We start from the raw sequence: 54443 nt of genomic DNA, 5'->3' as shown, positions 1-54443 counted from the left end.
GTTTTGAGGTGGGCGCGATTGATGGCCCGCGAACCTGTGGGTATCGGCGTGATCGGCAGGGTCTCAGGCTGTCGAGAGCAGGTCGAGGCCGCGCCCCCAGGCATTGCTGACAGGCTCATTGAAGCTGAAGCCGGCGTGGTCGCCTTCGAGATCGGTGGCCCGCCAGTCGTCCGGGCCGCCGTTCGCGGGGCGTTCGAAGTATTGGATGCCGTGGGGCGTGCGAATGGCGAGGCGGAGTAGTCCTGCTGGGGCGGGGCTGCGGGTGACGCTGGTGCCTGTGGTGAGAGCTTCCCGTGTGAGGGTGTCGCCGAGATGCACCTTTCTTCCAATCTTTTGATGTGGCCTATTAAGGGTTAATGGAGGGAGGTGTAGCCGTCGCATGTGGGGCAGGTGTCGCCGGTTTCCCACGTCGTGCCGTCAAGGCAGCTGGGGCAGCGGGCGAACCGGCCGGTGCCGTAGCAGTCCGGGCACTCGCGTGTCGTCTCGTAGGGGCCGTGAAGGTAGCTGGACTGCCCGCTTCCTTCGCAGGTCCCGCACTCGGGGGCGTCGCGGCCGTACAGGTCGAAGTGGCTGACCGGCGGGACTATGGCGATGTTCATGATCTCCCTTTCTGGTGCGTGGCGGTGACAGGTGTTCAGAACAGCTCGTCTTGGCCGACGACGCTGCCCGGGTCGGTGGGCGGCTTGCGGCGCTGGCGTGGGGGGACGGGGTGGCCGGATAGGGCTTCGGTGCCCGATCTATCAGTAGTGGCGGGCACGCGCACCGGTCCGGTTGCGCCGTGCAGCGTATAAGGAGCGGCGGTGTCGAAGTCCGCTCGGTTCATTGCTTCCCACTCTGGGCGGCTGCTGGATTCGTTGTGCATGGAGTCTCCGGTCCGGGCGGCGCTGGTGCCGCCCCATGAGTGAGGGTGGGGCGCTGCGGCCCGCCGGTGCGGGCCGCGTGCTGGTATCAGGCGGCGACCGGCTCGTGTTCCGGAGCCTGCGCCGCAGGGTTGATGGTCACCAGGTCCTTGGCCTCGGCGTGTGCCTTGGCCTGCTTGACCTGGAACCTGGCCTTGGCCAGAGCCGCGCTGACCCGCTCCAGCTGCTCCATCCGCGCCGCGAACTGCCCCTCCAGCGCCTGCGCCAGCTTGACCTCGTCGGTCTTGGCGATCTCGTCGAGCTTGGCGCACAGTCGCTCGATGTCATCGAGCGCCGTCTGCGTCTTCTTCTGTGCGACGGCCCGCTCCGCACGCTGTTCCTCGGTCAGGCCTTCCACGATCATCATCACTGCCTGATCCTGCTGCTGGCGCATCGCGAAGGCGAAGTGGACCAGCTCGTTGTCCGACTTGAACTCACCGCGCACGAACTTCGACAGCAATGCCCCCTGGTTGGCAAGGCTGAGCTGTGCGATCTTGACCGCTGCCTGGGTGCCGACCTTGCCGTCCTGGACGAGCTGCTGGAACTCGGTGCGCAAGTCCAGGAGCTGGAGACGCAGCTTGACGTAGGTGGTGGTCTTGCCGAAATCGGCGGCGACCGATTCGATCGTGGCCCCTTCCTCGTCGTCCAGGATTCGCTGGTAGCCGTGGGCTTCTTCGAAGGGCGTCATGTCCTCGCGGTTGACGTTCTCCGACATGGACCGCTTGAACCGCCGGATCTCCGACTTCTCCGAGATGACGGTGGCCTTGATGGTGGTGCGGCCAAGGATCTGGAGGGCGCGCCACCGGCGCTCGCCCGCGACGATCTCGTAGCCGCCCTGGTCGTTGTCGGGGCGGACTTCGATGGCCTGCATCTGCCCGTACTTCTCGATGGAAGTGGCGAGTTCGCGCAAGGCGTCCTCGTTGAAGTACTCGCGCGGCTGGCGCGGGTTGCGGTGTACCTGGGACATCTTCAGGGTGCGCAGCATGGTGACTCCAAGAGGGTTCGTTAGGAGGGGTTCCCCTGTCTGACATCTAAATTCTACTATCTTTATATGGAAGGTCCACTCCGGGTAATCCAACCCCGTGTGATCTGGAGCACATGCGGGACCGGTGCCTGGGGTGGCGGGAACGTGGCTGTGGGGCGCCGGTTCCCCGGCGCCCCACAAACTCCCCTCCTCACGGCGCGAGCGCCTGACCCCCGTCCACACGCTCACGCCATTCCCGCACCTGCGCGGGTACTCCGGCCGCCAGGGCGGCGGAGCAGTCTTCAAAGATCGGGCAGCGGGCACACACCTGAGCGGGCCGCTTGTCCTGGTCGTGCGGCTCCTCGGTCCGCAGTGCCGGTCTGATGAGCGTCCGGCAGGAGCCGAGGCTCCAGGCGACCGGCATCGCCAGCCGGTCCTCCGCGGATAAGCCACTCAGCCCCTGCGACGGCGCTGCGCCCCGTCCCTCCGTAGGCGCCCACTCGCGCCGCGGCCTCTTCGCCAGCGCCAAGATGCGCTGCGCATCAATCACTTCGCTCCCTCATCCAGCGAAGCTGATTCCCCCCTCAGCTCCGTGCATCGCGCAGCCCGCCGTGCCGCGGGCGACTCCAGGGCGCCGGAATCCCATCGGCACGCGTGCCAGGAATCCGGTTTCCGGAGGGCGTTGAGGTCAGTGGCCCATGCCGACGCCGCCATCGACCGGCAGGACCGCGCCGGTGATGTACGAAGCATCGTCGCTGGAGAGGAAACGCACGGCGGCGGCGATGTCCTCGGGCTGCGCCGCCGAGCGCAGCGGAATCTGCGCGACAAGGGCGTCGATGCGCTCCTCGGGCAGCACGGCCGTCATGTCTGTCTGGGTCAGGCCTGGAGCCACGACGTTGGAGGTGATGCCGCGTGAGCCGAGCTCCCTGGCCAGTGAGCGGGAGAACCCGATCAAGCCCGCCTTGGAAGCTGCATAGTTGGACTGCCCAGCCTCACCTAGCATTGCGACGGCCGAGGAGATGAAGATCATCCGGCCCTTCCGGGCCCTCAGCATGCCGCGGCTGGCCCGCTTGGCCACGCGGAAGGCTGCCGTCAGGTTGGTCTCGATGACCGCTGCGAAGTCCTCTTCGGGCATGCGCATCAGAAGCCCATCGCGGGTGATGCCGGCGTTCGCGACGAGCACTTCCACCGGACCGTGCTCGGCCTCGACCTGCTTGAAGGCGAGTTCGACATCCTCAGGCACCGTGACGTCGCACTGCACGCCGAGTATGCCAGTCGGCGGCTCCCCGGAGCGGTAGGTGACAGCCACCCGGTCTCCGTCGGCCGCCATGGCCTGGGCTATGGCGAGGCCGATGCCTCGGTTGCCACCGGTGATGAAGACGCTGCGGCCCATGCGGGGACCACCCTTTCAGATCGTTGTGGGTCCGGTCGGCAGCCGCCTGCGTTGCGAAGGGCGGGGCCGTTGGCACCGTCCGGAGGTTCCCGCTCCTCCGGGGTGCCTCTACCTTTGCACCGACTGGTCGGTCCGTTTTCGCAACAGACAGGAACCATCTGGACCGGTTTCCAGGGTTCCGGTTGCGGGTGTGCCGATCCAGCTAGTGCGAGGGTCTGCTATGCCGGAATTACCCCATATTGTGTAGTGAGGTGAGAGTGGCGAGTCGATCGGCCGTGGCGGGACATCAGCTGACATAGCGTTAAAGTTCCGTCTAACCTTTTGTCTTTCTTTACCTTTGATGGGGAGTGGAACGCGCATGTCCGTCAACGTGCCAATCGCCCGTTTCCTTCGGGACTGGCGTGCTCAGCGCGATCCAAACCAGGTACCCGGTTTCACGGCCAAGTTCGGGCCCCGCACCAAGCCCGGCGTCACCCAGAACGAGATGGGCCCGCTCACGGGCGTCTCTGGTGACTACTACCGCAAGCTCGAAGCCGGCCGGATCGACAAGCCATCGGAGCGGTGGCTGGAGAACATCGTCCGCATCCTCGGGCTCGACGATCACCAGCGCCACACCCTGTACGTGTACACCCTCGGCCACGAACCGCCCCTGCGATTCCAGCCCGAGGCCATCGTCGACCCCACCACGGCCAGCCTGATCCGGGTGCAGCCCTGGGCCGCCTACATATCTGACTGGGCCTGGGACGTCCTGCTCTACAACGAGGCATGCGAACGCGACTGGCCGTGGATGAAGCACGGCGTCAACATCATGCTGTGGGCCCTCACTTACCCTGAGGCCCGCCTCCAGCTGATCAACTGGGAAGAAGAGTGGGCCAAGCCGATGGCCTCCCAGCTGCGGCTGCGGGCTCTCGAAGACCCGGGCAACAAGCGTCTGGCCCAGGTGATCGCCGAGATCAAGGAACGCGACCGAGTCGCCGCCCGCATCCTCAGCGAAGACCTCACCGCCGTGAACCACCCCGACGGCGACGTCCGTTCGCTCTACCTGCCGCACCACGGCGACGAAGAGCACAAAGTGATCTTTCGCGCCTACGCGCCCCTCAGCGACCGCAGTCAGCGACTCATGGTCGTCGTGCCCGCCGACGCCGAACAAGTGGCGGAAGCCGCCGCGAGCTCAGCCATTCCCTCGACGCACGCCATCGTCCCCGAGGCGATGCCGTCGACACCAGCCTCGCGGTAGGCGGCGGCAACGGCTGTGAACAGCCGCTCCGGATGCTCCCAGCCGCCTGCCTGGTCCTCGAACACCAGGCGGGCGGCGTCCGCGAGTTCCACCCCCGCCGCAGCATGGGCACTCGCCTGGAGCCACACACGCTCCAGGTAGTCCCGGAAGCCGGTCATCCCGGCCCGCCCGGTCACAGGCCCGTGCCCCGGCACGAACGTGTCGGCGCCGGTCGCCAAGAGCTGGTCGCAGGCGAGGATGCACGGGCTCAAGTGCTGCGACCACACGACCATGTGCGACCCGTTGAAGACGGCGTCACCGGTGAACACCACGCCATCGGCCGGCACGTGCACGGCCACATCTCCGGCGCTGTGACCGGGGCCGAGATCCATCAACTCGACGCTTACACCGCCGACATTCACACTCTCGGAGCCGCTGAAGGTCCGCGTCGGCCCCAGCACCTGAACACCCGTGAAGTCGAAGGCTCCGAAATGCTCCGCGATGTAGGCGTGCGCCGCCGTGGTGGGCTCCGCCCGGCTCAGCGCGGCCAGTTGGCCGGGTCCCATCTCCTGACACAGATGCGCCGCCGAGGTGGCGGATGTGACGATCTCCGCCCCGTCGACGAGCTGATTGCCCCAGGTGTGATCACCGTTCCCGTGGGTGTTCACAACGGTCGTGATGCGGGCGTGCGGCACCGCTGCTGCTATCTCGCTGAGCAGCTGGCGGGTGTAGTCCAGGGTGAACTGCGTGTCCACCAACAGAGCTTGATCCCCCGAGGCGATGAGGCCGGCGTTGCTGTAGCCCCACCCTGTGCGTTCGTGGACCCACGCCCAGGTCGTCGTGGTCAGGGGGCGCAGGAGCGGCGCGGTCAAAGCAAGATCCAGTTCTGTGGTCGCCTGCGCTGCAGGCTGTGGCGCAGGTGATGCGGGCAAGACGACGAGCCCCGCTATCGCGGGGCTCGGACAATGAGGTTATGCGGCGGGCAGGCGCCAGTCGATTCGGACCCGCTCCATGGGGTCGAGATGGCGGCCGCCACCGGAAGGCAGGACGTGGACCCGCCTGATGATCAGGCCGATCAACGCACGCTGCGCGTCACGAGAGGCTTCCTGCCACCACTGAACCCAGTTGACGACGTCCGATACTGGCAGCTCGGCCATGGGACGTAGCGAGCGCAGGCGCGCACGCGCGTCCCGAAGATCCCGGCGGGTCTCCTTGTCTGCGGCGACGAATGCCGACTCGACCAGCGTCCCGTTGCCGCGAAGAGCCTTCAGGCTCTTCAGCCGCTCATCGCCGCCACCAACGTGGGCATCAAGGCGCGCTACCTCTTCCCGTACGTCCTGCTGGAGACGAAGCAGCCGCTCGGCGGAGCCCGGACGCATCAGGTCCGCCAGCACTTCCTCGGCCACACCCGTCTCCAGGCGATCCGCATTCATGCGCACCGAGCCGCACGAGACGGCGCCCGGCTCGGGAGTCGGGCAGCGGTAGGAGGGTGCGGCGTCACCGTCTACCCGAGCCCCGATCATGGACCAGCCGCAGCCCCCGCAGGCGGAAGCACCGCTCGTCAGCAGGTACTCGTATGCCTCGCGCCGCTCGCCCTGCTGGGTTCGCTGCTCTGCCCAGTGCGCCATCAGGCGCTGGTAGAGCTCAGGCTCCAGCACCGTCTCCTCGTAGCCGAGGGGGTTGCCCTCGGAGTCGAGCCCGGCGATGCGTGGGTTCGATAGGACGCGGTCCAGCGTCTCGGGCCGCCATACGCCGCCCCGTGTGGTGCGGTGGCCCGTGCCGTTGAGCCAGCGGCACGTGGCCGCCTTGCTCTCCCCGAACAGGCGGACGGCTGCTTCGCGAAGCCCCGGCGCTTCCGAACGGTTCAGCACGCCGGCACTTGCGTAGCCCGACAGCCGTGCCATGACTCTCCATCCCTCGGGAGCGCCACTGCCTTGCCCAGTAGCAGTCGCTTAGCTCCGTAATAGGTCAATGTACTTGGGATGGTGTCCCCGAATCTCCCCCGTGAGTGCCGCGCTGGAGGCTGTCAAAGCATTTCGGCAGGTTAGAGAGATATCGGGGAAGACGGTATGGTTTTCATGTGACGCGGCTCACATGACCTGTCCTGTCGTTGGGGCAGTCGCGCCTTCTGTGGAGGCGCGGCTGGTGACCGGCGCGCCTCGCTGTCTTGTCCGCGGGGCGGGGCGTTGGCTAAATAGGCCCCTGTCAATCCTGTTAGGGCTCAATGCCGAGAGCCCGCCAGATCGTCACCGTCGCGACCTTCAGGGTGTCTCCGACTGGGATGGTCTTCGCCGGGAACGCTCCAGCCTTGATCAGGCCGTACGCCTTGTCAGGTCCAATGCCGAACGCCTTCGCCGCCGTGGACACACTCACGCTCACAGGCAGCGCCAGCACCTCCTCCAGCGTCATGCCGCCCTTCACACCATCGCTCCGACGTGCAGCAATCACAGATGAGGTCATAGGTGGTCAAATCCTTCATCCCCGCGCCACCTGACCGGAAGCATACGTCGGCCAAGGAAGCGTCTCCTTCGCTACAGAAAGATCGGGATACGTAAGGACATCCCAGCTCAACAGGGGGAACTCGCGTGTTCGATGGCAGTACGTACAAGAGGTGCAAGTGCACTGAACCCAAGCTCGATGACCACGGCGAACCTGTCTTCGACTCCAGGGGCAACCCGAAGGTCCACGAACTGGGCTCAGCCTGCCCGCTGTTGAAGAAGCGCGACCACGGAACCTGGTACTACTACGTCAAGCTCCCTGACGGCCCCGGAGGCAAGCGCAGGCGACCGCGCAAAGGTGGCTTCCTCACCCGGACGAAGGCCAAGGAGGAGGCGCAGAAGCTCTGGGACCAAGCCCAAAGTGGCATAGACGTCGACACCAAGGAGACGGTCGCTGAATACCTCGACCGCTGGCACACCAAGCGCGTTGACCTCAAGCGCAAGACCCGTACCCAATACCGTGACTTCATCGACCGCGTCTTCAAGCCCGCCCTCGGTCACCTAGGAATCCGGGACCTCCGCGACCGCCACATCCAAGAGATGTTCCAGCAAATATGGGCCCTCAACGAAGTGAAGCAGGCGAACCAGGAGGCCGCTGAGGCCGCCCGACTCGAATGCGACGCGGCCTACCAAGCATGGCGGCAAGCGCCCACCCCGAGGCCACCGGAGCTCCGCCAGGCGTGGCGCCAAGCCCGCGAGACCCTCAAGGAAGCCCGCCAGAAACCTCGCCAAAACACTGGGCCCGGCACGCAGAAGAGGCTCCTCGACTGCCTCTCAGCCGTACTCAAGGATGCCGTCGCCGAAAAACTGGTTGCACAGAACTGGGCCAAGCTCGTTGTGATACCCAAATACGAGCGACCAGAACCGCTGGTGTGGACCGACGAACGCGTAGCCCGTTGGCGCGAAACAGGTAAGAAGCCCAGCTCGGTCATGGTCTGGACCCCCGAGCAGACAGGGCAGTTCCTCGACGCGGCGGTCAACCACCCTCTATACATCATGTGGCATCTGATGGTGTACAGGGCGCCCAGACGAGGCGAGGCAACGGGCCTCCCCTGGACCGAACTCGACCTGACCACAGGAGTACTCCACATTTCGGAACAGCTCGTCGCCGACTCCTCCTACTCCGTGTGGGAGGACACGCCCAAAAGTCGCAGCGGCCGCCGAGCTGTCGCTGTCGACTACGCCACCCTCGCCTTGCTCACCGCATGGCGCGACGTACAGAGGGCCCAGCGCGCTGAATGGGAGAAGAAGCACCGGGCAGACCCGAAGGACCATGCACCGTATGTCGACTCTGGCTATGTGTTCACCAGGCCCGATGGCCGCCCCCACCACCCAACGAACGTTTCCCAGTCGTTCCGCAGATTCATCCAGCGCATGGGCTTGCCTCCGGTCCGCCTGCACGACCTGCGGCACTGCGCCGCATCACTCAGCCTGGCCGCCGGCCTCTCCATGAAGGCGATTCAAGCGTTGCTTGGGCACAGCAACTACCAGCTCACCGCCGACACCTACACCAGCCTGCTGCCGCAGTTCGAGCAGGCAGCTGCCAATGCCCCCGTCGATTTGGTGCCACGCCGAAACGGTGTCGAGAAGCCCGACGGCGAAACGGAGTCCGTGCAGGGGGCGACTCCGGTTCGTACGGACGAACCCGAGGCCCCGCCTCAAGACGCAGGCGAGACCCGTCTTGAGGTGACGCCCGCCTGCGGCGCGGAGGCTGCAGGAAGTAGGCACCTGCGTGTGGTCGAGGCAACTTCCCAAGATGAGGTGTCACCGAACGCAGCCTGATCGCGTTGTCCCCCATCGCGTCCCCCGGCCTGGGCAGAAGCCCCTCGGAGAGCACTTCCGAGGGGCCTCTTTTGGCGTTCTTCCTGGTCAGGTCAGGTGTGCCGTCGTGAATCGAAGACATGGCACCCTTTTCATCGACGAGGGCTTCGGCAGCCTGGACGACCAGGCCCTGGACGAGGTCCTCGACGTCCTGGACTCGCTGCGCGAGCGGGAGCGCAGTGTCGGCATCGTCAGCCACGTGGGCGATCTACGCCGCCGCATCCCCACCCAGCTGGAGATCGTCAAGGGCCGCGACGGGTCGCGGGTGCGCCACCGCTCGGCCGGGATACCGGGCTGAGGAGGCGGGACGCGCGGCTGAGGTGGCCGCGGGTTCGCGTGCCGGTCAGCCCGTCGACGGGATGCTGATGGCGCGCCGGGGGAGCGGCGAGGAGTAGACCACGCTCGTCGTCACCGACCCCAGCGCGCCGATCTTCCCGGAGATCTCCTCCAGATGGTTCATCGACCGCGCGGCGACCTTGATCACGAAGCAGTCGTCGCCCGTGACGTGGTGTGCCTCCATGATCTCGCCGGTCGTCTCCAGGAGATCGTGGAACGGCTTGTAGTTGCCGTTGGGATACCGCAGCCGTACGAAGGCGAGGATCGAGCGGCCGAGCCGCTCCTGGTCGACGACCGCCGTGTAGCCCGAGATCACCCCCGCCTCTTCGAGGCGGCGCACCCGTTCCGTGACGGCGCTCGGGGACATGGCGACGGTGCGGGCCAGCTCGGCGAAGCTGGCGCGGCCGTCCTGCTGGAGGGCGTCCAGGATGCGCCAGTCGGTGGCGTCCGGGGAATACTCGGTCATGTCTGTCAGACAACCGTGAAATCACCGGCGAATCAAGAGATGTTCCGGGGATCGCACCTTCTCGCGGTGAAGGGTTGGCCGTAGATTTCTGGCCATGACAACAACGCAGCTCGCCGCCGCCAACCCCGTCCTGCGCGTCGCCCCGGCCGCTCCGGCCGACGCCACCGCGTACTTCCGCGCCAGCCTGGTCTTCCACGCCGATGTCTCCGATGTGGCGTCCGCCCTGGCCGCGGGCGGTGACCCGGGCTTCGTGGTGCTCGACTCGCGTTCCACCGAGTCCTGGGACCAGGGCCACGTCCCCGGCGCCGTCCACCTGCCGACCGCGCTGATCGCGGAGCAGGCCGAGCAGATCCTGGACAAGTCGGTGCCGGTGGTCACCTACTGCTGGGGTCCCGGCTGCAACGGCGCCACCCGCGCCGCCCTCGCCCTGGCCGAACTCGGCTTCCAGGTCAAGGAGATGCTCGGCGGCTTCGAGTACTGGGTCCGCGAGGGCTTCGAGTTCGAGACCTGGCAGGGCCGCGACAAGCGCGACGCCGACCCGCTGACCGCGCCCGTCGACTCGGAGAACTGCGGCTGCTGACCGGCCGGGGCGCGGGCGGACGCGCGGTGGTGGGCCGGGAGCGGCCCACCACCGGCCGGTGTCAGAGCTTGGACAGCTCGTCCACCAGGTCGTCCAGGCCCAGCGGCCCCTGGGAGAGCGCCGCCATGTGCCAGGCGCGGGCGTCGAACGCGTCGCCGTGGTGCTTCTTGGCGTTCTCGCGGCCCAGCAGCCAGGCCCGCTCACCCAGTTTGTAGCCGATCGCCTGGGCGGGCATGGAGAGATAGCGGGTCAGCTCGCTCTCCACGAACTCGGCGGGCCGGCCGCTGTGGCTGCCGAAGAACTCCTGTGCCAGCTCCGGCGTCCACCGCTCGCCGGGATGGAACGGCGAGTGGTCCGGAATCTCCAGCTCCAGATGCATGCCGATGTCGACGATGACCCGGCACGCCCGCATCATCTGGGCGTCCAGATACCCGATCCGCCGCTCCGGGTCGGGCAGGAAGCCCAGCTCGTCCATCAGCCGCTCCGCGTACAGGGCCCAGCCCTCGGCGTTGGCGCTGACCGTGCCGATGGTCGCCTGGTAGCGGGAGAGCCGGTCGGCGACGTGCCGCCACTGCGCGATCTGCAGATGGTGGCCGGGAACGCCCTCGTGGTACCAGGTCGACACCAGGTCGTACACCGGGAAGCGGGTCTCGCCCATGGTGGGCAGCCAGGTGCGGCCCGGGCGCGAGAAGTCCTCGGACGGGCCGGTGTAGTACGGCGCCGCCGCGCTGCCGGGCGGCGCGATGTGCGACTCCACCTTCCGTACCCGCTCGGCGAGTTCGAAGTGCGTGCCGTCCAGCGCCTCGATGGCCTCGTCCATCAGGGCCTGCAGCCAGTCGCGGACCTCGTCGACGCCCTCGATGTGGACGCCGTGCACATCGAGGTGGGCCAGCGCCTCCCAAGGGCCCGCGCCCGGCAGGATCTTCTCCGCCTCGGTCTTCATCTCGCCGAGGATGCGGTGGTATTCGGACCAGCCGTACGCGTACGCCTCGTCCAGGTCCAGGGTCGTGCCGTTGAAGTACCGCACCCAGCGCGCGTACCGCTCGCGGCCCACGGTGTCCGGCGCTCCCGCGATCGTGGGCGCGTACACCTCGCTGAGCCAGGTGCGCAGCGCGACCAGCGCCTCGCCCGCCACGTGCGCGGCCTCGTCGAGATCGGCGCGCAGCCGGTCCGGGCCGGGTGCGACGAAGTCCTCGAACCAGTTGCGGTCCGTGCCGATCCACTCCGTGAGCTGGCCGATGAACGTGGCGGTGGCGCGCGGGCCCGCGTACAGCTTGCGCTCCAGGCCCGTCGCCAGCGCGACGCGATAGCCCTCAAGGGCCGCCGGGACGGCCCGCAGCCGGGCCGCGACCGCCGCCCAGTCCTCGTCGTCGGCGACCGGCATCATGGTGAACACCTGGCGGACCGAGTGGGCCGGCGAGCGCAGATTGCTGATCAGGCGCAGGCCCTCCTGCGCCTCGTGGACGGCGAGTTCGGAGGACAGGCGCTCCCGCAGCAGTCTGGCGCAGCGGCGCTCGGAGCCGGAGTCCGCGCCCGGCTGCCGCTCGGCCTCGTCGAGCCGCGCGAGCGTGGCGCGGGCGAGCGCGGCCTGTGCCTCCTGCCCGGCGGGGGTGAAGTCCGGAAGCAGACGGGAACTCTTGCTTACGCCCAGATACGTACCGGTGATGGGGTCGAGTTCGATGAGTGCGTCGACGTACGCGTCGGCGACCTGGCGGGGCAGCACGCTGCTGGAAGTGTCTGGCATGGACCACATCCTGGTACGCGCACCGGCTCCGCGTCACCCACAGGCGACCTTCAGCCACCGGGGACGGAAGAGGAGACAGGGGACGAAGCGGAAGTCGACGGAGGTGTCGACAAGGGAGGCAGCAGAGGGCCGCACTCCCAGTGCTGGAAGACCAGCCGGGTCTCCACCCGGGCGACTTCGCGCCGCGAGGTGAACTCGTCGAGCACCAGGCGCTGGAGATCGGCCGTGTCCGACACGGCCACGTGGACCAGGTAGTCGTCCGGGCCGGTGAGATGGAACAGGGCGCGGGACTCCGGCAGCGCCCGGATCCGCTCCACGAACGGACCGATCAGTTCACGCCGATGTGGTCGCACCTGCACGGAGAGCAGTGCCTCCAGGCCACGGCCCATTTTGGCCGGGTCGAGCCGGAGCTGATGGCCCAGGATGACGCCGGAGCGGCGCAGCCGGGCGACCCGGTCCAGACAGGTGGAGGGCGCCACACCCACCTGCGCCGCCAGATCTCGGTAGGTGGTCCGGGCGTCGTTCTGCAACAGGCGCAGAATGTCCAGATCCACCGGGTCCAGTGCGACAGATTCCGCCATTGGCCGAACGTAGCACGGAGTCCACCGATCAATTCCGGTCATGCGGTCACAGTGCCGCCATGGACACCGACTCGCAGGACCGTGGCCCGGCCGCACCGCGCGCCCTCGCCACCGAAGCCGTGCACGCCGGCCGCGACGACCTCGCCGGCCGCGGACTGCACGCCCCGCCGATCGACCTCTCCACGACCTACCCCTCGTACGACAGCGCGGCCGAGGCGGCCCGGATCGACGCCTTCGCGGCCACCGGCGTACTGCCCGACGGGCCGCCGGTCTACGCCCGCCTCGACAACCCGACCACAGGCCGTTTCGAGACAGCGCTCGCCCGGCTGGAAGGCGCCGACAGCGCCGTCGCCTTCGCGAGCGGCATGGCCGCGCTCACCGCGGTCCTGCTCGCCCGGGCCGCCGAGGGCCTGCGGCACGTGGTGGCGGTGCGGCCGCTGTACGGCTGCAGCGACCACCTTCTGGACGCCGGACTGCTCGGTACGGAGGTGACCTGGGTCGACCCGGCGGGCGTCGCAGACGCCATCCGGCCCGACACCGGTCTGGTGATCGTCGAGACCCCGGCCAATCCGACGCTCGCCGAGGTCGACATCCGGGCCCTCGCGCACGCCTGCGGCACGGTCCCGCTGCTCGTCGACAACACCTTCGCCACCCCGGTGCTCCAGCGGCCGCTGACCCAGGGCGCCCGGATCGTGCTGCACAGCGCGACCAAGTACCTGGGCGGGCACGGCGATGTGATGGGCGGCGTCGTCGCCTGTGACGACGAGTTCGCCCGCCGCCTGCGCCAGGTACGGTTCGCCACCGGCGCCGTACTGCATCCGCTCGCGGGATACCTGCTGCTCAGAGGGCTGGCGACGCTTCCCGTACGGATCCGCGCGGCATCGGCGAGCGCCGCGGAACTGGTCCGCAGGCTGGCGGCCGACCCGCGCGTCGCCAGGGTCCACCATCCCTCGGTGGGCGGCGCGATGATCTCCTTCGAGGTGTACGGCGACCCGCACCGCGTCATCGCGGGTGTCCGCCTCATCACCCCCGCGGTCAGCCTCGGCAGCGTCGATACGCTCATCCAGCACCCCGCCTCCATCAGCCACCGCATCGTGGCCGAGACGGACCGGCGCTCCGCCGGGGTCGGCGACCGGCTGCTGCGCATGTCGGTCGGCCTTGAGGACGTCGAGGACCTGTGGCTCGACCTGGACCGGGCGCTCAGCGCTCCGCCCGCTCCAGGGACTGCGCCGACTCACGCGCGGGCACGGGAGTCCTCGGCAGCCGGGCGGTGATGACCAGCGTGCCCTCCTCGATCTGGTAGTCGAGGGGCAGCCCGAGGCCGCGCATGGCCGCCACCATCGCGGTGTTGGACGACTGGGTGACCGCGTACACGCTCTCGCAGCCCGCCTCGACGGCCAGCGCCACCAGTCGGCCAAGGAGCTCGGAGCCGATGCCCCGGCGCTGCCAGGAGTCCTCGACGAGCAGCGCCACCTCGGTCTCGTCGCCGTCCCACAGCAGATGACCGAGGGCGACGAGCCGCCCGGAGGCGGTCTGCACGGCCAGCGTACGGCCGTAGCGCGGGCTGAGCAGATGGTTGAGGTAGCGGTCGGCGTCGCCCACCGGGCCGTGGTAGCGCATGCTCAGCGTGCGGTCCGAGCAGCGCTCGTGCATCTCCTTGGCGGCCTCGACATCGTCCTGACCGGCGCGGCGGACGGTGATCTCGTTGCCCTCGGGCAGGGTGAGGACGTCCTGGCTGCGCGGGATGCGGGGGCCCAGGCGCGCGTCCAGCTCGACCAGGGCGCGGGCCCGCGCGAACTCGGTCGGGGTGAACGGCAGATGGGGCCGCTCGATGGTGATGACCCCGCCGCTCGGATCGCGCAGCCGCATGGTGGTGGCTTCGAGTACGCCCTCCACCGGCGCGCTCTCCCCGGTCGGGCGGCCCGTCACGGACACGGCGGGCAGCGAGTGGATGGAGCACCGGCCCAGCAACTGGCGCAGCGCGAGCGGCAGTTCGGCCGCGTCAAGGGCGGTACGGGTGGCGAGTGAGAGCACTCGGGTGGGGGTGTCCACGAGGTCGTGCGCGTCGGCGCGCTCCAGCCAGGTGTCGTGGCCGCCGGCTGCGGCGACCTCCCGGGTGAGCCGGGCGGCGGGCAGGTCGGCGGGCGCCCGCAGCAGGAACTCGTCCACCGTGCCGTCGCCCAGCGGGTGCGTCTGGAGCGTCAGGATGTCCACCCGGCTGTGGGCGAGCGCTGTGCAGAGCGAGGCCAGACTGCCCGGCTCGTCGCGCACGGTGGTGCGCATCCGCCACAGCTGGCTCTCGTGCCCCGGTGCGTGTGCCCCGGCGTGGACGGTGGGCGCGGCGCCCGTGGTGGCGGGCGCCGCGCCCGTATCGATGGCGGCCTCGCCCGGGGGCGCGTGGCTGTGGCGCCGGGCCCACCAGATGTGGAACGCCGCCGAGGCCACCAGGGCGATGGCCGAGGCGACGAGCAGGAAGGGGCCGTCGGGCCCGTGCGCGACCAGGTTCGAGAGTCCGTCGGCCACGGCCACGGCCATGAACAGCGCGGCCAGCTCGGTCACGTCCCGCCGCCAGTGGTGGCGGTGGGCGCGTGGGGAGGCAGTGGGGACATGGGGCTCAGGCATATCGGTCATGCCCTCACTGTGACCGAGGGGTGTTGCGTGATCGCGAACGCTTTGTGACTGATGGGTTAAGCGTGATTCTGGTGATTTTTGGATGATTTCTTACGGGATGCGCCAGGAAGTGACCGGCCCCGGCGACGTCCGACCCGCGTCCCCCGGGTCCCCCGCGTCACTGGCCCACGAGGCCCGCTCCCCACCGCAGGTGAACAGCGGGAGTGGCGGCAAGGGCGCGCGGGATGGAGGTGTAGGACCAGCGGCCTGCGACGAAGGAACCATCGACCCGGTGATCTTCGTTGAGTACGTTGCCGTACGGGCCGCCGAACCGGCGGCCCCGCCGCGCGCATCAGCGCGGTGGCGCCAACGGAGAAAGCACAGGGGCCCGTCATGCCGGTCGGAGGCCGTTCACACATCCGTATCGCCCGCCCGTCACGCGACCTGGTCGCGGCGGAACGTTTCTGGGTCCAGGGCCTGGGCCTGAACGTCGTGTGGCGGCTCGACGCCGAGGGCACGGCGCCCGGCGAGCACGCGCTCCTGATGGTGGGCTGGCCGGACGCCGACTGGCACTTGGAGCTGGTTCACGAACCCGCCGCGCCCGTCGAGCCCCGGCCGACGGAGGAAGACCTCCTCGTCATCTACGTGGACGAGGAGGTTCCGCAGGAACTGGTGGCCCGCCTTGAGGCCCACGGCGGCAAGCGGGTGCAGTCACCGAACCCGTACTGGAACGAGTGGGGCGTCACGATCGAGGACCCGGACGGGTACCGGCTGGTGCTGTGCGTGCGGGGGTGGGCGAACTCCTGAGTGGACGTTCTGGGGGCCGCCACGGCTCCGGACGCCAACCAGGGGCGCGGGACCGTGACATCGTGCGACTCCGCCGCGATGGGGGTCCCCCCTGTTCGAGCGGAGTCGAGAGCTTGGGGGAGCGACCATCCCCCAAGCTCTCAACTTCGTTCGAGCAGGGGGGACCCCCATCGCACGGTCCGCGGCCGAACAACAGACCCTTCAGGCGGCGTCGACACGACTCGTGTCGAGGATCACGCGCGCGACCCGGGCGGGATCGTCGTTCATGGGGACATGCCCGCACCCGGGCAGCCGCACCAGCCGCGCTCCCGGGATGGTCTGCTTCGCGCGGACACCCTGGCGGCGCAGCAGCAGCCGGTCCTTGGTGCCCCAGGCCACGGTCACCGGGATACCGGGCACATCGTCGGCGAACCGAACCGCGACCCCGGCGGCCAGGGTCTCGGCGAACCCGGTGGCCTCGCGCAGCGCCAGCGTCTCGGCGACGACGGCCTGCGGCGAACGGCGCCCGGGGTGGGCGTAGATGGTGCTGGTGAGGGCCGTACGTCCGACGGTCGTACGGGACATCCGCTCGATGACCGGCAGCGGCAGCAGTTTCGCCGTCCGCCGCATCGTGGTGAGGGTGGCGAAGGCGTAGCGGCGCTCGCTCTGCGTCCAGAAACCGGCGGGGGACAGGGCCGTCACCGAACGCACCAGCTTCCCGCGCCCCAACTCCAGTGCCAGCAGCCCGCCGAGCGAGTTGCCCGCGACATGCGGCCGCTCGACGCCGAGTTCGGCGCAGAGCGCGCCCAGTGTCGGGACGACCGTCGCCAGGTCGTACGCGACGCCGTCGGGCAGCGCCGGGGACTCGCCGAACCCGGGCAGATCCACGGCTATGACGTCCCGTTCGGCGGCCAGCAGGTCGAACACCGGGTCCCAGGCCTGCCGGTGGTGGCCGATGCCGTGCAGCAGGAGCAGCGGTTCGCCGGCACCGGCGCGCCGGCAGGCGATGGTGACGGTGCGGCTGCCCCTGGGGGAGTCGATCGTGAAGGAGACCTCTTCGGCCATGCTGCTGCTCCCGGTCGTGGACGTGACGCCCCGCGGACGGCAGTGGCCCGAGGACGGCGGTAGACACCCTGTCAACAACAATTACCCTTCGGTAGCTTGGAGTTCAAGGGGGCGGCGCAAGGCGTCGCGAGGGTCACCGGGAATCGAACAGTTCAGCGTTTTCGCCTGGACAGCCGGTGGCCGGTCGGCTGGGATGGGGTGGTGAACGCCTCCTCCGCCGCCGACATCTTCGAAGGCCACCGGCCCGTCCTGACGGGCGTGGCCTATCGCATGCTCGGCCGCGTGAGCGATGCCGAGGACGTGGTGCAGGAGGCATGGCTGCGCTGGTCGGCGCAGGACCGCGAGGATGTACGCGACCCGCGCGCCTTTCTCGTACGGATCACCACCCGGCTCGCCCTCGACCGGCTGCGCCGGATCCAGTCGCGGCGCGAGGCCTATGTCGGCCCCTGGCTGCCCGAGCTGATCGTCACCGACTTCGGGCCGGTCGTACCCGACACGGTCGAACAGGCCGTGCTGGCCGACTCCGTCTCGCTCGCCGTGCTGATCGTCCTCGAATCGCTGTCGCCCCTGGAGCGGGCCGTGTTCGTGCTGCGCGAGGCGTTCGGCTTCCCGTTCGCGGAGATCGCCGCCGTACTCGACCGCACCGAGCCCGGGGTGCGCCAGCTCGCGGGGCGCGCCCGCCGCCGCGTCGACGAGCGCAAGCGCCGTTACGACGTCGACCCGGTCCAGCGCCGTGATCTGACGGATCGGTTCCTGGCCGCGGCCGGCGGTGGCGATCTGGACTCGATGCTCTCGCTGCTCGCCCCCGACGTACGGTTCATCGGCGACAGTGGCGGCAAGGCCCAGGCCCCTATGCGGATCATCGAGACCGCCGACAAGGTCGGGCGCTTCCTGCACGCGGTGTCGCAGGACGGGATGCCCGAGGGCGACGTCCGCGTCATCGAGATCAACGGCGGCCCCGCGGTGCTGGTCCTGTCCGGCGGCACACCGGAGAGCGTGCTGCAACTGGATGTCGCGGACGGGCTCATCCAGTGCGTCTATGTCGTGCTCAACCCGGACAAAATGGCCGCGCTCATTCCCGAAGGCGCCGCCGAATAGTCCCCTTGGCTCCCCAGGCCCCATGGGTCTCGGCCCCGCGTCCGCGCGGTCGCGGGGCCGTTTGCCGTGCGCTGTTCTCACGGGTCGCCGCGCACCGCTCACGGGCTCGCGAACGTCTTGTGAACGCTCTGCGCCAGACCTCGGATTCGTTCCGTAACGGAACGAAGATTGGTCTTGACCAAGTTGGTGGGCCGCCCTATGGTCGCAGAGTTAGTGCAGGAACCTTTAATAAACAAGGGCGCAGAAAAGCCGCCGGGGCACGGCGATTGCGGAGGACAGGGTGGGGACCACGCAGCTGGAAACGGTGCCGGAGCCGAAGTACTGGCATCTCAAGACCGTGCTGAGCGAGGCGCTCGACTCGGACTTCGCGGTGGGCGAGATCCTGCCCAACGAGCGTGAACTGGCCGCTCGTTTCGGTGTCGCGCGCGCCACGCTCCGCCAGGCCCTGGAGCAGCTGGAACTCGAAGGACGCCTCCAGCGCCGCCGTGGCGTCGGCACGACCGTCGCCCCGCCGCGCATGGGTGTGTCCCTCTCCACCGCACGGCACGACTGGCCGGGCACGGCCGGCGACGCCTGGCAGGCGGTCGACTGCGCCGTCACCGCCCCGCCGCTCGTGGTGGCCCGTCTCTTCGACGCCGAGTCCGCCGAGGAGATGCACACCGTCCGCCGGATCCGTACGACGCATGGCCAGCCCGTCGCCGCGGAGCTGCTGTACGTGCCCGCGTCGTCCGTGCCGGACCTCAGCGCGATCGACGCGCCTTCGGGACCGGCCCGCGCGCGCAGCGTGCTGCGCGAACTGCAGCGCCTCGACCTGGAGGGCCAGGACCGCGCGGTCGAGCTCGGCTCGGCCCGCGCCGACGACGCCAAGGAGCTCGACCGGCTGCCCGGCGCGCCCGTGCTCGTCGTGACCACCCGCTACTTCGCCCTCGGCCGGACCGTCGCCGTCTCGGTGGCCACCTACCGGGCCGACACCTGCCGCCTCACCTTCGGCGACTCGGGCGACCTGGAGATCAGCCACGAGGGCCAGGCCCAGCGCCAGGCTTCCTGACGCCCGCACCCGCCCGCCACACGGCCCGCCGCCCACAGAGCGGCGGGCCTGCTGTTTGCGGGGCTCCACTGTTGTGACGGTTGCGGGCTCCGACGGTCCCGCCCCGCTCAGCGGCGGGCCTGCGCGTTTTGGGCTCCATCGCTGTGACCGTTGTGGGCACCGCCTGGCCCCACCGCGCTCAGCGGCGGGCCGTCACCGTGCCCTCGACCGCGAACAACTGCTCCTCGACATGGTCGAGCGCCAGCCGCAGCGCACCCGTCGCCACCGCCGCCTCGCCGAGCATGGACAGGGCTACGCGGGGCGGCCGCAGGCAGTACCGGGCCAGCTCCTGGCGCAGCGGTTCGAGCACACCGTCGATCCCGGCCGCCCAGCCACCCACGACGACCAGCTCCGGATCCAGCGCGAGCACCAGCGCCGCCACATCGTGGACCAGCCGCTGGATGAACCGCTCCACGGCCTCCTGCGCGCCGGTGTCGCCGCGCTTGGCCAGCGCGAACACATCGGCGACCGCCTGCTCGTCCAGCGGGTGCAACGGCTCCCCGGTCGTCGAGAGCAGCTTCTCCGGTGTCACCTCACGGCCGAGCAGATGCAGCGCGCCGATCTCGCCCGCCGCCCCACCGAACCCCCGGTGCAGCCGCCCGCCTATCAGCGACCCGGCCCCGGGGCTCAGCCCGGCCAGCACGAACACGATGTCGTCGGAGTCGGTCGCCGCGCCCTTCCAGTGCTCGGCCACGGCCGCCGCGTTGGCGTCGTTCTCGACCAGCACCGGACAGCGGAACGACCGCCGTAGCCGCTCACCGAGCGCCAGACCGGTCCAGTCGGGCAGCGCCGTCCCGAGCCGCACGGTGCCGTCCGCCTCGACGATGCCCGGGCTGCCGACCCCGACCGCCCGCAGCGAACTGCGCGCCACCCCGGCCCGCCGCAGCAGATCGGCGACCGTCGTACGCACCCGCTCCAGCCGCTCGTCGGCGGAGGCCGTCTCCGACACCTCACGCGACCCGGCGCCGACGATCCGCCCGTCCAGCCCCGAAAGGAGCGCGGCCACCCGGTGCGGGCCGATCTCGATACCCAGCAGATGCCCCGCCTCGGCCCGGAACCTGAACCGGCGCGCGGGCCGCCCCTGACGGCGAGCCTCGCCCTCCTCGGGAGCCGACTCGACGACGAGCCCGCCCACCATGAGCCCTTCGACCACGCCCTCGACCGTCGGCCGCGACAGGCCGGTGATCCGGGTCAGATCGGTCAGAGTGGGGGATTCAGCCCCACGCAGCGCATGGAGCACCACCGCGGAATTGATCCGCCGCAGCAGAGAGGGATCCCCGCCGGTCAGCCGCCCCAACGTGTGTCCTCCCAGCTCGTACGCGTGTCTGCCGGATCGTACTCGCTGGTCAGGTATACGGCGAGTGGCGGGTGGTGGGCGCGGCGGCGGGATTCCTGACAGGGCATCCGTCAGGGCAATCGGCAGGGCATCTGGCGGGACGCCTGACCGGGGGCCAATTGTCAGTGGCAGCCGGTTTACTGACCGCATGACCACCGCACGGCACCTCGAAGTCATCGACCTGCTGCGCGTCCGTGACTTTCCGGCGGAGCGCGGCAGGTCGGGGACCATCACGAGCGGACCCGGCTACCACGTGGCGGAGCTGAGCACCAGTGAGGAGCTCTGGGACGACGACGGCAGCAGGCGCCTCGAAGCGGAGGAGCAGTACGAGGCGGAGTGCGAGGCACTCGCGGAGCGGCTCAGTGAGCGCTGGGGTGCGGCGCGGATGTTCAGCCTCTGGAGCGTGCTCACCCGGAGCATGGAAGGAGAGGAGATAGCGGAGCCATGGGACGGGCTGAGCAACAGCGTCTCGTATCTCCACCTGTGGCGGGTGGACGGCCGTTGGGTCGCCGTCGGGGTCTCGCAGTGGGACACCGAGCTGGAGTTCCAGCTGATGGCCGTGGTCACCGAGATCGATCCGCCGTAATCGATCCGCCGTAGCCGAGGGCCGCTGAGGACCGAGCCGGCCAGCCGGGTGGGTGGCCGCGTGCCGTAACGTCCTGGTTCGTCGCCGTCGTTCGTCGGCGGGTCAGGAGATGGTGATGGTGTACGCGGTGGCGGAGCAGGGCGGCGGTACGACGGCGGTGTCCGTCGTGGCGGACGGTGTTGTCCGGGTGAGTCGCGGCGCGGGCGACGAGTCGGCCGTCGCGGACTTCAGCCCCGCACGGGCTCGGGAACTCGCGGCCGCGCTCGTACGGGCGGCGGACGAGGCGGAGAGCGTGGTGGCGACGGATCCGGTGTCGGTCAGGGTACAGGATCTGCGGCGGGGCGATGTGCGGGACGGCGAGCGGTCGATGACCGTGGACCGGGTCAAGGTGGACGAGGCGATCTCGACGGCCCATGTCACCTGGAAGTCGGATGGGGGGCGCACATGGACGCAGAGCTATGCGGTGGACACCGACATCCGGCTGAAGCGGCGGGGGCCGCAGAGCGCGGGGTAGTAGCCGCCTCATCTCCCTCCGGCCGCACCACCCTTCCGGGCCGCACCACCCTTCCGGGAGGCCTCAGCCTTCCGGGCAGGCTCTAGCCTTCGGACTCCGCCGCCAGCCGTAGCTTCGCGTACTCGTCGGCCATGGTGCGGGCCGTCCAGTGGGCGTTGAGGCCGCTGGGGTTGGGGAGGGCCCAGATGCGGGTCTCGCCGATCGTGCGGTCCTGGGGGCCGATCACGGCCTTGCGGTCGAAGGCCGTGCGGTAGGCGGTGATGCCGACGACGGCGAGGAAGCGGGGGCGGAGTTCTTCGACCTTCGCCGTCAGGACGCGGCCGCCTTCCAGGAACTCGTCGGGGGTCAGCTCGTCGGCTCGGGCGGTGGCGCGGGCGACGACGTTGGTGATGCCGAGGCCGTAGGTCAGCAACTCGCCCTGTTCCCAGGGCTTCAGCTGGCGCGGGGTGAAGCCCGAGAGGTGCAGGACGGGCCAGAAGCGGTTGCCGGGGCGGGCGAAGTGGTGGCCCGTGGCGCCGGACATCAGGCTCGGGTTGATGCCGCAGAAGAGCACGGACAGGCCACCGGCGACCACGTCGGGGATGACGTGGTCGCGGGCGGCCTGGAGTTCCTCGGGAGTCATCGGGTCGTCCCGTCGGTCCCGTGGGTGCTGTCCGTGGTCCGGGTCAGAGGATCGAGCCGGGGGTGTATCCGGCGGCGGCCGGGTGCTCCTTGACGATCTCCTCGATACGGGAGACGACGGCCGCCACCTGGTCACCGGCGGCGCCGGTGAAGGACAGCTTGTCGGCCATCAGCGCGTCGAGCCGGGCGCGGTCGAGCGGCATGCGGTCGTCGGCGGCGAGCTTGTCGAGCAGTTCGTTGCGCTCGGCGCCCTGCTCGCGCATGGCCAGGGCGGAGGCGACGGCGTGCTCCTTGATGACCTCGTGCGCGGCTTCGCGGCCGACCCCGGCGCGCACCGCGGCCATCAGGACCTTGGTGGTGGCGAGGAACGGGAGGTAGCGGTCGAGTTCGCGGGCGACGACGGCGGGGAAGGCGCCGAACTCGTCGAGCACGGTGAGGAAGGTCTCCAGGAGGCCGTCGAAGGCGAAGAAGGCGTCGGGCAGGGCCACCCGGCGTACGACGGAGCAGGAGACGTCGCCCTCGTTCCACTGGTCGCCGGCCAGCTCGGCGGTCATCGAGGCGTAGCCGCGCAGGATGACCATCAGGCCGTTGACGCGCTCGCAGGAGCGGGTGTTCATCTTGTGCGGCATCGCGGACGAGCCGACCTGGCCGGGCTTGAAGCCCTCGGTGACCAGCTCGTGGCCGGCCATCAGGCGGATCGTCTTGGCGACCGAGGAGGGCGCGGCGGCCAGCTGCACCAGGGCGGTGACGACCTCGTAGTCGAGCGAGCGCGGGTAGACCTGGCCGACGGAGGTGAAGGCGTGCGCGAAGCCGAGGTGGCCGGCGATGCGCTGTTCGAGGTCGGCGAGCTTGCCGGCGTCGCCGCCGAGCAGGTCGAGCATGTCCTGGGCGGTGCCGACCGGGCCCTTGATGCCGCGCAGCGGGTAGCGGCCGAGCAGCTCCTCCAGGCGGCCGTAGGCGACCAGGAGCTCGTCGGCGGCGGTGGCGAAGCGCTTGCCCAGGGTGGTGGCCTGCGCGGCCACGTTGTGGGAGCGGCCGGCCATGACCAGCTCGGCGTACTCGCCGGAGAGCTTGCCGAGGCGGGCCAGGACGGCCACCGTGCGGTCGCGCATCAGCTCAAGGGAGAGGCGGATCTGCAGCTGCTCGACGTTCTCGGTCAGGTCGCGGGAGGTCATTCCCTTGTGGACCTGCTCGTGCCCGGCGAGGGCGTTGAACTCCTCGATCCGCGCCTTCACGTCGTGCCGGGTGACCTTCTCGCGCTCGGCGATCGAGGCGAGGTCGACCTCGTCGAGCACGCGCTCGTAGTCGGCGAGAGCGGCGTCCGGCACCTCGATCCCGAGGTCCTTCTGCGCGCGCAGCACGGCGAGCCAGAGCTGACGCTCCAGCTTCACCTTCTGCTCGGGGGACCAGAGGACGGCCAGCTCCGTGGAGGCGTAGCGGCCGGCCAGGACATTGGGGATGCGAGGCTTCGCAGACACAGCAGTCACGTGTCCAGATTCTACTGGCGATTTCTGCAGGCCAGTGCCCCGGTCCGGTTTGTGGGTTGCTACGAGAGGGCGCCGCGCCGGTCGGGCCGCTACGGCTGGGGGGTCTGCTCGGTCGGCGGGGCCGTCTCGTACGGCAGGAGCTCGGGGCGTTTGGCGGGGCGGCCGTCGCCCGAGGACCGGCCGGTCAGGCGGCGGCCGATCCACGGCACCAGGTGCTGCCGGGCGAAGCGTGCGTCGGCCACGCGGCGGGTCGCCCAGCGCGGCTGCGGGGCGGGCGGGAGCGGGGCGAGCCAGTCGTTCTCGGCCGGGAGTCCCAGCGCCTGCCAGACCGCCTCGCAGACCCGGCGATGGCCCTCGGCGGTCAGATGGAGCCGGTCGACGTCCCACATCCGGGGCTCGCCCAGCACCGGGGCGCCGTACAGGTCGACGACCAACGCGCCGTGCTGGGCGGCGAGTTGGTCGATGTGGGCGAAGAGCTCTTCCATGCGTGGCCGGAAGCGTTCCATCACGGGGCCGTTGCGGCCGGGGCTGCGCATCAGGACGAGCCGGCCGCACGACGGCGTCAGCTTCTCGACGGCCTCGGTGAGCAGTCCGCGCACCCGGCCCATGTCGACCTTGGGGCGCAGGGCGTCGTTGAGCCCGCCGACCAGGGTCACCACGTCGGCCCGCATCGCGGCCGCGGGGGCGACCTGCTCGTCGACGATCTGGCCGATGAGCTTGCCGCGCACGGCGAGATTGGCGTACCGGAAGTCGGGCGTCCGGGCCGCGAGGCGGGCGGCGAGCAGATCCGCCCAGCCGCGGTACGAGCCGTCGGGCATCAGGTCGGACATGCCCTCGGTAAAGGAATCGCCGACCGCGACAAAGCTTGTGTAGCTGGCATGCATCTCCATGGCGGAGCGATCGTACCGCGCGGTAGTGTCGCGCGGTCCGGGTGGAGACGGTGAGGGGAAGCGGATGAGCGAGGCACTGGAGCACGCGCTGGCGGAGGCGCTCGCGGGCCTGGTGACCGCGGTGGACACCTGCGACGACGACGTGCTCGACCCCGACACCGCCGTGAAGTGGCTGGAAGGCAGCGCGTACATCCTGGACCGGCTCGCTCCGGCGGACCGCCGTCGGCTCTCCGCGCTGCTGCGGGCCGCCGCGCTGCGTGAGCCGGAGGGGCCCTGGCGCGACGACCTGCTCAAGGTCGGCGACGGCTTCGGGCTCGACGAGGACCAGCACGAGCGGTACTGCGACGCGCTGCGGGCGAACGTGCGGCGGTTCGTCGAGACCGTGCGCGGGGTCGATCCGACGACGCCGGTGCCCACCTGCCCGGGCTGGACCATCGGCGACCTCGCCCGGCACCACGGCGTCGCGCACCGCTGGGCGGCCCATCTCGTACGCCACCGGGTCACCGAACGCGTCTGGGCGCGGGACGTGCCGATGGAGGTGCCGGACGAGGCGGAGGAGTACCCGCAGTGGCTGGCGGCGGGGGCGGAGGAGTCGCTGCGGGTGCTGCGCGCGGCCGATCCCGAGACGCCGATGTGGTCGTACGGCGCCGACCAGCACGTGCGCTTCTATGCCCGGCGGCTGCTCTTCGAGGCCGTGGTGCATCTCGCGGACGCGGAGCTCGCGTTGGGACGGGTGCCGCGCGTCGAGGCGTGCACGGCGGGCGACGGCATCGAGGAGTTCCTGGAGAACCTGCCGTTCCTCGACCGGATCGCCGAACGGGTCGCCGCGCTCGGCCGGGACGGCGCGTCGCTGCGACTGCGGGCCACCGACACCGGCGCCGCCTGGACGGTCGTCCTCGGCGGTGCGGGCGGCTTCCGCTGGGAGAACACCGCGCGCGGCGACGCCACGGTGAGCGTCGAGGGCGTCTCGGGTGAGCTGCTGCTCCTGGTGTACGGCCGACGGGCGTCCGGCGACCCGGAGTTCACGGTCACGGGCGACCGTGACGTGCTCGACGCGTGGCTGGCGGCGACGGCGTTCTGAGCTCGGCCGCACCCGTCGGCTTCCCGTGAACTGCGGCGCGACGGCGAGTTCCGGCCACCGTCACGGAGGCGGATCCCGGGTTCCGTATCGATGCGGTCCGGCTGCCGCCGGGCCCCTGTCCGCGTGGCGCGTTCCGCGGTATGCCAGGAACACCTCAACTCACGGTTTCGCCGCCCCACTTGGTTGACTGATCACCGCACCACCTGCCCACGCGACGAGAGAGCGAGCGATCCATGTTCACCAAAGCCTTCTGGAAGGCCACCGCCGAGCGGGCCATCCGCACCTTCGCCCAGTCGCTCGCCGCGGTGCTGACCGCGGGGGCGACCAATCTGCTCGACGTCGACTGGAAGGCGGCGCTCGCGACGGCGGGCATGGCGACGCTGCTCTCCATACTGATGGCGGTCGGTTCGTCCGGCCTCGGGCGGCCGGGCCCGGGTCTCACGGAGACCACGGGAACCGAAGGACCCGCCAAGCACGTTGCCTGAGTGGCGTCCCGCCGCCGGGGCGCTTCTCGTACAGTGCCCCGGCCGCGCCGCGTGCACGCAGACAGCGGGGCTTACGCCCCCTCCGGCCGGCCCACCAGTTCGCGCAGGACGTCCTCCATCGTGACCAGGCCGGCCAGTCGGCCGTCGTCGTCGAGCACCGCCGCGAGGTGCGTACGGCTGCGGCGCATCGCGGTCAGGACGTCGTCCAGCGGGGTCGCGGCCCGGACCCGGGCGATCGGGCGCAGCGCCGTCGCCGGGAACGCCACGTCGCGCGGCGCGGCGTCCAGCGCGTCCTTGACGTGCAGATAGCCGAGGATGTGGTCGCCGGGGTCGAGGACCGGGAAGCGGGAGAAGCCGGACCGCGAGGCCAGCCGCTCCAGCTCTTCCGGGGTCGTGCCCGCCGGGGTGTGGACGACCTGCTCCAGCGGGAGCACCACGTCCCGTACCGGCCGGCGCCCCAGCTCCAGGGCATCGTGCAGCCGCTCGGCGGCGCGGTCGTCGAGCAGACCGGCGTCGCCCGCGTCCGTGACCATCCGGGCCAGCTCGTCGTCCGAGAAGGTCGCGGCGACCTCGCCCTTGACCTCGACGCGCAGCAGCTTCAACAGGGTGTTGGCGAAGGCGTTGATCGCGAAGATCACCGGGCGCAGCGCCCGGGCCAGGGTCACCAGCGGCGGGCCCAGGAGCAGCGCGGTCCTGGCCGGTTCGGCCAGCGCGATGTTCTTCGGCACCATCTCGCCCAGCAGCATGTGGAGGTAGGTGGCGACGGCGAGCGCGATGAAGAACGAGACCGGCCGCACCGCGCCGTCGGGCATCCCGACCAGGTGGAACACCGGCTCCAGCAGATGCTCGATGGCGGGCTCGGCGACCACACCGAGCACCAGGGTGCACAGCGTGATGCCCAGCTGGGCCGCCGCCATCAGCGCCGACACATGTTCCAGACCCCAGATGACGCCGCGCGCACGGCGGTTGCCCTGCTCGGCGAGCGGTTCGATCTGGCTGCGGCGTACGGAGATCAGCGCGAACTCGGCGCCGACGAAGAAGGCGTTGACGACCAGGGTCGCCAGACCGATGATCAACTGGATGACGGTCATCGGCCGGCCCCCTTGTCATGGCGCCCGCTGCCCTTGCCGTCGTGCCCGGCGCCCCTGCCGTGGCGTCGGCCGGCCCGGCCGTCGTCTCCGGCGCCCTTGCCGTGGCGCCCGGGACCCCTGCCACGACGTCCGGTGCCCTCGGCATCGTCCTCGTCGTCCTCATCCGTGCGCAGCGGTGCGTGCAGCAGCACGCGTGCGGCGCGGCGACCGGACGCGTCGACCACGTCGAGGCGCCAGTCGGCCAGCTCCACGCTGTCGCCCGCCGTCGGGATCCGCCCGAGCGCGGTGGCGATCAGACCCGCGAGCGTCTCGTACGGGCCCTCGGGGACGCGCAGCCCGATGGTCTCCAGCTGGTCGGTGCGGGCCGCGCCGTCGGCCGAGTAGAGCGGGCGGCCGTCGGCGTCCTCGCCGGTGCGGGCCAGGTCGGACGTCTCGTGCGGGTCGTGCTCGTCCCGCACCTCGCCGACGACCTCCTCGACGATGTCCTCCAGGGTCACGACCCCGGCGGTGCCGCCGTACTCGTCGATGACGACGGCCATGGTCCGGCGCCCGTACAGCTGGTCGAGGAGCCGGTCCACGGTCAGCGTCTCCGGTACGAGCAGGGGCTCGCGCAGCAGCTCGGTCACCGGGTACCGGGGCCGCTGCTCGGCGGGTATGGCGAGGACGTCCTTGATGTGGGCGATGCCGACGACCGTGTCGAGGCTGCCCCGGTAGACCGGGAAGCGGGACAGGCCCGTCGCGCGCGTGGCGTTCGCGACGTCCTCGGCCGTCGCGTGCACCTCAAGCGCGGTGACCTGGACGCGCGGGGTCATCACGTTCTCGGCGTCGAGCTCCGCCAGGTTGAGCGTACGGACGAAGAGCTCGGCCGTGTCCGCCTCCAGCGCGCCCTCCTTGGCGGAGTGGCGGGCCAGCGCGACCAGCTCCTGCGGGGTGCGGGCGGAGGCCAGCTCCTCGGCGGGCTCCAGGCCGAGGCGGCGCACCATGTGGTTGGCGGTGTTGTTGAGGTGGCTGATGAACGGTCGGAAGGCCGCGCTGAAGACACGCTGCGGCGTCGCGACGACCTTCGCCACCGCCAGCGGCCCGGAGATGGCCCAGTTCTTGGGGACGAGCTCGCCGACGACCATCAGGAAGACGGTCGACAGCGCGGTGCCGATCACCAGCGCCGCCGAGTCGGCGGTGCCGCCGGACAGGCCGAGGGAGCCGAGGGGGCCGCTGATCAGCCTGGCGATCGAGGGCTCGGCGAGCATGCCGATCACCAGATTGGTGACGGTGATGCCGAGCTGAGCGCCGGAGAGCTGGAAGGTGAGGCTGCGCACGGCCTTGAGGGCGCTGCTCGCGCCCCGCTCGCCGCGCTCGACGGCCCGCTCCAGCTCGCCGCGCTCGACGGTGGTGAGCGAGAACTCGGCCGCCACGAAGGCGCCGCAGGCCAGCGAGAGCAGCACGGCCACCAGGAGGAGAAGCACTTCGGTCATCGGTTCACCTCCGTCCCATGATCGGACAGGGCAAGGAGGATCGCTCGATGTGGTGTACCGGTACGGGGACGGGTACTGGGAGGCTCGCCCATGGGCGGACGCTCACACCTTTCAGTCGCGGGACGGTCCACCCATGGTAAAGCACTGGCAAAGTGGGGTGGGGTCGGCCTGCGGGGCCGATTTCAGGCCGCCCCCTACTCGTGCGCGATAGCCGCCAGCACATTCATCCGTGAGGCCCGCAGTGCCGGGAGCAGGGCCGCCAGCAGGCCCACGGCCGCCGCGCCCACCGCCACCGCGATCACCGTCGACCATGGCACGGCGAACGCCTTCAGACCCTGCAGCGCGAGTACCTGCTGGATGCCCACGCCCCACACCAGCCCCAGGACGAGGCCGAGCAGCGCCCCGAACACCGCGATCACCACGGACTCCAGCCGGATCATGCGGCGCAGCTGGACCCGCGAGAGCCCGATGGCGCGCAGCAGCCCGATCTCCCGGGTGCGCTCGACCACCGACAGAGCCAGCGTGTTGACCACGCCGAGGACCGCGATGACGATCGCGAGGCCGAGCAGCGCGTACACCAGGTAGAGCATCACGGAGATCTGGTCGCGGATCAGCTTCTTGTAGTCCGCCTGGTTGCGCACCTGCACCTGCGGATACGGGTCGAGGGTCTTCTCCAGGGCGGCCCGCAGCTGCTCGGGGCTGGTGCCGCTCGCCGCGTTGACGTACACCGCCGCGTCCTGGCCGCCCGGCAGATAGCGCTCCACGGTGGCGAGCCCCATGAACACCCCGCCCTCCACGCCGAATCCGCCCCCCGTGTCCATGTTGGTCAGCGCCGCCACCTTCAGCCGCGCCCGGCTGCCGGTGGAGAACGTGACGGGCAGCGAGTCGCCGAGGCGGACGTGGTGGTCGCGCGCGTAGTCGCGGTCCATCGCCAGATTGCCCGGCGTCAGGGCCTCCGCCGAGCCGCCCGAGGCGTAGGTGAGATGGGCGACGTCGTCGAGCTGCGGGTCGTAGCCGGACGCCGTGGTGCGGGGTGCTTTGCCGTCGGGCAGGCTCAGGCGCACGGGCGCGTACCGCTGGCGTACGACCGTGTCCACGCCCTTCACCGCCCGCACCTTGGCGGTGATCTCCTGCGGGAACGGCTGGAAGCCGCGGTTCTGTACGACGAAGTCGGCGCCCAGCGTCCGGTCGATCTCCTGGTCGAACGACTTGGTCATCGAGGCGCTGGCCACCGAGAGCCCGGCGACCAGGGCGATCCCCACCATCAGCGCGGACGCGGTGGCCCCCGTGCGGCGCGGGTTGCGCAGGGCGTTGCGCTGGCTCATCCGGCCCACCGGACCGTACAGCCGCGGGAAGGCCGCGCCGAGCACCCGGATCACCGGCCGCACCAGCAGCGGACCCGCCACCACGGCCGCGATCAGGGTGAGCAGGACGCCGAGGCCGAGCAGCGAGGAGGCGGGCGCGGTCTTGTTCGCCGCGGCGCATCCGCCGAGCGCCGCCGCACCGGCCGCCGCCAGCAGCGAGCCGACCACGGCCCGGACCCGCAACGGGCGCCCCACGCCGGAGACTTCGGCGTCCGCGAGGGCCGCCATCGGCGAGACCCGGGCGGCCCGGCGGGCGGGCAGATACGCGGCGACGAACGTCACGCCGACGCCGACCGCGTACGCCGCCACCGGGGTGCCCCAGCCGATCACCATCTCGGTGGCCCTGAGCTTCATCCCGAGCAGGCCCATCAGGGCCATGAGCCCGGCGGCGAGACCGATCCCGGCCGCGAGTCCCAGCGTGGAGCCGACCAGGCCGAGCAGCAGCGCTTCCAGCAGCACCGACCGCCGCACCTGGCGCCGGTCCGCGCCAAGGGCTCGCAACAGGCCCAGTTCCCGGGTGCGTTGGGCGATCAGCATCGAGAAGGTGTTGACGATCAGGAAGATGCCGACAAGGGTCGCGACACCGGCGAATCCCAGCATCACGTACTTGATGACGTCGAGGAATCCGCCGAGCTGGTCGGCGGCCGACTTCGCCTGCTGGGCGGCGGTCTTGAGGTCGTACGAGGGGCCCACGGCGGCGGCGACGCGCTGTTTGAGGACCTCGTCGGAGACACCCCGGGTCGCGTCGACCGAGATGGCGGTGGCGGCGTCCGCCTTGCCGAGCAGCCTGGTCTGCGCGGTCGGGGTGTCCAGGAAGACCAGCGCGGCGCCCGGGTTGGTGGTGGTGAAGGTGGCGATGCCGACGACCTCGACCCGGAAGGAGCCGGGCTGGGCGAGCACGGTCAGGGTGTCCCCGATGTGCACGTGCTTCTTGTCGGCGGTGTCCTTGTCGAGCAGCGCCTCGCCCGGGCCGTGCGGTTCATGACCGCTCGTCAGCTTCACCGGACTGCGCTTGGTGACATACCAGTTGGTGGCGATGGTGGGGGCGCCGCTGGTCGGGCCGACCGACTTGTTGGCGGCGTCGACGACGGTGATGTTCTGGACTTCCGCGTCGATGTGCGTGCCGGCCACCCCGCCGACGGCCGCGATCCGGTCCGCGAGCGACGCCGGGACCGTACGGGTCACACCGGACGGCACCCGCTCGTCGAACTCCTTGGCGGGCCCGACCGTCACATCGGCGGACGTCGAGGCGAAGAGCCGGTCGAAGGTACGGGACACGGTGTCCGAGAAGATCAGCGAACCGGCGACGAACGCCACCGAGAGGATCACCGCGAGCGCGGACAGCAGCAGCCGTCCCTTGTGGGCGAGGAAGCTGCGCAGGGTCGCCTTCAGCATGGCCGCTCAGCCCTTGCGCAGCGAGTCGAAGCCGGGGCGGGCGTCGGGATCGGCGCCGCCCGTGCTGTTCGTGCCGCCCGGTCCCGGCGATCCGGATCCGCCGGACGTGGATCCGGCCGTTCCGGTGGTCGCGGGTCCGCCGGAGAACAGCCGCAGCCGGTCCAGGACCGCCTCCGCCGTCGGGCGGGGCATCTCGTCGACGATCCGCCCGTCCGCCAGGAACAGCACCAGATCGGCCCCGCCCGCGGCGACCGGGTCGTGCGTGACCATCACGACCGTCTGCGCGAGGCGGTCCACGGCCTCCCGCAGAAACGTCAGGACCTCGGTGCCCGCCCGCGAGTCCAGGTTGCCGGTCGGCTCGTCCGCGAAGATCAGCTCCGGGCGGGAGGCCAGCGCCCGGGCACACGCCACCCGCTGCTGCTGGCCGCCGGAGAGCTGCGCGGGCCGGTGCTTGAGGCGGTCGCGCAGCCCCAGCGTGTCGATGACCTGCTCCAGCCACTCCCGGTCGGGCTTGCGCCCCGCGATGTCCATCGGCAGCGTGATGTTCTCGGCGGCGGTGAGCGTCGGCAGCAGGTTGAACGCCTGGAACATAAAGCCGATCCGGTCGCGCCGCAGCCGGGTCAGCTCGCGCTCCTTGAGCCCGGTGATCTCGGTGTCGCCGAGCCACACCTGGCCCGCCGAGACCGAGTCGAGCCCGGCCAGACAGTGCATCAGCGTGGACTTGCCCGAGCCGGAGGGGCCCATGACCGCGGTGAACCGGCCGCGCGCGATGTCCACGTCGACCGAGTCGAGCGCCAGGACCGTCGTCTCGCCCGTGCCGTACGCCTTGGTCAGCGCCCGGGCACGGGCGGCGACCCCTTCACTCGCAGCTGTCGACAAGGCCGCCTCCCGGGTCGTGGCACTGCTGGGTCGGACCAACTCCCGTACGGCATACGAGAGTAGAGGCGCCGCGCGGGCGGGGCCATCCGGCGGAAGGGGGAGATCAGTCCTGATCCGGGCGCCGGGCCGTGCCCAGCACACAGGGCGATGCGGGGTGCCAGGGCCCGCCGGCCGGCAGTCGCAGCCGACGGAACCCGACGAGCGCGAAACCCGCCGCCTCGATCGCCATCAGCGGATCGCGGGCGGTGTGGCAGCCGCCGAAGAGCAGCGGCCACAGCGTGCGGTCGGCCGTGCGCTGGAGTGCCGCGGGCAGCCGTCCCTCGGCCAGCCCGTGTTCGAAGAAGCGCAGCTCACCGCCGGGGCGCAGCACACGGCGGATCTCGGCGAGCGAGCGCGGCACATCGCGTACGGAACACAGCACGAGCGACACCACGGCCGCGTCGAACGCCTCGCTCTTCACGGGCAGCGCCTCGGCGGCCCCGGGCACCACGTCCACCGGCACGTCCGCGCGCAGCGCCGCGCGGACCGCGAGTGCGCGCAGGGTGCGCTCGGGTTCGATGGCGACCACCTCGGCCACGGCGGCGGGGTAGTGCGGGAAGTTGAGACCGGTGCCCGCGCCGATCTCGATCACCCGGCCGCCGAGCCCGGCGAGCAGGTCGCGGCGGTACGCGGCGATGTCGGCCCGCCGGTCGGCCGCCTCGCCGAACCGGGCGTAGAACCGGGCGAACAGCGGGTGGTGCACGGCGTCCGGGGCGATCTTGGCACGCTTCTCCATGGGGGGACCCTCCCAGCGGACGGGTGGCGGACGGGCGTGGGCGGACAACGGGATTGTCCCCGCCCCGCCCGGCCGTCACCCGCTCACGAGGCCGTCACCCGCTCACGAAGCGGAACTCGTTCCCTTCCGGGTCGCGCATCAGCTGGAACGAGCCCTGGGCATCCGTCACCGTCGCCCCCACCGCCGTCGCGCCCAGGCGTACGGCGGCGGCCCGGGCGCGGGCGACGTCCTGCACCGCGAGGTCGAGATGGAGTCGGTTCCCGCCCGCCTTCGGCTGCGGCACCCGTTGGAAGGCGAGCCGTGGTGTGCCGGGTGCGTCGAGAGAGGACCAGTCCGCGTCCCGTACGGCCGGGGTGCCGCCGAGCAGCGCCGCCCAGAACCGCGCCAAGCGGTCCGGAGCGGCGCAGTCGACGACGATCTGGCGCAGCCGTGCCCGTAAGACCGCCATCACAGACTCCAGTCGCCGCCGAGCTCCGGACCGAGCCAACTCGGCGCCGCCGCGCGGAAGGCGGGGCCGGAAAGCCGCCCGGCCCCCTCCGGCACCAGGCCGACCAGGGGCGAGCCCGCCGACTTCGGCAGGTCCGCCAGGTTGCAGCGGGACGCCAGGTCCGGCTCGGCGGGCCAGCTGCCGACGACCAGGCCCGCGCACGCGAGGCCCCGGGCCCGCAGTGCCTCGCCGGTCAGCGCCGCCATGTTCAGCGTGCCGAGCCCGGCCGGGGCGACGACCAGGACCGGCGCGCCGAGCAGACGCGCCGCGTCCGCGAGCGTGCCGCCCTCGTCGTCGTAGCGCACGAGCAGCCCGCCCGCGCCCTCCACGAGGACCAGATCGTGCTCGGCGGCCAGCTTCTCGGCCGCCTCGGCGACGTCGGCCGGGCGCACCTGGGTGAGCCCGGCCCGCCGCGCGGCGGTGTCGGGGGCCAACGGCTCGGGGAACCGGGCCAGTTCGGCCCCGGTGATGTCGTCGCCCGCGAGGCGCAGCACCTCCGCCACATCGCCGTGCTCGCCCGGTGCGACCCCGGTCTGGGCCGGCTTCAGGACGGCGACGCTGCGCCCGGCGGCGCGCGCCAGGGCGGCCACGGCCGCCGTGACGACCGTCTTGCCGATCTCCGTGCCCGTACCGCTCACGACCAGTACCGTCATCTCAGCCCTCCCGAGCCGCCGCGCCCACCGCTCGGCAGATGCGCGCCAGATCCGCGTCGTCCGTCACATAGGGCGGCATCGTGTAGACGAGGTCGCGGAACGGGCGCAGCCACACGCCCTCCCGCACCGCCGCCCGGGTCGCCGCCGCCATGTCCACCTCGTGGTCGAGCTGGACCACACCGATGCCGCCGAGGACGCGTACGTCCTTCACACCGGGCAGCCCGGCGTGCTCGCCCAGGCCGTCGCGCAGCCCGTTCTCCAGCCGCTTGAGCTCGCCCTGCCAGTCCTGCGAGAGCAGCAGGTCGATGGAGGCGAGGGCGACGGACGCCGCGAGTGGATTGCCCATGTAGGTCGGGCCGTGCGCCAGGACCGGGACCTCGCCCGAGGAGATGCCCCGGGCGACCTCGGTGGTGCACAGCGTGGCGGCCATCGTCATATAGCCGCCGGTCATCGCCTTGCCGACGCACAGCACATCGGGGGAGACGCCCGCGTGCTCGGAGGCGAAGAGCGTGCCGGTGCGGCCGAAGCCGGTGGCGATCTCGTCGAACACGAGCAGCACGCCGTGCTCGTCGCACGCCTCGCGCAGCATCCGCAGATACGCGGGGGTGTGGAACCGCATCCCGCCCGCGTTCTGCACCACCGGCTCGACGATCACCGCGGCCACTTCGTCCGCGTGCCGCGCGATCAGGTCCCGCACATGGCGTACGTACGCCTCGTCGGGCTCCGCGTCGTAGCCGGTCGGCGGCGCGTCCGCGAAGACCTGCTCCGGCAGCCGGCCGGACCAGAGCGCGTGCATGCCGCCGTCGGGGTCGCACACCGACATCGGCTGCCAGGTGTCGCCGTGGTAGCCGCCGCGCCAGGTCAGCAGCCGCTGCTTGGCGGGCTTGCCGATCGACTTCCAGTACTGCAGGCACATCTTGATGGCGACCTCGACCGAGATCGAGCCGGAGTCGCTGAGGAAGACGTGCTGAAGCGGCTCGGGGGTGATCTCGACGAGCTTCACGGCGAGCCGGACGGCGGGCTCGTGGGTGAGCCCGCCGAACATCACATGGCTCATCCGGTCCAGCTGGCCGTGCGCGGCCGCGTTGAGGACCGGGTGGTTGTAGCCGTGCAGCGCCGACCACCAGGAGGCCATGCCGTCGACCAGCTCGCGCTGGCCGTGCGTCTCCTCGGCCAGCCGCAGCCGGACCCCGGACGCGGACTCCACGACCAGCGGCTCCTGACGGCCCGGCATGGGGCCATAGGGGTGCCAGACGTGTGCGCGGTCCAGGGCCCGCAGCTCGGCGACGTCGTACGAGGGCAGCGGATCAGGCATTGGGGGCCAGGTCCGTGCCCGCGCCGCGGCGGCGCACCGCGACCAGGTCCGTACGCGCCTCGGGCACCTCGGCGGCGGCCACCGGCGCGCTCTCGCCGCACGGGCCGCAGGCGCCGCCCTCGTGCGAGCCGCACGCACCGGCCTCGTGGGAGCCGCAGCCGCTCCGGGCGTGCGAGCCGCAGCCACCGGCGGCGAGCGCGTCGGCGCGGTGCTCGGGCAGCGTGGTGGTGCCCGCGCCCTCCACCTCGAAACCGGCGTCCGCGATCATCTCCAGGTCGGCCTTGCCCTCCTGGCCCTCGCTGGTGAGGTAGTCGCCGAGGAAGATCGAGTTGACCAGGTTCAGGGCCAGCGGCTGCATCGAGCGCAGATGCACCTCACGGCCGCCGGCGAGGCGCACCTCGACGTCCGGGCAGACGAACCGCACCATGGCGAGGATGCGCAGGCAGCGCTGGGGGGTGAGGTTCCACTCCTTGGCGAGCGGGGTGCCCTCGAACGGGATGAGGAAGTTGACCGGCACCGAGTCCGGGTCCAGCTCGCGCAGCGCGAAGACCACGTCGACCAGGTCCTCGTCGCTCTCGCCCATGCCCGCGATCAGACCCGAGCAGGCGGAGAGCCCGGCCCCGTGCGCCTTCTGCACGGTGTCCACGCGGTCGGCGTAGGTGTGCGTGGTCGTGATGTCCCCGTACGTCCCCTCGGACGTGTTCAGGTTGTGGTTGTACGCGTCGGCGCCCGCCGCGCGCAGCCGCTCGGCCTGGCCGTCGGAGAGCAGACCGAGACAGGCGCATACCTCGACGCCCTCGTTCTGCTCCTTGATCGCCTCGATCGTCTGCGAGACCCGGTCCACGTCGCGGTCGGTCGGGCCGCGGCCGCTGGCCACCAGGCAGACGCGCTTGGCGCCGCCCGCGACACCCGCGGCGGCCGCCTTGGACGCCTCGTCGGGCTTGAGCCAGGTGTACTTCAGGATCTCGGCCTTGGAGCCGAGCCGCTGAGAGCAGTACGAACAGTCCTCGGGGCACAGCCCGGACTTCAGGTTCACCAGGTAGTTCAGCTTCACCCGGCGCCCGAACCACTGGCGGCGCACCTTGCCGGCCGCGGCCACCACATCGAGCAGTTCCTCGTCGGAGGTCGCCAGTACGGCGAGCGCCTCTTCACGGCTCGGCAGCTCGCGCCGCAGCCCCTTGTCCACCAGCGTGTTCAGCAGGTCCATGGCGCCGATCCTTGCCCAAGACACCGCTTCCAGCCAAGGAGGGATCGTACAACTGCGCACTTGGAAGGTGTGTGTATTGCCACACCCTGACCTCGGTTGCGGCGGAATAGGGTCTGTGCGCTGCCTACAAAAGGGATCTTCACCATGCCCCGAGCGCCATTCGACTGGATCGACGGAGCGACCGAGCGGCGCGAGCGCGCCGGTCTGGTCCGGGTGCTCCGGCCGCGCACCGCCGATCAGGATCTGCTGGACCTGGCGAGCAACGACTACCTGGGGCTGACCCGGCACCCCGCGGTGACCGAGGGCGCGGCCGCGGCCGCCCGCCGCTGGGGCGCCGGGGCTACCGGCTCCCGGCTGGTCACCGGCACCACCGCGCTGCACGCCGAGCTCGAAGCGGAGCTCGCCGAGTTCTGCGGCTTCGAGGCGGCGCTGGTCTTCTCCTCCGGCTACGCGGCGAACCTCGCGGCGCTGACCGCGCTGGGCGACCGCGACGGGCTGATCGTCTCCGACGCGGCCAACCACGCCTCGATCGTCGACGGCTGCCGTCTCTCGCGCGCGGAGACCGCCGTGGTCCCGCACGCGGACCCGGAGGCCGTGCGCAAGACGCTGGACGCGCACGCCGGGCGCGCGCTCGTCGTCAGCGACTCGGTCTTCTCGGTGGACGGCGACGCCGCCCCGCTGCCCCAACTCGTCGCCGCCTGCCGGGAGTTCGGCGCGGCCCTGGTGGTGGACGACGCCCATGGCCTCGGCGTCCTGGGCGAGGGCGGGCGCGGCGCGCCGCACGCCGCGGGCCTCGCGGGCGCGGACGACGTGGTCGCCACCCTCACCCTGTCCAAGTCGCTCGGCAGCCAGGGCGGCGCGGTGCTCGGCCCGGCCAAGGTCATCCGGCACCTGGTCAACGCGGCCCGTACGTTCATCTTCGACACCGGCCTCGCGCCCGCCGCCGTCGGCGGGGCGCTGGCGGCGCTGCGGCTGCTGCGCGCCGAGCCCGAGCGGGCGGGCCGGGCCCGCGAGGTGGCGGCCGAACTGCACGGACGGCTGACCGCCGCGGGGCTCGCGGCGGTACGGCCGGACGCGGCCGTGGTGTCGGTGCGGGCGCCCTCGCCGGAGGCGGCGCTGGGCTGGGCGGCCGACTGCCGGGCCGCCGGTCTCGTGGTCGGGTGCTTCCGCCCGCCGTCGGTGCCGGACGGCATCTCGCGGCTGCGGCTGACCGCCCGAGCCGATCTGACGCAGAGTCAGATCGAGTGGGCGGTGGACACGATCCTGCGGACCGCGCCCACCGCCTAGTCCCCCGTTCGGGTACTCAACTCCTGCTGTCGGGCGCCTCGTCGAGCCCGGTGGACAGACCCGCGAGAAAACCGTGCCAGGCCCGCGTTCCGAAGAGGAGCGCGGGTCCGGTGGTCCGCTTGGAGTCACGGACGGCCAGCGTCGCGGCGTCGATGAGCGCTGTCTCGACGCAATTGTTCATTCCTGTACTACGACTGCTGCGCCGCCACTGCGCGCCGTTCAGAGAAGTGCTGGAAGGTACATGCGCGGGGGGTTCGGGCATCATGCCTCCCTTACACGCCGTCAGCGAGCCCGGCGATGAGATTCAACGATTCCTTGAACGAAAGGGCCTGCGCCTCGACCGTGTGGAACGCGGCGCCGTACGCCTCAAGGTCTTCTTTCCGTTCGAGATAGAGGCTACTCGTCAAGTGGTCGATAACAACCACGTCCAGATCAGAAATGTGCGGAAAGGAGAAGATAATGAAAGGCCCGGTGAGGCCGATATGGCCACCGCTGCTGAAAGGCAGCACCCGGAGCCGGACCTGGGGCAGTTGGGCCATGTCCACGAGATACCGCAACTGCCGTCGCGTCGCGGCCGCCCCGCCCACCTCGCGGCGCAGCGCCGCCTCGTCGACCACCGCGCTCAGCCGCAGCGGCGGATCCGCCCGCAGCACCTCCTGGCGCGCGAGGCGCACCTGGACCAGTGAGTCCACCCGCGCCGCGTCGAGCCCGTGCAGCGCGGCCCGGGTCACCGCCCGGGCGTACTCGGGCGTCTGGAGCAGCCCCGGCACCACCGACGTCTCCAGGGTGCGCGCCGTCGACGCCTGCGACTCCAGGCTGATGAAGTCCCGGTACTGCGGCGGCAACAGCCCACGATAGGCCTGCCACCACTGGTCCCCGCGCCCGTCGGCCGAGCCCGCGAGCGCTTCGAGCAGGGCCCGCAGCCGGGGGTCGTCGACGCCGTACAGTTCGAGCAGCCGGGCCACGTCGGCGGGCTTCACCCCGCTGCGGCCGGTCTCGATCCGGCTCACCTTGGACTGGTGCCAGCCGAGTTGCCGGGCGACCTCGGCGCTGGTGAGGGCGGCCGCGACGCGCAGCCGGCGCAGTTCCTCGCCGAGCTTGCGGCGGCGTACCGCGGGACCGTGCCACATCTCGTGTCTCCTCCCACCCGGCGGCGATTCGGGCGATGGGCAAGTGTGGCGCCCAAATACGGTCCATCGGCGCAGAGTTCACCGCTTTGAGCGACAGATATATGCATATCCTGGTGGATCGGCGCATCCGGCGGCACGATGAGTGGCACTCTGGCGCGAAGCACATGTCCGGGCCGTCCTCGCGTTTGTCCGCTCGCTGCGAGTCAAGCAGACCGGCCCGGGTGGGAAAGGGACAGCGTCGCCATGGCAGACCACCAGGAATCAACCGTCACTCTGCCGAGCGATCCCGCCTCGGTCTCCGCCGCCCGTAAATATGTCGCCGGCGTACTCACCGAGTGGGGTCTCGCCTCGGACGGTGAAACCGCCGATACGATCCGCCTGATCGTCTCCGAACTCGCGACCAATGCCGTGCAGCACACTTTCGGCCAGTCGCCCACATTCACCGTGGACATGCGCCTTGAGTTCGACGAGCAGTTGCACATCGGGGTGACCGACAGCCATCCGCGCTGGCCGAAACGCCTTCCCGCCGCCGTCCAGCAGGACAACGGGCGGGGCATGGTGATCATTCGCTGGCTCGCCGCCGAGTGCGGGGGGCGTCTTTCGGTGACGCCGACGCCCGAGGGCGGCAAGACCGTCTGGATCGCTCTGCCGTGGACCGCACCGGTCCAGAGCTGAGCCGTCCGGAACCGAGCACCCGGCGCCGGGGCCGTCCGGCCGCCGGGCGGGGGCGGTGAGCGCGGGCGCCCGCGCTCACCGCCCCGTATGAGCCCGCGTCAGCGCACGCGGCCGTACCAGACGCTGTTGGACCAGATCTTCTCAAGCCGGACCACGGATCCGGTCTTGGGGGAGTGCCAGATCTTCCCCTCGCCGGCGTAGATCCCCACGTGGTAGACGTTCGAGCCGGAGTGGAAGAACACCAGGTCGCCCCGCTGGCGCGCGGACGACGAGACATGGCGTGTGCTGTTGTACTGCTGCTGCGAGGTGCGCGGCAGCTTCTTGCCCGCCTGCTTGTACGAGTAGACGGTGAGCCCCGAGCAGTCGAACCGGGACGGGCCGCTGGCTCCGTACTGGTAGGGCGATCCCTTCTTCGACGCGGCGACGTTGAGCGCCTTCGTCGCGAGTGTCGCGGCGCTCGCCTCACTCGTGGCGCCCGGCGCCAGCAAGGTGCCGCCCACGGCGGCCAGAGTGAGCGCGGAGACCGCACCGACACGTGTCAGCAGGGACGGGACGTGATTCTGCGCAGGCATGCGCGACCCTTCGTCAAACCGCCTGCGAAGGATGACCTGTCGGGTTCGGGCTGGCGAAGATGCCCGGCCGCTCGCGCGGCTTCACCCCAAGGGCCTCCCGGTCTCCCGGTGGGCCCGTACTGCTCGGGTCCTCCACTCCTGCCGATCCACTCAGTCGACCAGTCATCCGGGTACGGCGGCAGGACTCGGCGTCCGCCCGGACCGCCCCGCCGCGGTGGCGGGGGCTTGTCGTCGGAAGGGATCTTGACCCACGAAGTGCCGGATTTCCGAGCCGAAACGACGTTTTGTGAGGCTCCTCACGACTGACCCGTTCGGGTGGACGCGGATGTTTTGAAGCCTTCGGCAGGGGGTCCGACCAGCCCCGCACCAGCGTCGGAATGGCAGGTTCCGCCAAGTGTCTGCCCATATGGCGCAAGGGAACTGATACGTCGTTCGGACCATCGGATGGTGCGAACGGGGGACGCCGACTCGTACCAACGAAGGTGCCGTCCGGGCGCCCCTGGGACGTCAACCCGTGGTGGGGGGCGGCACCGTGACGCGACCCGATCGCCGCTCCCCGTCGAGCACCCGCAGGGCCCGCGCCAGCGTCTCGGAGTGCAACTGACTCTCGCCCCGCAGATGCATCGTCGTCAGTGCGTCCCGCAGCGCCACCGCCCGCCCCACGAGCGCCTGTGCGGCCCGCAGTGCGCCATAGGTGTCCGCGTGCCGGGCCGGGTTGATCCGGCCCAACTGGTCCAGGGCGTCGAGATACGCGTCGATGAACTCGCCCTCCGCGCGCGTGAGCGCGGGCAGCGGCGGCAGTTCGGGCACCACGCGCGCTACCTCCCCAGTTCCGTACGGGAGTTCTTGCGGCTGGGCACGACGTGGTCCACCAGTCCGTACTCGGCGGCGCCCCGGGCGTCCAGGATGGTGTCCCGCTCGATGTCGGCGCTCACCTGCTCGACGGACCGGCCGGTGTGCCTGGCCAGCAGCTCGGTCAACATCGCGCGCCCGCGCTGGAGTTCGGCCGCGTAGATCTCCAGGTCGGAGGGCTGGCCCCGCAACGGCTCCTCGACCGACGGCTGGTGGATCAGCACCCGCGCGCCCGGCAGCGCGAGCCGCTTGCCGGGCGTGCCCGCGGCGAGCAGCACCGCGGCGGCGGAGGCGGCCTGGCCCATGCAGACCGTCTCCACGTCGCAGGTGACGAACCGGATCGTGTCGTAGATCGCGGACATCGCGGTGAGCGAGCCGCCGGGGGAGTTGATGTAGAGCGAGATGTCCCGGTCGGGGTCCGCGTGCTCCAGATGCATGAACTGGGCCATCACGTCGTTGGCGGTGGTGTCGTCGACCGCGGTGCCGAGGAAGACGATGCGCTCTTCGAGCAGCTTGGAGTAGGGGTCGAGGGTGCGGACCCCGTTCGAGGTGCGCTCGGTGAACTCGGGCAGGACATAGCGGGCGGTGGGGCCGTTCATGACGTACCTCTTCTGTTGTGCCGATGCCTCGGTGGCCGATGGCTCGGTAACCGCCGTCTCTGTAAAAAATGTACAGGACGTACAGGCCGTTATGATGGGGAGCATGGCCTATGAGATTCCGGTGACGCAAGCCCGAGCTGAGCTCGCCGAGCTGATCAACCGCGTGGTGTACGGCGGGGAGCGCGTTGTCGTGACCCGGCACGGCAAGCCCCTCGTCGCCCTGGTGTCCGCCGCTGACCTGGAACGACTCGAAGGCGCCGCGCAGCCGGAGGAGGAGCGGGTGATCAGCTCGGTGTCGTCGGTGCGCCAGGTCGCGTCCGCTCCCGGCGAACGGCGCCGGTTCGGCATCGCCGCCGAGCACCGGCAGCCGCCGATGGGTGAGTGAGGGCGTCCGGAGTGCCGGACCGGAGATGGATGCATTGGCCATGGATATGCAAAGCGTCAGTTAACGAGCCGGAAAAACTTCCGCCGTAACGTGCAATGCCTGGCTGCGGAGCAGGGAACCCCAGGTCAACAGAGTGTTGAACTTGGATAGGGTCCCGCAGCGTCGAGGCGGGAGTGACCCGCTCGGGGCACGACTGTGAGGTGGAAAGCGTGCAACTGACGCCGCACGAGCAGGAGAGACTGCTCATCCATGTCGCCGCGGACGTCGCGGAGAAGCGCCGGGCGCGCGGGGTGAGGCTCAATCACCCCGAGGCCGTCGCGCTGATCACCTCGCACATCCTCGAAGGCGCCCGGGACGGTCGCACGGTCGCCGAACTCATGGCGTCCGGGCGCAAGGTGCTCACCCGCGAGGAGGTCATGCCCGGCATCCCGGAGATGATCCACGACGTCCAGGTCGAGGCGACCTTCCCCGACGGCACCAAGCTCGTCACCGTGCACGAGCCGATTGTCTGACGGGGGAGCGGAGCCGATGATTCCAGGAGAGATCCTGTTCGCGGACGAGCCCGTCGCCCTCAACGAGGGCCGCGAGGTCACCCGGATGACCGTCCTCAACGCCGCCGACCGGCCCGTACAGGTCGGCTCGCACTACCACTTCGCCGAGGCCAACCCCGGCCTGGACTTCGACCGCGCCGCCGCCCGCGGGCTGCGGCTGAACATCGCCGCGGGCACCGCCGTGCGCTTCGAACCGGGCATCCCGGTGGACGTCGAACTCGTCCCCTTCACCGGACGCCGGGTCGTGCCCGGGCTGCGCGGCGAGACCGGAGGTCCTCTCGATGGCTGAGCTCAACCGTGCCGTGTACGCCGACCTGTTCGGCCCCACCACCGGCGACCGCATCCGGCTCGCCGACACCGATCTGCTGGTGGAGATCGAGGAGGACCGCTGCGGCGGCCCCGGACGCTCCGGCGACGAGGCGGTGTTCGGCGGCGGCAAGGTGATCCGCGAGTCGATGGGCCAGGCCCGCACCACCCGCGCCGAAGGCGCACCCGACACCGTTGTCACCGGCGCCGTCGTCCTCGACCACTGGGGGATCGTCAAGGCCGACATCGGGATCCGGGACGGCCGCATCACCGCGATCGGCAAGGCCGGCAACCCCGACACCATGGACGGGGTCCACCCCGACCTGGTCATCGGCCCCGAGACCGAGATCATCGCCGGGAACGGGAAGATCCTCACCGCCGGCGCGGTGGACACCCATGTCCACTTCATCTCGCCGACCCTGATCGACCAGGCGCTCTCCTCGGGCATCACCACCCTGGTCGGCGGCGGCACCGGCCCCGCCGAGGGCACCAAGGCCACCACCATCACCCCCGGCCCCTGGCATCTGGCCCGGATGTTCGCCGCGCTGGAGAACGCGCCCGTCAACATCGGACTGCTCGGCAAGGGCAACACCATGTCGCGCGAGGCGATGCACTCCCAGCTGCGCGGCGGCGCGCTCGGGTTCAAGATCCACGAGGACTGGGGGGCGACCCCGGCCGTCATCGACGCCTGTCTGAGCGTCTGCGACGAGAGTGGCGCCCAACTCGCCATCCACACCGACACGTTGAACGAAGCGGGCTTCGTCGGCGACACCCTCGCCGCCATCGCGGGCCGCTCCATCCACGCGTACCACACCGAGGGCGCGGGCGGCGGGCACGCGCCGGACATCATCACCGTGGTGTCCGAGCCGTACGTGCTGCCCAGCTCCACCAACCCGACCCGGCCGCACACCGTCAACACCATCGAGGAACACCTCGACATGCTGATGGTCTGTCACCACCTCAACCCGGCCGTGCCGGAGGACCTGTCGTTCGCCGAGTCCCGCATCCGGCCGTCGACCATAGCGGCCGAGGACATCCTGCACGACCTCGGCGCCATCTCGATCCTGTCCTCCGACTCCCAGGCGATGGGGCGCATCGGCGAGGTCATCATGCGGACCTGGCAGACCGCGCACGTGATGAAGGCGCGCCGGGGCGCGCTCGCCGGGGACGGGCGGGCCGACAACCACCGGGCGCGTCGCTATGTCGCCAAGTACACGATCAACCCGGCCGTCGCACAGGGCCTCGACCACGAGATCGGCTCGGTCGAGCCGGGCAAGCTCGCCGACCTGGTGCTGTGGGAGCCCGCGTTCTTCGGCGTCAAGCCGCAGCTCGTCATCAAGGGCGGCCAGATCGCGTACGCGCAGATGGGCGACGCCAACGCGTCCATCCCCACGCCCCAGCCGATCCTGCCGCGCCCGATGTTCGGCGCGTACGGCAAGGCGCCCGCGGCCAACTCGCTCAACTTCGTGTCCCAGGCGGCGCTCGACGACCGGCTGCCCGAACGGCTCGGCCTGGACAAGGAGTTCGTCGCCATCAAGAACACCCGCCGGGTGGGCAAGGCCGACATGCGCGAGAACGACACGCTGCCCGACGTCAGGGTCGACCCGGACACCTTCACGGTGACCATCGACGGCGACGCGGTCGAACCCGCGCCGGCCGCCGAACTGCCCATGGCCCAGCGGTACTTCCTCTTCTGAGAGCGGCTGTCCAATGTCTCGCGCAGCCTTGCTCGTCCTCGCCGACGGACGCTTTCCGGCGGGCGGCCACGCCCACTCGGGCGGCGCCGAACCCGCCGTGAAGGCGGGCCGTGTCCACGACGCGGCCTCTCTGGCCGAGTTCTGCCGGGGGCGGCTGCACACGACGGGTCTGGTGTCCGCCTCGCTCGCCGCGGCGGCGGCCCTCGGGCTCGATCCGCTCGCGCTCGACGAGGCGGCCGACGCCCGCACCCCGTCCCCTGCGCTGCGGGCCGCCGCGCGCAGGCTCGGGCGCCAGATGATGCGGGCGGCCCGGGCCACCTGGCCCAGCGAGGAGCTGGCCGCGCTCGCCGCCGCCCGGCCGCGTGGTGCGCATCAGCCGATCGTGCTCGGGCTCGCCGCGCGGGCGGCGGGTCTTGGGGCGCAGGACGCGGCGCACTGTGTGGCGTACGAGTGCGTGAGCGGGCCCGCGACGGCGGTGGTGCGGTTGCTGAGCCTCGATCCGTTCGACGCCACGCGGGTGCTCGCACGGTTGGCGCCCGAGCTGGACGTGGTGGCTTCGCGGGCCGCGCGGTCGGCGGCCTCCGCCGCCGTGTCGGGGCTGGATGCGTTGCCCGCCGCCTCGGCGCCGCTGCTCGATGTCATGGCCGAGGCGCATGCGGCTTGGCAGGTGCGGTTGTTCGCTTCCTAGCTTTCCCCCACCCCGCCCCTTCCCGAAACCCTGCCGGGGGCGGCTGGGGGTGGGGCGCCGTTGCCGGGGGCTGCGCCCCCGGACCCCCCTATCGCCCTGAACGGGCTCGTCCTCAAACTCCCCCAAGGACTTCGTCCAGGGGGACCCCCACGAGCTGAAATGCACCCGGACCGACTGAAGTCGACCGGCGAACCGAAAAGTGGAGCCGCCTCATGCATCTCGACCACTCCCACTCCGGCCCCGCCGCCATCAGCGCCGACGCGCACCGGCCCGACGGGACGCGTCGTGCGTTGCGTGTCGGGCTCGGGGGGCCCGTGGGGTCCGGGAAGACCGCTACCGTCGCCGCGCTCTGCCGGGCCCTGCGCGAGCAGTTCTCGCTGGCCGTCGTCACCAATGACATCTACACCCGCGAGGACGCCGAGTTCCTGCTGCGCAACGCCGTGCTGCCGCCCGAGCGGATCCAGGCCGTGGAGACCGGGGCCTGCCCGCACACCGCGATCCGGGACGACATCTCCGCCAACCTCGAAGCCGTCGAGGACCTGGAGGACGCGGTCGGGCCGCTCGACCTGATCCTGGTCGAGTCCGGCGGCGACAACCTCACCGCCACCTTCTCCAAGGGCCTGGTCGACGCGCAGATCTTCGTCATCGACGTGGCGGGCGGCGACGACATCCCGCGCAAGGGCGGTCCCGGCGTCACCACCGCCGACCTGCTCGTCGTCAACAAGACCGACCTCGCCCCGTACGTCGGCTCGGATCTGGAGCGGATGGCCCGGGACGCCGAGGAGCAGCGGGCCGAACTGCCCGTCGTCTTCCAGTCGCTGAGGTCCGAGAACGGCGTGGACGCGGTCGCCGACTGGGTGCGGGGGCGGCTCGCCGCATGGCAGGGCTGAGCACCGGCGCGGGAGTGCGCGCCACCGCCCGCGTCGTCGCGACCCCCGAGGGACTGCCGGTCCTGGCCGGTCAGGGCCCGCTCGCGCTGCGCCGCACCCGGGGGACCCCGGACCGCCACCGGGTCACCGTCGTCGGCGCGATGAGCGCCCCGCTCGGCGGCGACCACATCGCCGTCGAGGCCGACGTACGGGACGGGGCCCGGCTCACCGTGGACTCGGCCGCCGCCACCATCGCCCTGCCGGGGCGGAGCGGTGAGCGCGCCCGGTACGACGTACGTCTGACGGTGGGTCGGGACGCCGAGCTGCACTGGCTGCCCGAGCAGCTGATCTCGGCCCGGGGCAGCGATCTGCGGATGCGCACCCGCGTCGCGCTGGCGCCGGGCGCCCGCCTGGTGCTGCGCGAGGAGCAGATCCTCGGACGCCACGGCGAGGAGCCCGGCACGCTCGCCACCCGGCTCACCGTCCACCTGTCGGGCCGCCCGCTGCTCGACCAGGAGCTCGCGTACGGGCCCGGCGCGCCCGGCGGATGGGACGGCGGCGCGGTGCTCGGCGGTCATCGTGCGGTCGGGCAACTGCTGGTGGTGGACCCGGAGTTGGCGGACAAGCCCGCCGAGCCCCGGCTGCTCGGCGAGAACGCGGTGCTCACGCCGCTGGCCGGGTCCGCCTTCCTGGTGAGTGCCCTCGCCCCGGACGCCCGGCTGCTGCGGCGCGTCCTCGATCGCGCGCTCGACGAGGTCGTGACCGCTCAGCGGGATCCGGCGTCCCGTCTATCGGTTCGGTAAAGAAACGCCAGTACGACCTGTTCCGGACAAGGTCACAGGCGCGAGGATCCCCCGAGACCACAAAAAGCGCCGCCACAGGCGGCGCACAGCAGCAGGGGGAGGAACCACTTGAGACGCACCGCAGTGCTCGGTTCGGCCGGCACTCTGATCGCGGCCACGCTCATAGCCGGCGCGATCGCGGCCCCGGCGGCGACCGCCGAGAGCCGTCACCACGGCACGTCCGAGGCGCGCGGCGTGCAGCTCGCCGCCGAGCGGGCCGCCAAGAAGGGCATCGACTGGACCGACTGCCCGGCCGACTGGGGCTTCGCCAAGCCGATCCAGTGCGGCTACGTCAGCGTCCCGCTCGACTACGCCCACCCGTACGGGCAGCAGATCAAGCTCGCCGTGGACCACATCGCCTCGACCGGTACCCCGGCCGAGCGCCAGGGCGCCCTCGTCTACAACCCCGGTGGCCCCGGTGCCTCCGGCATGCGGTTCCCGACCCGGGTGACCAACAAGAACCCGCTGTGGGCCAACACCGCCAAGGCGTACGACTTCGTGGGCTTCGACCCGCGCGGTGTGGGCCACTCGACGCCGATCTCCTGCATGGACCCGCAGGAGTACGTCAAGACGCCGAAGGCCGACCCGGTCCCTTCCAGCGAGGCCGACAAGCGTGCCCAGCGCAAGCTCGCCGCCGAGTACGCGGACGGGTGCGCCGAGCGCAGCGGCTGGATGCTGCCGTTCATGACCACTCCGAACACCGCCCGCGACCTGGATGTCATCCGCGCCGCGCTCGGTGAGAAGAAGCTCAACTACCTGGGTGTCTCCTACGGCACCTACCTGGGCGCGGTCTACGGCACGCTCTTCCCGTCGCACGTGCGGCGCATGCTGGTGGACAGCGTCGTCGACCCGTCGCGCGACAACATCTGGTACCAGGCCAACCTGAACCAGGACATCGCCTTCCAGGGCCGCTGGAGCGACTGGGAGAACTGGGTCGCCAAGAACGACGCGACCTACCACCTGGGCGACACGGCGGCCAAGGTCGAGCAGCAGTGGGTGAAGCTGCGCGCCGCGGCCAAGAAGAGCCCCATCGGCGGTGTGGTCGGCCCCGCCGAGCTCATCGGCTACTTCCAGAAGGCCCCGTACTACGACTCGTCGTGGGCGCCCGTCGCCAAGGCGTGGAGCCAGCACGTGGCGGGTGACAGCAAGGCGCTGATCGCGGCCGCCGGTGCCGACATGTCGGACATCGCGGGCAACATCAGCTCCGAGAACGGCAACGCGGTCTACACGGCCGTGGAGTGCGCCGACGCCAAGTGGCCCACCAGCTGGAAGAAGTGGGACCGGGACAACACCCGGCTCAACAAGGACAACCCGTTCATGACCTGGGCGAACGCCTGGATGAACCTGCCGTGCGCCACCTGGCAGGCGCCGCAGCAGACCCCGGTCGAGGTCAAGACCGGCAAGGGCCTGCCGCCGGTGCTGATCGTCCAGAGCACCCGGGACGCGGCCACGCCGTACCAGGGCGCCGTCTCGCTGCACCAGCGCTTCAAGGGCTCGCGTCTGATCACCGAGAAGGGTGCCGGTTCGCACGGTGTGACCGGTCTGGTCAACCCCTGCATCAACAGCCGGGTGGACACCTACTTCCTCACCGGCAAGGTCGACGCCGCCGATGTGACGTGCACCCCGCACGCCACGCCGAAGCCGTAACGGCCGAGCGGCAGTAGGAAACCAGCGGTAGGAAACCAGCGGTAAGAAGGGGCGGCCGGAACTCCGGCCGCCCCTTTGCGTCATCGGCCCGTCCGCGTCAGCCGCGCCCGGCCAGCCAGGCGTCCTCGGCCGCGTAGTCGAACGGGTCCACCTCGCCGTACAGCTGCGCCATCTTGGGGAACGCCCGGCGCCAGTCGCTCTCGCGCACCTGGTCGACCAGCCAGGCGACCGTCGCGGGCAGCGACTGCTCGTACCCGGTCACCGCCCGGTAGCCCAACTCCCGCTCGGCGGCGGACATGTCGTACACCAGGGGATGTTCCAGGCTCCACGGTGTGAGCCCGACCGTGCCCACCGGCGCCGGGCCCTCCACCGTGACCAGCTCGCTGCGCACGCCCATCACCTCGTCGATCGCGGCGCTGATCCCGGCCACCGTCGGCACCTCGGGATCCCCGGCGTTGAGCACCCGCGCGCCGGGCCTGAGCGCCGCGAGGCGGATCAGCTCGGCCAGGTTGGAGACATGCACCGGATGGAACCTGTTCCGGCCGCCGTACGCGAGCACCCGCACGGGACGGCGGTCCAGCGCCCGCTGCACGAAGTAGAACTCGCGGGGAAAGCGCGAGTGCGGCCCGTGGACCGCACCGGCCCGCAGCAGCGTCGTCGCAAGCCCGGAGGCCAGCAACTCCCGCTCCAAAAGCACCTTCCTGCTCCCGTACGTGGCATCGCCGGGCGCGACCGTACGGTGGGTCTCCGGCAACGGGACCGGATAGCGCGGCTGTCCGCCCGGTTCGTCCTGGGTGTCGAAGCTGTGGCCGTGGTCGTCCTCGTAGAGCGCGCCGGTGGAGATGACCACCGCGGAGCCGATCCGGTCCTTCAGCCCGGCCAGCTGCCGGGCGTGGTCGCGGCCGAACGCGACCATGTCGACCAGGACGTCGCAGCCGTCGCCGAGCGCGGTGGCGAGCGCCCCGTCCGCGTCGCGGTCGAGCGCGACCGCCTCCACCCCGCCCGGCCAGCCGGGATCCGTCCCGCCGCCGCGCGAGGCGGCCCGCACCCGCCAGCCGTCCTCGGCGAGCGCGCGCACGGCGGCCCGCCCGATCTGTCCCGTGGCCCCTACGACGAACGCAGTTCCCTTGTCCATGGACGGGACGCTACGACCGTACGATCTTGGCGGCCAGCCCTTTGCGCCCTGGGCGGATCCGCTGTCAGCCGAGGATCCTGGGGAACTTCGCGGCCTCCTCGGCTTTCACGTCGGCCGCGTACCGGTCGACGTACTCCTGCCCGGAGAGATCCAGGATCTTGTACATCAGCTCGTCGGTGACGGCCCGCAGGATCGCCTTCTCGTTCTCCATCCCGAGGTAGCGGGAGAAGTCCAGCGGCTCGCCGAACCGGATGGTGACCCGGCGGATCCTCGGCACCACCTGGCCGGGCGGCTGGATCTCGAACGTGCCGACCATCGCGCACGGGATCACCGGCACCTGCGCCCTGAGCGCCATCACGGCGACCCCGACCTTGCCCTTGTACAGCCGTCCGTCGTGCGAGCGGGTGCCCTCGGGGTAGATGCCCAGGAGCTCGTCCTTGGCCAGCACCCCGAGACCTTCGCGGATCGCCGCCTGCCCGGCCTCCTTGCCGGACCGGTCGACCGGGATCTGGCCGATCGCGCGGAAGAAGGCGGCGGTGAGGCGGCCCTTGATCCCGGGGCCGGTGAAGTACTCCTGCTTGGCGAGGAAGGTGATGCGGCGCTTCAGCATCACCGGCATCAGGAAGTGGTCCGAGAACGACAGGTGGTTGCCCGCCACGATCGCCGGGCCCTCCTGCGGAATGTGCTCAAGGCCCTCGATCCTCGGCCGGAACAGCAGCCTCAGCAGTGGCCCGAGCAGGACGTACTTGAGCACGTAGTACAGCAACGCACCGGCTCCTCACTCGGCCCGCCCGCCGGGCCGCCGCTCAGGCGCTGCGCGAAGCCGCCATGCCGACCGTGGAAAGGCCGAGGACCACCCAGCCGAACCAGAGCCAGCCGCTGCTGCCGAGCGCCACCGTGTAGGCAGTGATCACCACCAGCGCCACGACGGTGAGCACCACCATCGCCTTCGTCGTGCCGGGCATGGGCGTCCCCTTCCGACCGGCCGCTGCCGTGGAAGTCCATGGTCGCCCCGGGAACGCCCCGGGCGCCAGACGTGCGTACCGATGGCGTACGGCTGGTCACTGCCCGCGTGCGTTGAGCGAGGCGAGATAGGCGTTGTACGCCGCCAGCTCCTTGTCGCCGTTGCGGTCGGCGGCCCGGTCCTGCCGCTTCGCCTCGCGCTTCTCGGTCGCGTACCACTGGAAGACCAGCGCGATCAGGACCACCACGGACGGGATCTCGCTGAAGGCCCAGGCGATGCCGCCGGCCGCCTCCTGGTCGGAGAGCGCGTCGATGCCGAGCGAGGCGGGCGGGTTCTTGTACGTGCCGATCATCGGCTGGGTAGCCATCATCAGCGCGATGCCGAAGAAGGCGTGGAACGGCATGCCCGCGAAGAGCTCCAGCATCCGCATGATGTAGCCGGGCCGGTGCGGGCCCGGGTCGACGCCCATGATCGGCCAGAAGAAGACCAGGCCCACGGCGAGGAAGTGGACCATCATCGCGATGTGGCCGGTCTTCGACTCCATCAGGAAGTCGAACAGGGGCGAGAAGTAGAGCGCGTACAGGCTCGCGATGAACAGCGGGATGGTGAACGCGGGATGCGTGACGATCTTCATGTACCGGCTGTGCAGCAGCGCGAGCAGCAGTTCGCGCGGACCCCTGCGGCCCCGGCCCGCGACCGGCAGCGCCCGCAGGGTGAGCGTGATCGGCGCGCCCAGGAGCAGCAGGATCGGCGAGAGCATGCTGATGACCATGTGCTGGACCATGTGCACGCTGAACATGACCATGCCGTAGTCGTTCAGCTTGGTGCACATCACCAGGCCGATGCTCAGCACACCCAGGGTCCAGAAGATCATCCGGCTGACCGGCCAGCTGTCGCCGCGTCGGCGCAGCCGCACGACCGCGTAGCCGTACAGACCGAGCCCGAGCACGCAGCCGATCAGGAAGAACGGGTCCGCGGACCACTCCATACCCCGCGCCAGCGTGAACGGCGGCAGATCCATGGTCATGCCGTGCCCGCTGTGATCCATCCGCTGACTCCTGATTTCGTACCGGTTGTCCGGACCCAGAGTAGAACCGCCCCCGGCCGCTGATGCGACCGGGGGCGGTTGATTGCCTACGAAACTACCCGTACGTCAGAGCACGCACTCCGCCTCGGCGTAGCGCTCGGCCGGGACGGTCTTGAGCGTCGCCGTCGCCTCGGCGAGCGGCACCATGGTGATGTCGGTGCCGCGCAGCGCGGTCAGCATCCCGAACTCGCGGCGGTGCACCGCCTCCACGGCGTGCCAGCCGAACCGGGTGGCCAGGACGCGGTCGTACGCGGTCGGGGTGCCGCCGCGCTGGACGTGGCCGAGGATGACCGCGCGGGCCTCCTTGTTCAGCCGGCGCTCCAGCTCGACGGAGAGCTGGCTGGCGACGCCCGCGAACCGCTCGTGGCCGTAGATGTCGGTGCCGCCCACGTCGAAGCGCATGGAGCCCTCACGGGGCTTGGCGCCCTCGGCGACCACCACGATCGCGAACTTCTTGCCCGCGGAGAAGCGCCGGCCGACCAGCTCGGTCAGCTCGTCGATGTCGAACGGGCGCTCCGGCACGACGATCGCGTGGGCGCCCGCGGCCATGCCGGAGTGCAGCGCGATCCAGCCGGTGTGACGGCCCATGACCTCGACGATCAGGACGCGCTGGTGGGACTCGGCCGTCGTCTTGAGGCGGTCGAGCGCGTCGGTGGCGACACCGACGGCCGTGTCGAAGCCGAAGGTGACATCGGTCGAGGCGATGTCGTTGTCGATGGTCTTGGGCACACCGACGATCGGCAGGCCCGCCTCGGAGAGCAGATGGGCGGCCTTGAGCGTGCCCTCGCCGCCGATCGGGATGATCGCGTCGAGGCCGAGCTCGGCGACATGGCCCTTGGCGCGCTCCACGCCGTCGCGCAGATGCGCGGGCTGCACCCGGGACGAGCCGAGGATGGTGCCGCCGAGCGCGAGGATGCCGCCGACCGCGTCGAGGTCGAGCTTGCGGTAGTCGGCCTCCAGGAGACCCTTCCAGCCGTCGTGGAAGCCGATGACCTCGTCGCCGTGGTCGACCACCGCGCGGTGCACGACGGAACGGATGACGGCGTTCAGGCCGGGGCAGTCGCCGCCGGAGGTGAGCACACCAATTCGCATTGCCCGGAAAACCTTTGCAACGTGGGCCGACGACCGGACCACGTCGTCCGGTTGGATCCCCGCCACCCTACCGGCGCAGGGTGACGGGGCCGAATCAGACGTCCGACTGATGGACGTCGTACGAACGTCCAACGCCGCTCCGGAGAGCGGCGTCGGGTCAGGCGGGCTGGGTCGCCGAGGCGATGCGCTCGGCGCGCAGCGCCTCGTACCAGCGGTCGTCGGTCGGCGGCAGCGCGTTCACATCGAGGGCCAGCTTCAGCAGCAGGTCCGCGATCTGCGGGTTGCGCGCGAGCACGGGACCGTGCATGTACGTGCCGAAGACCGTCTCGTTGTAGGCGCCCTCGGTGCCGTCGCCGGTGCCGTTGCCCCGGCCCAGGCGGACCCGGGCGAACGGGCGGGCGGTGGGGCCGAGATGGGTGATGCCCTGGTGGTTCTCGAACCCGGTGAGCTGGGGCAGGCCCAGGCGCTCGTCGATGTCGCCGAGGACGTCGCCGACGCAGCGCTCGCCCTCGCCCCGGGTGGAGACCACGTCGAGCAGGCCGAGGCCGGGCTCGCGCTCACCGAGGTCGTTGATGAACTCGTGGCCGAGGATCTGGTACCCGGCGCAGACCGAGAAGATGATCGCGCCGTTGGCGGCGGCGCGCTGGAGCCCGCCGTCGCGGCGCAGCCGCTCGGCCGCCAGCCGCTGCGGCCGGTCCTCGCCGCCGCCGATCAGATAGATGTCGCCGGACGACGGCACCGGCTGGTCGCTGCGGACGTCGACGCGCGCCACGTCGAGGCCGCGCTGACGGGCCCGGCGCTCCACGACCAGCGCGTTGCCCTGGTCGCCGTAGGTGCTCAGCAGGTCGGGGTAGACCCACACGAGGCGCAGGCTGTTGTCGCTCATTGCTCGCTTCTCCTTCGGGGGTCTCAGTTGCCGACCGTGCGGCGCACGTCCTGGAAGGCGGTGTAGTTGGCGATCAGCTCGATCTGCCCGGGCGGCGCCAGCTGTACGCACTCCGCCAGGCTCTCGCAGACCCGGAAGTCCAGGTTGGCGACTTCGAGGCGGACCGCCAGGTCCAGCTTGCGGTCGCCGATCACGAAGATCGGGTGACCGGCGAGCCGGGTGTAGTCGACGTCCCACAGCCACGAGGTGTCCGTGCCGTCCGCGCCCCGGGCGTTGACCGAAAGGATCACCGGCGTCGGCGGCGGGTCGATCAGGGAAAACGTTTCGAGCCAGCCCGCCGGGTTCTTCGCGAGCAGCAGCCGCAGCTCACGGCCCTGGAAGGAGACGACGTCATAGC

At 70.8% G+C, this 54443-nt stretch carries 57 protein-coding genes, 2 pseudogenes and 1 riboswitch (1 of these 60 cut by a window edge); of the genes and pseudogenes, 22 read left to right on the top strand and 37 right to left on the bottom strand.

Annotation, left to right across the window (positions count from 1 at the left end; all coding sequences use genetic code 11):
- Nucleotides 1-63: 63 nt before the first annotated feature.
- From ACGFRG_RS05370 to fabG, 4 genes are all read right to left on the bottom strand, one after another.
- Nucleotides 64-318: a hypothetical protein gene (locus ACGFRG_RS05370; RefSeq protein ID WP_393261500.1), complete on the bottom strand. Its 255-nt coding sequence runs from the start codon at nt 316-318 to the stop codon at nt 64-66.
- 35 nt (nt 319-353) lie between these two features.
- Nucleotides 354-599, bottom strand: a complete 246-nt coding sequence (locus ACGFRG_RS05365) for a hypothetical protein (protein WP_393261497.1) — start codon at nt 597-599, stop codon at nt 354-356.
- 349 nt (nt 600-948) lie between these two features.
- Entirely contained in the window at nt 949-1884 is a 936-nt protein-coding gene (locus ACGFRG_RS05360) for a ParB/RepB/Spo0J family partition protein (RefSeq protein WP_393261494.1), read from the bottom strand.
- Nucleotides 1885-2551: 667 nt separating this feature from the next.
- Nucleotides 2552-3256, bottom strand: coding sequence for a 3-oxoacyl-ACP reductase FabG (fabG, locus tag ACGFRG_RS05355; RefSeq protein WP_393261492.1), 705 nt, complete (start codon nt 3254-3256; stop codon nt 2552-2554).
- Nucleotides 3257-3596: 340 nt separating this feature from the next.
- Here fabG and ACGFRG_RS05350 point away from each other — a divergent pair.
- A pseudogene (locus ACGFRG_RS05350) lies at nt 3597-4358 on the top strand (helix-turn-helix domain-containing protein); the annotation flags it as partial.
- Nucleotides 4359-4366: 8 nt separating this feature from the next.
- On the opposite strand, the gene ACGFRG_RS05345 reads toward ACGFRG_RS05350, so the two are convergent.
- The 3 genes from ACGFRG_RS05345 to ACGFRG_RS05335 form a co-directional block, all read right to left on the bottom strand.
- Nucleotides 4367-5344 carry an MBL fold metallo-hydrolase gene (locus tag ACGFRG_RS05345; RefSeq protein ID WP_393261489.1) on the bottom strand — a complete coding sequence of 326 codons (978 nt, stop codon included), beginning with the start codon at nt 5342-5344 and terminating at the stop codon, nt 4367-4369.
- 99 nt (nt 5345-5443) lie between these two features.
- The gene (locus ACGFRG_RS05340) at nt 5444-6376 is read right to left on the bottom strand and encodes a recombinase family protein (RefSeq protein WP_393261486.1); all 933 of its coding nucleotides are present in this window, start codon (nt 6374-6376) and stop codon (nt 5444-5446) included.
- A 310-nt stretch (nt 6377-6686) separates the two neighbouring features.
- Nucleotides 6687-6932 (bottom strand): DNA-binding protein, encoded by a 246-nt coding sequence (locus ACGFRG_RS05335; protein ID WP_393261483.1) that lies wholly within the window; start codon nt 6930-6932, stop codon nt 6687-6689.
- A gap of 125 nt (nt 6933-7057) precedes the next feature.
- Between ACGFRG_RS05335 and ACGFRG_RS05330 the strand changes: the two genes are divergently transcribed.
- Together ACGFRG_RS05330 and ACGFRG_RS05325 are read left to right on the top strand one after the other, a co-directional pair.
- Nucleotides 7058-8752, top strand: coding sequence for a tyrosine-type recombinase/integrase (locus ACGFRG_RS05330; protein ID WP_393261480.1), 1695 nt, complete (start codon nt 7058-7060; stop codon nt 8750-8752).
- Between the two features lie 115 nt (nt 8753-8867).
- Nucleotides 8868-9089, top strand: a pseudogene (locus ACGFRG_RS05325) (hypothetical protein); the annotation flags it as partial.
- Nucleotides 9090-9134: 45 nt separating this feature from the next.
- Here the strand turns inward: ACGFRG_RS05325 and ACGFRG_RS05320 are convergent.
- Nucleotides 9135-9593 carry an Lrp/AsnC family transcriptional regulator gene (locus ACGFRG_RS05320; protein ID WP_188274790.1) on the bottom strand — a complete coding sequence of 153 codons (459 nt, stop codon included), beginning with the start codon at nt 9591-9593 and terminating at the stop codon, nt 9135-9137.
- 94 nt (nt 9594-9687) lie between these two features.
- Between ACGFRG_RS05320 and ACGFRG_RS05315 the strand changes: the two genes are divergently transcribed.
- A complete protein-coding gene (locus tag ACGFRG_RS05315) occupies nt 9688-10173 on the top strand; it encodes a rhodanese-like domain-containing protein (RefSeq protein ID WP_393261476.1) in 486 nt (161 codons plus the stop codon).
- A 61-nt stretch (nt 10174-10234) separates the two neighbouring features.
- On the opposite strand, the gene ACGFRG_RS05310 is transcribed toward ACGFRG_RS05315, so the two are convergent.
- Together ACGFRG_RS05310 and ACGFRG_RS05305 are read right to left on the bottom strand one after the other, a co-directional pair.
- Entirely contained in the window at nt 10235-11917 is a 1683-nt protein-coding gene (locus tag ACGFRG_RS05310; protein ID WP_393261473.1) for a DUF885 domain-containing protein, read from the bottom strand.
- A gap of 50 nt (nt 11918-11967) precedes the next feature.
- Nucleotides 11968-12498, bottom strand: a complete 531-nt coding sequence (locus ACGFRG_RS05305; protein ID WP_361427028.1) for an Lrp/AsnC family transcriptional regulator — start codon at nt 12496-12498, stop codon at nt 11968-11970.
- A 59-nt stretch (nt 12499-12557) separates the two neighbouring features.
- Here ACGFRG_RS05305 and ACGFRG_RS05300 point away from each other — a divergent pair, with 59 nt between their 5' ends.
- Complete coding sequence (locus ACGFRG_RS05300) at nt 12558-13772, top strand: trans-sulfuration enzyme family protein (RefSeq protein ID WP_393261470.1); 1215 nt, start codon at nt 12558-12560, stop codon at nt 13770-13772.
- Here the strand turns inward: ACGFRG_RS05300 and ACGFRG_RS05295 are convergent.
- Nucleotides 13699-15129 carry a GNAT family N-acetyltransferase gene (locus ACGFRG_RS05295; protein WP_393261467.1) on the bottom strand — a complete coding sequence of 477 codons (1431 nt, stop codon included), beginning with the start codon at nt 15127-15129 and terminating at the stop codon, nt 13699-13701. The two genes, ACGFRG_RS05300 and ACGFRG_RS05295, sit on opposite strands and share 74 nt — an antisense overlap.
- Nucleotides 15130-15501: 372 nt before the next feature.
- Here ACGFRG_RS05295 and ACGFRG_RS05290 point away from each other — a divergent pair, with 372 nt between their 5' ends.
- Entirely contained in the window at nt 15502-15915 is a 414-nt protein-coding gene (locus ACGFRG_RS05290) for a VOC family protein (protein ID WP_361427019.1), read from the top strand.
- A gap of 201 nt (nt 15916-16116) precedes the next feature.
- Here ACGFRG_RS05290 and ACGFRG_RS05285 read toward each other — a convergent pair whose 3' ends face one another.
- The gene (locus ACGFRG_RS05285) at nt 16117-16959 is read right to left on the bottom strand and encodes an alpha/beta fold hydrolase (RefSeq protein WP_393261464.1); all 843 of its coding nucleotides are present in this window, start codon (nt 16957-16959) and stop codon (nt 16117-16119) included.
- Nucleotides 16960-17160: 201 nt separating this feature from the next.
- On the opposite strand from ACGFRG_RS05285, the gene sigJ reads away from it, so the two are divergent.
- Both sigJ and ACGFRG_RS05275 read left to right on the top strand, forming a co-directional pair.
- Entirely contained in the window at nt 17161-18057 is an 897-nt protein-coding gene (gene sigJ / locus ACGFRG_RS05280; protein ID WP_361427013.1) for an RNA polymerase sigma factor SigJ, read from the top strand.
- 280 nt (nt 18058-18337) lie between these two features.
- On the top strand, nt 18338-19105 hold the full coding sequence (locus tag ACGFRG_RS05275; RefSeq protein ID WP_361427010.1) for a GntR family transcriptional regulator: 768 nt from the start codon (nt 18338-18340) through the stop codon (nt 19103-19105).
- 178 nt (nt 19106-19283) lie between these two features.
- Here the strand turns inward: ACGFRG_RS05275 and ACGFRG_RS05270 are convergent, their stop codons facing one another.
- Nucleotides 19284-20441, bottom strand: coding sequence for an ROK family protein (locus ACGFRG_RS05270; protein ID WP_393261461.1), 1158 nt, complete (start codon nt 20439-20441; stop codon nt 19284-19286).
- 187 nt (nt 20442-20628) lie between these two features.
- On the opposite strand from ACGFRG_RS05270, the gene ACGFRG_RS05265 reads away from it, so the two are divergent.
- Both ACGFRG_RS05265 and ACGFRG_RS05260 read left to right on the top strand, forming a co-directional pair.
- Nucleotides 20629-21066, top strand: a complete 438-nt coding sequence (locus ACGFRG_RS05265; RefSeq protein WP_361427004.1) for a hypothetical protein — start codon at nt 20629-20631, stop codon at nt 21064-21066.
- 115 nt (nt 21067-21181) lie between these two features.
- Complete coding sequence (locus ACGFRG_RS05260) at nt 21182-21580, top strand: hypothetical protein (RefSeq protein WP_393261459.1); 399 nt, start codon at nt 21182-21184, stop codon at nt 21578-21580.
- An 82-nt stretch (nt 21581-21662) separates the two neighbouring features.
- Here the strand turns inward: ACGFRG_RS05260 and mug are convergent, their stop codons facing one another.
- The 3 genes from mug to ACGFRG_RS05245 form a co-directional block, all read right to left on the bottom strand.
- A complete protein-coding gene (gene mug, locus ACGFRG_RS05255) occupies nt 21663-22202 on the bottom strand; it encodes a G/U mismatch-specific DNA glycosylase (RefSeq protein WP_361426998.1) in 540 nt (179 codons plus the stop codon).
- A 43-nt stretch (nt 22203-22245) separates the two neighbouring features.
- Nucleotides 22246-23688: an adenylosuccinate lyase gene (gene purB, locus ACGFRG_RS05250; protein WP_361427229.1), complete on the bottom strand. Its 1443-nt coding sequence runs from the start codon at nt 23686-23688 to the stop codon at nt 22246-22248.
- 89 nt (nt 23689-23777) lie between these two features.
- A complete protein-coding gene (locus ACGFRG_RS05245) occupies nt 23778-24578 on the bottom strand; it encodes an SGNH/GDSL hydrolase family protein (RefSeq protein ID WP_393261455.1) in 801 nt (266 codons plus the stop codon).
- A 64-nt stretch (nt 24579-24642) separates the two neighbouring features.
- Here ACGFRG_RS05245 and ACGFRG_RS05240 point away from each other — a divergent pair, with 64 nt between their 5' ends.
- Entirely contained in the window at nt 24643-25659 is a 1017-nt protein-coding gene (locus ACGFRG_RS05240) for a maleylpyruvate isomerase family mycothiol-dependent enzyme (RefSeq protein ID WP_393261453.1), read from the top strand.
- 233 nt (nt 25660-25892) lie between these two features.
- On the top strand, nt 25893-26144 hold the full coding sequence (locus tag ACGFRG_RS05235) for a holin (protein ID WP_361426992.1): 252 nt from the start codon (nt 25893-25895) through the stop codon (nt 26142-26144).
- A 71-nt stretch (nt 26145-26215) separates the two neighbouring features.
- On the opposite strand, the gene ACGFRG_RS05230 is transcribed toward ACGFRG_RS05235, so the two are convergent.
- From ACGFRG_RS05230 to bioB, 9 genes are all read right to left on the bottom strand, one after another.
- Nucleotides 26216-27235 (bottom strand): hemolysin family protein, encoded by a 1020-nt coding sequence (locus tag ACGFRG_RS05230; protein ID WP_361426989.1) that lies wholly within the window; start codon nt 27233-27235, stop codon nt 26216-26218.
- Nucleotides 27232-28707: a hemolysin family protein gene (locus ACGFRG_RS05225; RefSeq protein ID WP_393261450.1), complete on the bottom strand. Its 1476-nt coding sequence runs from the start codon at nt 28705-28707 to the stop codon at nt 27232-27234. The genes ACGFRG_RS05230 and ACGFRG_RS05225 overlap by 4 nt, the downstream gene beginning before the upstream one ends.
- A 194-nt stretch (nt 28708-28901) precedes the next feature.
- A complete protein-coding gene (locus tag ACGFRG_RS05220; protein WP_393261447.1) occupies nt 28902-31466 on the bottom strand; it encodes an ABC transporter permease in 2565 nt (854 codons plus the stop codon).
- A 6-nt stretch (nt 31467-31472) separates the two neighbouring features.
- Nucleotides 31473-32345, bottom strand: a complete 873-nt coding sequence (locus ACGFRG_RS05215; RefSeq protein WP_393261444.1) for an ABC transporter ATP-binding protein — start codon at nt 32343-32345, stop codon at nt 31473-31475.
- Between the two features lie 103 nt (nt 32346-32448).
- Complete coding sequence (locus tag ACGFRG_RS05210; protein ID WP_361426977.1) at nt 32449-33120, bottom strand: class I SAM-dependent methyltransferase; 672 nt, start codon at nt 33118-33120, stop codon at nt 32449-32451.
- A 94-nt stretch (nt 33121-33214) separates the two neighbouring features.
- Entirely contained in the window at nt 33215-33568 is a 354-nt protein-coding gene (locus ACGFRG_RS05205; RefSeq protein ID WP_393261441.1) for a VOC family protein, read from the bottom strand.
- Nucleotides 33568-34260 carry a dethiobiotin synthase gene (bioD, locus tag ACGFRG_RS05200; protein ID WP_361426971.1) on the bottom strand — a complete coding sequence of 231 codons (693 nt, stop codon included), beginning with the start codon at nt 34258-34260 and terminating at the stop codon, nt 33568-33570. Before bioD ends, ACGFRG_RS05205 begins: the two co-directional genes overlap by 1 nt.
- Nucleotide 34261: 1 nt before the next feature.
- On the bottom strand, nt 34262-35575 hold the full coding sequence (locus tag ACGFRG_RS05195) for an adenosylmethionine--8-amino-7-oxononanoate transaminase (protein WP_361426968.1): 1314 nt from the start codon (nt 35573-35575) through the stop codon (nt 34262-34264).
- Nucleotides 35568-36782 (bottom strand): biotin synthase BioB, encoded by a 1215-nt coding sequence (bioB, locus tag ACGFRG_RS05190; RefSeq protein WP_361426965.1) that lies wholly within the window; start codon nt 36780-36782, stop codon nt 35568-35570. The genes ACGFRG_RS05195 and bioB overlap by 8 nt, the downstream gene beginning before the upstream one ends.
- A gap of 144 nt (nt 36783-36926) precedes the next feature.
- Here bioB and ACGFRG_RS05185 point away from each other — a divergent pair, with 144 nt between their 5' ends.
- Entirely contained in the window at nt 36927-38069 is a 1143-nt protein-coding gene (locus ACGFRG_RS05185) for an 8-amino-7-oxononanoate synthase (protein WP_393261437.1), read from the top strand.
- Between the two features lie 16 nt (nt 38070-38085).
- Here the strand turns inward: ACGFRG_RS05185 and ACGFRG_RS05180 are convergent, their stop codons facing one another.
- Both ACGFRG_RS05180 and ACGFRG_RS05175 read right to left on the bottom strand, forming a co-directional pair.
- Nucleotides 38086-38331, bottom strand: a complete 246-nt coding sequence (locus ACGFRG_RS05180; RefSeq protein WP_361427226.1) for a DUF397 domain-containing protein — start codon at nt 38329-38331, stop codon at nt 38086-38088.
- 10 nt (nt 38332-38341) lie between these two features.
- Nucleotides 38342-39199 carry a helix-turn-helix domain-containing protein gene (locus ACGFRG_RS05175; protein WP_393261434.1) on the bottom strand — a complete coding sequence of 286 codons (858 nt, stop codon included), beginning with the start codon at nt 39197-39199 and terminating at the stop codon, nt 38342-38344.
- Nucleotides 39200-39442: 243 nt separating this feature from the next.
- Here ACGFRG_RS05175 and ACGFRG_RS05170 point away from each other — a divergent pair, with 243 nt between their 5' ends.
- Entirely contained in the window at nt 39443-39874 is a 432-nt protein-coding gene (locus ACGFRG_RS05170) for an ATP-binding protein (protein ID WP_361426956.1), read from the top strand.
- A gap of 98 nt (nt 39875-39972) precedes the next feature.
- Here the strand turns inward: ACGFRG_RS05170 and ACGFRG_RS05165 are convergent, their stop codons facing one another.
- From ACGFRG_RS05165 to ACGFRG_RS05155, 3 genes are all read right to left on the bottom strand, one after another.
- Nucleotides 39973-40446, bottom strand: coding sequence for a C40 family peptidase (locus ACGFRG_RS05165; RefSeq protein WP_361426953.1), 474 nt, complete (start codon nt 40444-40446; stop codon nt 39973-39975).
- Between the two features lie 3 nt (nt 40447-40449).
- Nucleotides 40450-40634: riboswitch (cyclic di-AMP (ydaO/yuaA leader) on the bottom strand.
- A gap of 319 nt (nt 40635-40953) precedes the next feature.
- The gene (locus tag ACGFRG_RS05160) at nt 40954-41259 is read right to left on the bottom strand and encodes a hypothetical protein (protein WP_361426950.1); all 306 of its coding nucleotides are present in this window, start codon (nt 41257-41259) and stop codon (nt 40954-40956) included.
- A gap of 5 nt (nt 41260-41264) precedes the next feature.
- Entirely contained in the window at nt 41265-41897 is a 633-nt protein-coding gene (locus tag ACGFRG_RS05155; RefSeq protein WP_393261430.1) for an ATP-dependent Clp protease proteolytic subunit, read from the bottom strand.
- A 103-nt stretch (nt 41898-42000) separates the two neighbouring features.
- Between ACGFRG_RS05155 and ACGFRG_RS05150 the strand changes: the two genes are divergently transcribed.
- The 8 genes from ACGFRG_RS05150 (at nt 42001) to ACGFRG_RS05115 (ending at nt 48882) form a co-directional block, all read left to right on the top strand.
- Nucleotides 42001-42282 carry a type II toxin-antitoxin system Phd/YefM family antitoxin gene (locus ACGFRG_RS05150; protein ID WP_361427224.1) on the top strand — a complete coding sequence of 94 codons (282 nt, stop codon included), beginning with the start codon at nt 42001-42003 and terminating at the stop codon, nt 42280-42282.
- Nucleotides 42283-42491: 209 nt separating this feature from the next.
- Nucleotides 42492-42794: an urease subunit gamma gene (locus tag ACGFRG_RS05145; protein ID WP_361426944.1), complete on the top strand. Its 303-nt coding sequence runs from the start codon at nt 42492-42494 to the stop codon at nt 42792-42794.
- A 16-nt stretch (nt 42795-42810) separates the two neighbouring features.
- A complete protein-coding gene (locus ACGFRG_RS05140; RefSeq protein WP_361426941.1) occupies nt 42811-43122 on the top strand; it encodes an urease subunit beta in 312 nt (103 codons plus the stop codon).
- Nucleotides 43115-44836 (top strand): urease subunit alpha, encoded by a 1722-nt coding sequence (locus tag ACGFRG_RS05135; protein WP_393261425.1) that lies wholly within the window; start codon nt 43115-43117, stop codon nt 44834-44836. Before ACGFRG_RS05140 ends, ACGFRG_RS05135 begins: the two co-directional genes overlap by 8 nt.
- 13 nt (nt 44837-44849) lie before the next feature.
- Entirely contained in the window at nt 44850-45524 is a 675-nt protein-coding gene (locus ACGFRG_RS05130) for an urease accessory UreF family protein (RefSeq protein ID WP_361426935.1), read from the top strand.
- A 212-nt stretch (nt 45525-45736) separates the two neighbouring features.
- Nucleotides 45737-46414 (top strand): urease accessory protein UreG, encoded by a 678-nt coding sequence (gene ureG / locus ACGFRG_RS05125; protein WP_361426932.1) that lies wholly within the window; start codon nt 45737-45739, stop codon nt 46412-46414.
- On the top strand, nt 46402-47196 hold the full coding sequence (locus tag ACGFRG_RS05120) for an urease accessory protein UreD (protein WP_393261422.1): 795 nt from the start codon (nt 46402-46404) through the stop codon (nt 47194-47196). Before ureG ends, ACGFRG_RS05120 begins: the two co-directional genes overlap by 13 nt.
- A 108-nt stretch (nt 47197-47304) precedes the next feature.
- On the top strand, nt 47305-48882 hold the full coding sequence (locus ACGFRG_RS05115) for an alpha/beta hydrolase (RefSeq protein WP_361426926.1): 1578 nt from the start codon (nt 47305-47307) through the stop codon (nt 48880-48882).
- A gap of 97 nt (nt 48883-48979) precedes the next feature.
- On the opposite strand, the gene ACGFRG_RS05110 is transcribed toward ACGFRG_RS05115, so the two are convergent.
- The 7 genes from ACGFRG_RS05110 to ACGFRG_RS05080 all read right to left on the bottom strand — a co-directional run.
- A complete protein-coding gene (locus ACGFRG_RS05110) occupies nt 48980-50017 on the bottom strand; it encodes an NAD-dependent epimerase/dehydratase family protein (protein WP_393261420.1) in 1038 nt (345 codons plus the stop codon).
- Between the two features lie 64 nt (nt 50018-50081).
- Entirely contained in the window at nt 50082-50783 is a 702-nt protein-coding gene (locus ACGFRG_RS05105) for a lysophospholipid acyltransferase family protein (protein ID WP_361426920.1), read from the bottom strand.
- 40 nt (nt 50784-50823) lie between these two features.
- The gene (locus ACGFRG_RS05100) at nt 50824-50982 is read right to left on the bottom strand and encodes a hypothetical protein (protein WP_188274733.1); all 159 of its coding nucleotides are present in this window, start codon (nt 50980-50982) and stop codon (nt 50824-50826) included.
- A 96-nt stretch (nt 50983-51078) separates the two neighbouring features.
- A complete protein-coding gene (locus tag ACGFRG_RS05095) occupies nt 51079-52029 on the bottom strand; it encodes a cytochrome c oxidase assembly protein (protein ID WP_361426917.1) in 951 nt (316 codons plus the stop codon).
- A gap of 105 nt (nt 52030-52134) precedes the next feature.
- A complete protein-coding gene (locus ACGFRG_RS05090; RefSeq protein WP_361426914.1) occupies nt 52135-53160 on the bottom strand; it encodes a 6-phosphofructokinase in 1026 nt (341 codons plus the stop codon).
- Between the two features lie 157 nt (nt 53161-53317).
- A complete protein-coding gene (locus ACGFRG_RS05085) occupies nt 53318-54046 on the bottom strand; it encodes a glutamine amidotransferase (RefSeq protein WP_361426911.1) in 729 nt (242 codons plus the stop codon).
- Nucleotides 54047-54069: 23 nt separating this feature from the next.
- Nucleotides 54070-54443 carry the 3' end of a MurT ligase domain-containing protein gene (locus ACGFRG_RS05080; RefSeq protein WP_358836097.1) on the bottom strand. Its footprint extends 865 nt past the window's final position, so 374 of the gene's 1239 nt are visible here — the last part of the coding sequence; its start codon lies off the right edge, out of view; it ends in the stop codon at nt 54070-54072.

The organism is Streptomyces sp. NPDC048696 (assembly GCF_043198895.1).
Lineage (GTDB): Bacteria > Actinomycetota > Actinomycetes > Streptomycetales > Streptomycetaceae > Streptomyces.
Note: the sequence above shows the minus strand (reverse complement) of the source record. Positions and strands in the feature narration are given on the sequence as shown.

Coding starts and splice junctions, on each gene's coding strand:
- ACGFRG_RS05290 (WP_361427019.1), top strand. CDS start 15,502: ATGCCGGTCGGAGGCCGTTCACACATCCGTATCGCCCGCCCGTCACGC.
- ACGFRG_RS05235 (WP_361426992.1), top strand. CDS start 25,893: ATGTTCACCAAAGCCTTCTGGAAGGCCACCGCCGAGCGGGCCATCCGC.
- ACGFRG_RS05090 (WP_361426914.1), bottom strand. CDS start 53,160: ATGCGAATTGGTGTGCTCACCTCCGGCGGCGACTGCCCCGGCCTGAAC.
- ACGFRG_RS05260 (WP_393261459.1), top strand. CDS start 21,182: ATGGTGTACGCGGTGGCGGAGCAGGGCGGCGGTACGACGGCGGTGTCC.
- ACGFRG_RS05205 (WP_393261441.1), bottom strand. CDS start 33,568: ATGGCGGTCTTACGGGCACGGCTGCGCCAGATCGTCGTCGACTGCGCC.
- ACGFRG_RS05175 (WP_393261434.1), bottom strand. CDS start 39,199: ATGTGGCACGGTCCCGCGGTACGCCGCCGCAAGCTCGGCGAGGAACTG.
- ACGFRG_RS05150 (WP_361427224.1), top strand. CDS start 42,001: ATGGCCTATGAGATTCCGGTGACGCAAGCCCGAGCTGAGCTCGCCGAG.
- ACGFRG_RS05165 (WP_361426953.1), bottom strand. CDS start 40,446: ATGCCTGCGCAGAATCACGTCCCGTCCCTGCTGACACGTGTCGGTGCG.
- ACGFRG_RS05225 (WP_393261450.1), bottom strand. CDS start 28,707: ATGACCGAAGTGCTTCTCCTCCTGGTGGCCGTGCTGCTCTCGCTGGCC.
- ACGFRG_RS05285 (WP_393261464.1), bottom strand. CDS start 16,959: ATGGCCGAAGAGGTCTCCTTCACGATCGACTCCCCCAGGGGCAGCCGC.
- ACGFRG_RS05110 (WP_393261420.1), bottom strand. CDS start 50,017: ATGGACAAGGGAACTGCGTTCGTCGTAGGGGCCACGGGACAGATCGGG.
- ACGFRG_RS05365 (WP_393261497.1), bottom strand. CDS start 599: ATGAACATCGCCATAGTCCCGCCGGTCAGCCACTTCGACCTGTACGGC.
- ACGFRG_RS05360 (WP_393261494.1), bottom strand. CDS start 1,884: ATGCTGCGCACCCTGAAGATGTCCCAGGTACACCGCAACCCGCGCCAG.
- ACGFRG_RS05120 (WP_393261422.1), top strand. CDS start 46,402: ATGGCAGGGCTGAGCACCGGCGCGGGAGTGCGCGCCACCGCCCGCGTC.
- ACGFRG_RS05095 (WP_361426917.1), bottom strand. CDS start 52,029: ATGGATCACAGCGGGCACGGCATGACCATGGATCTGCCGCCGTTCACG.
- ACGFRG_RS05195 (WP_361426968.1), bottom strand. CDS start 35,575: ATGCCTGATCCGCTGCCCTCGTACGACGTCGCCGAGCTGCGGGCCCTG.
- ACGFRG_RS05135 (WP_393261425.1), top strand. CDS start 43,115: ATGGCTGAGCTCAACCGTGCCGTGTACGCCGACCTGTTCGGCCCCACC.
- ACGFRG_RS05240 (WP_393261453.1), top strand. CDS start 24,643: ATGAGCGAGGCACTGGAGCACGCGCTGGCGGAGGCGCTCGCGGGCCTG.
- ACGFRG_RS05170 (WP_361426956.1), top strand. CDS start 39,443: ATGGCAGACCACCAGGAATCAACCGTCACTCTGCCGAGCGATCCCGCC.
- bioB (WP_361426965.1), bottom strand. CDS start 36,782: ATGGACCTGCTGAACACGCTGGTGGACAAGGGGCTGCGGCGCGAGCTG.
- ACGFRG_RS05340 (WP_393261486.1), bottom strand. CDS start 6,376: ATGGCACGGCTGTCGGGCTACGCAAGTGCCGGCGTGCTGAACCGTTCG.
- fabG (WP_393261492.1), bottom strand. CDS start 3,256: ATGGGCCGCAGCGTCTTCATCACCGGTGGCAACCGAGGCATCGGCCTC.
- ACGFRG_RS05085 (WP_361426911.1), bottom strand. CDS start 54,046: ATGAGCGACAACAGCCTGCGCCTCGTGTGGGTCTACCCCGACCTGCTG.
- ACGFRG_RS05100 (WP_188274733.1), bottom strand. CDS start 50,982: ATGCCCGGCACGACGAAGGCGATGGTGGTGCTCACCGTCGTGGCGCTG.
- ACGFRG_RS05310 (WP_393261473.1), bottom strand. CDS start 11,917: ATGCCAGACACTTCCAGCAGCGTGCTGCCCCGCCAGGTCGCCGACGCG.
- ACGFRG_RS05130 (WP_361426935.1), top strand. CDS start 44,850: ATGTCTCGCGCAGCCTTGCTCGTCCTCGCCGACGGACGCTTTCCGGCG.
- ACGFRG_RS05210 (WP_361426977.1), bottom strand. CDS start 33,120: ATGGAGAAGCGTGCCAAGATCGCCCCGGACGCCGTGCACCACCCGCTG.
- ACGFRG_RS05220 (WP_393261447.1), bottom strand. CDS start 31,466: ATGCTGAAGGCGACCCTGCGCAGCTTCCTCGCCCACAAGGGACGGCTG.
- ACGFRG_RS05300 (WP_393261470.1), top strand. CDS start 12,558: ATGGACACCGACTCGCAGGACCGTGGCCCGGCCGCACCGCGCGCCCTC.
- ACGFRG_RS05140 (WP_361426941.1), top strand. CDS start 42,811: ATGATTCCAGGAGAGATCCTGTTCGCGGACGAGCCCGTCGCCCTCAAC.
- ACGFRG_RS05245 (WP_393261455.1), bottom strand. CDS start 24,578: ATGGAGATGCATGCCAGCTACACAAGCTTTGTCGCGGTCGGCGATTCC.
- ACGFRG_RS05320 (WP_188274790.1), bottom strand. CDS start 9,593: ATGACCGAGTATTCCCCGGACGCCACCGACTGGCGCATCCTGGACGCC.
- ACGFRG_RS05230 (WP_361426989.1), bottom strand. CDS start 27,235: ATGACCGTCATCCAGTTGATCATCGGTCTGGCGACCCTGGTCGTCAAC.
- ureG (WP_361426932.1), top strand. CDS start 45,737: ATGCATCTCGACCACTCCCACTCCGGCCCCGCCGCCATCAGCGCCGAC.
- ACGFRG_RS05305 (WP_361427028.1), bottom strand. CDS start 12,498: ATGGCGGAATCTGTCGCACTGGACCCGGTGGATCTGGACATTCTGCGC.
- ACGFRG_RS05155 (WP_393261430.1), bottom strand. CDS start 41,897: ATGAACGGCCCCACCGCCCGCTATGTCCTGCCCGAGTTCACCGAGCGC.
- ACGFRG_RS05180 (WP_361427226.1), bottom strand. CDS start 38,331: ATGCCCGAACCCCCCGCGCATGTACCTTCCAGCACTTCTCTGAACGGC.
- bioD (WP_361426971.1), bottom strand. CDS start 34,260: ATGACGGTACTGGTCGTGAGCGGTACGGGCACGGAGATCGGCAAGACG.
- ACGFRG_RS05295 (WP_393261467.1), bottom strand. CDS start 15,129: ATGACCGATATGCCTGAGCCCCATGTCCCCACTGCCTCCCCACGCGCC.
- ACGFRG_RS05185 (WP_393261437.1), top strand. CDS start 36,927: ATGCCCCGAGCGCCATTCGACTGGATCGACGGAGCGACCGAGCGGCGC.
- mug (WP_361426998.1), bottom strand. CDS start 22,202: ATGACTCCCGAGGAACTCCAGGCCGCCCGCGACCACGTCATCCCCGAC.
- ACGFRG_RS05335 (WP_393261483.1), bottom strand. CDS start 6,932: ATGACCTCATCTGTGATTGCTGCACGTCGGAGCGATGGTGTGAAGGGC.
- ACGFRG_RS05315 (WP_393261476.1), top strand. CDS start 9,688: ATGACAACAACGCAGCTCGCCGCCGCCAACCCCGTCCTGCGCGTCGCC.
- ACGFRG_RS05265 (WP_361427004.1), top strand. CDS start 20,629: ATGACCACCGCACGGCACCTCGAAGTCATCGACCTGCTGCGCGTCCGT.